This window comes from Pseudomonas sp. ICMP 3272 (assembly GCF_001466905.1).
Taxonomy (GTDB): domain Bacteria; phylum Pseudomonadota; class Gammaproteobacteria; order Pseudomonadales; family Pseudomonadaceae; genus Aquipseudomonas; species Aquipseudomonas amygdali.
In genome coordinates, this window is record NZ_LKEK01000068.1 from 1 (window position 1) to 52,553 (window position 52,553).

Sequence of the window (52,553 nt, forward strand, 5' to 3'; positions counted from 1 at the left end):
CGGGGCTTCACTACAACACGTTTCGGTATTACGATCCGGAGATTGGGCGGTTTATTACGCAGGATCCGATTGGGTTGAGTGGTGGGGATAATCTTTATCTGTATGCGCCTAATCCAACCGTTTGGGCAGACCCGCTTGGGCTCGCCGTTGACCCTATAGCCAAGCTGGAATCCAGGGGGTATTTCGGAGTACGAACTACAAGCGGAGGAGGACTAAACTACTCCGAAAGCAATGCTCTATACTCGAAGAAACCCAATATTAATCCAATTGTTGAAATTCAGTACACCGGGGATTACGATCTCGACTTTGAAACGGCTAATCGAGAGGCAGGTTTAAATCAAAAGAAAACGCCTAGTGGTCATGTGTGGCATCACCTGGATGATTACGACCCGAGGACTAACAGGGGAACCATGCAACTTGTTGAGCAAAATGCCCACCGTGGCATTTCTCACAAAGGTGGGGTAAACCAGTATAAAGTTGCTACTGGAAAACCCTATATTCATCCGGCAAGTAAAAGCATCGGAAAAACATCATGTTAATCCCATTGATAGACTCCGCACCACAAATATCAAACACGGACATTGAACATCTTGAGAAGGAGATTGGCGGAGAGCTTCCGTCTGAATTTAAAGATATTTACCTAAATACTAATGGCGGCAATATTGACGACAGCGAAGAAAGTAACTCATTACTGCTGTCCGGATTTGTGCCAATCAAATATGGACAGGTACCTATAGAGCAAGCTTATAAAGAGCTCGTGGAAGACTTCCCTGCTTTAAAAGGAAAAGTGCCCTTTGCTTTTGATGAAGGTGGCAACTATTTTCTTTTATCAACGTTCGGCCACGATCAAGGCGAAATTGGTTTATGGATTATGGATACAGAAGAGTACCACATAGTTTCAGATAGTTTCTCTGATTTTCTAGCCAGACTATCTACCTAAACCGTCAAATATGAGAAATACAAGCCTTAATATTACATATTAATAAAAGAAATTAAAGAACCGATCTTTAAAATATTATAGAGAAGCACAACACCTCTACACTCTATTGCGCGCATCTAAAAGCCTTGACAGCACAGCCAATTAAAAACCGACCTTACACTTTACAAGCTAACAACTGCGAAGCCTGTCGCTACGACGCCGCCGGCAACCGCCTGAACTTCAACACCAGCCGCTTCGACCGCGTCAAAGACAACCGCCTCAAACAATGGAGCAACCACGAATACAAATACGACGCGTGGGGCAATCTGGTCGAGAAAATCGTCGGCATCGTGCGCTGGCAAACCTTCACCTACGACAGCGAAAACCGCCTGGTCAAAACCGAGACCATGGCCAACAGCCAGGTGGAAAGCACCAGCAGCTACCAGTACGACAGCCTGGGCAGGCGCGTCGCTAAACAGTGGGAGATCAAGGGGCAGAGCGACGAGAAGCGCTTTCTTTGGCAGGGTCTGAGGATGCTGCGTGAAGAGGGTCCCGAGCACAGCAGCTTGTATCTCTATGAGCCTGGCAGCTATGCCCCGCTCGCCCGTGTTGATCAACGCGAGGGCGAAACCGGGAACAGGGTTTACTACTTCCACACCGACCAGATTGGTACACCGCTGGAGATGACCGACGCCGAAGGGCAGATCGTCTGGCAGGCGAAATACCGGCCGTGGGGAGCGATTGAAAAGCTGGTGGTGAACGAGGTCGAGCAGAACCTGAGGTTTCAGGGGCAGTATTTCGATGTGGAGACGGGGCTTCACTACAACACGTTTCGGTATTACGATCCGGAGATTGGGCGGTTTATTACGCAGGAGCCGATTGGGTTGAGTGGTGGGGATAATCTTTATTTGTATGCGCCTAATCCTAACGGATGGGTTGATCCAATCGGATGGATGCCCCTGTATAATCCAATATCTCGTGGTCACCATATGGTTCCACATACTGCTGCAACCAAACTTGGAATTGCTCCTTTCAACTCGATCAACAATGTGCCATCAATGTATTGGCTAGAACCTGGCCAGTGGAACGACCTCGAACACAGCTCCATGCATGGCTACAATAAAATCGGAGCCAATACTAGACCGCTACTAGATGCAGAAACCATCCGAAATAAAGGCTTATCTAATGATGACTGGCTTAAGTCTTTAGAAGCGCACTACAATAATCCGGAGCTCGCGAGCCAGCGAGGCGATTTAAGAATAGTCGAAGGTGGTAAACCTGGAAAAATTATTGCAAAAAACGTATCTCCAGCTCAAGCTTGGGAAGCAACAAAAAAATGGGCTCGTAGTAAAGGTTTCAGTATGGGAGGATGCAGCTAATGACAAACAAACACGTAAAATATATAACCCTGAATGATTCTAGAGTTATAGCGAGTGGCGAGCTCGATCTTGGAGGGAAGCGTATTAGACTATGTGAGTTCGATTTCTCAGAATTCTCAACAGTGCAACGCAAAGTAATTTTTGGTTGGGCTCGAGGTCGAGATAAAATTAAGTACGGCGAGACTTTTGAGTCAACACTACTTTCAAAGAAAAAAATCACCTTCACTGCAAGCACTGACTCTCTAGGCGCATCTATCGATTTGGATGGTAAGCGCATAACCCTAGATTTAGAAGCCATGCCGGCTGGAAACTACACCTTAGAGCTAACGATCTTTCTGGACAAACCTCTAAAGACACTCGGTGAAGTACCAGATCATATCAAACCGCTATTACAATACAGTCAGATATTAAATGTAATGGCAGTCATTGAAAAACAGCTTACCCCTAAGGCCTTACCTACACTTCATGCAGGACCAGTTTATGATGGCGCTGGTCGCTTGGGATTTTTCTTGGCCGACATAGACAAAATGGATGCAATCATAACAGAAGCGTCCAACACTGAGATTATTGACTTACAAAAAGAATTTTGCGAAACCGAAATTGCCAATGAATTATTCGAGGCAGGAGTTCTTATCTTAGTTTGGGGCATGACGCCTTGGCAGTACTATATATACGGCCTCTCCGAAAGTTCGGACGTGAATTTAATCCCAAGCGTTAAAAAACCTCAGTTTCGCGGGCAGTACAAAATCCACAATGACATTAAAAAACTAAGCGTTGTGCCGGGAGAGCAACTGCTAAACTGGCCATTATGCCGAGAGCAAAACTGGCCAAAAATAGACCTTTTGGGCGACGGCGAATCTGTTGAAGTAAATGTGCATCTCAGGGCATTTGATCCAATAGATGGTGAGTTCGGACCAGCGCTAGCGATAGTTACAGTCCACCGAGTCGATGAAGCACCATTGATTGAACCTCTGCTAGTTGTAGATATTGAAAGTGTAGATATCGATCCGGGATATTAAAAACCAGTTCTTTAAAAGCCAAAACTTACGGCAAGGACCAGCCCCCCATCTGGCAACCAACGCACGTGGTCTGCCGACCAGACGCCAGGACCCCAAGGGTTTTATCGTAGGCTACCAGTACGACAAGGCCCTGCGCCTTGCCGCGCTAATCAATGAAAACGACGCCACCTATACCTTCGCCTACGACGACTCCGACCGGCTGATCGAAGAAAAACGCATCGACCAGTTGACCCGCCGTTTCAGCTACAACCTTGGCGGGCATCTGACTCAGGTCGAAGAAACCGGCTACAGCGAAAAAGGCGAACGGCCGCAGCGCAGCACGTATTTCGAGCGCGACCCGATTGGGCGCCTGCTGGCCAGACTCAACGACGACGCCCGTCAGGATTTCACCTACGACGACAGCGATCGCCTGCTGTCCATTCAGCGCACACCCACCGACGGTGGCAGAAAACTCGGTGTCACGGCCGAAAAACTGGAATTCGCCTACGACATTCTGGGCCGCCTGACACAGGAATCGTCGCTCCAGGGCACGCTGGCCTACGACTACGATCCACTCAGCAACCTGACCACGCTGACCCTTCCTACCGGCCAGCACCTGAACCATCTGTATTACGGCAGCGGTCACCTGCATCAACTGAATCTCGATGGCCAACTGATCAGCGACATGGAGCGCGACGACCTGCACCGCGAGATCTACCGCACGCAGGGAAAACTCACCAGTTGCTTCGGCTACGACGCCCTTGGCCGCAAGACCTGGCAGTACGCAACCACACTGCTCGCAACCACACTGCCCGCTGAAAAACTCTCACAGATCCAGAACCCGCTCATAAAACCAGAGCGCTACGTCGAACACGCCTACAACCCGATCCACCGCCGCTACGAGTACGACCCGGCTGGCGAACTGAGCCGCACCCTCGACAAACTGCGCGGCGAGGTCACCTACGAATACGAAGCCAACGGCCGCCTGCTTGGACACAACCCCGAAAAACGCTTCGAAGGCGAAGAATTCCGCTACGACGCCGCTGGCAACCGCCTGAACTTCAACACCAACCGCTTCGACCGCGTCAAAGACAACCGCCTCAAACAATGGAGCAACCACGAATACAAGTACGACGCATGGGGCAACCTGGTCGAGAAAATCGTCGGCATCGTCCGCTGGCAAACCTTCACCTACGACAGCGAAAACCGCCTGGTCAAAACCGAGACCATGGCCAACAGTCAGGTGGAAAGCACCAGCAGCTATCAATACGACAGTCTGGGTAGGCGGGTCGCTAAACAGTCGGAGATCAAAGGCCAGAGCGACGAGAAGCGCTTTCTTTGGCAGGGTCTGAGGATGCTGCGTGAAGAGGGTCCCGAGCACAGCAGCTTGCATCTGTACGAGCCCGGCAGCTACGCGCCTTTGGCTCGTGTTGATGAGAAAAAGGGCGAGTTAGAGAACAAGGTTTACTACTTCCACACAGACCAGATTGGTACACCGCTGGAGATGACCGACGCCGAAGGGCAGATCGTCTGGCAGGCCAAATACCGGCCGTGGGGGGCGATTGAGAAGCTGGTGGTGAACGAGGTCGAGCAGAACCTCAGGTTTCAGGGTCAGTATTTCGATGTCGAGACGGGGCTTCACTACAACACGTTTCGGTATTACGATCCGGAGACTGGGCGGTTTATTACGCAGGATCCGATTGGGTTGAGTGGGGGTCTGAATCTTTATAGCTATGCCCCAAGCTCTACCAGCTGGGTCGATCCCTTTGGTTTGAGCTGTGAAAGTCTCAAAGGAAAATACTCTTCAGCCGAAAAGGCAAATTTGCCTAGCTGGGTTGCAGAATCGTTTACAAATGGTAAATATAAGACTGTAGTCACTACACAAGATATCTATGTGTACCGTGTATTTGGTGGAAATGCAAAAGCAAGCGGAGGCTTTGTTTCCACATCTCCGGCATCAAGCCGAATACAGGCAAAGCTGGACGCTGCGTTATTACCAGAATGGAAAAATACGCGACAGTTCGAGGCAAAAATACTGATACCTAAAGGCACAATTTTAAATATCGGCTCAGTAGCGCCCCAAGTAACTAAGTCAGGCACGATATTTAAAGGTGGGGCTGATCAAATTCTGATGCCACAAAACTGGCCAGAATCTTGGATCGTGGGTATTAAAACAATTAGAACTCCCTAGGAGGGAAGAAATGAGTAAGAACGAGCTAGAGCCATTAATAAAAAGCATATTGGTCGACTTGAGAAATGTCGAACTGATGCGCGGAGAATCTTACCTGCACGCAATAATAAGAAGCTATGAGAACACTCTAAGAGATCTATTAAAAGATTGCTTAACAGAGAACCTAATTAAAAGCTCACCAAGAGAATACCTAGAAATCTACAGCGATTATGAAAACCCTCTAGTTGAGCAAATGGACTTTGCTCAAAAACAACTACAAAAATATATCAACCATCACATTTAATTTTTCCAGCTTGAATAACTCTGTTACCTGTAATCACCTACAAGAGAAATGCTGACCACTAACTTATCAATGCGATACTGCCTGAGGCAGGTAAGGAAATATACTGGTGAACGAGGTCGAGCAGAACCTGAGTTTTCAGGGGCAGTATATGGAAATATTGGTTAGATAAGAGTAGCCCATTCGGTATGTTTTCTAACGCATGTAAATGTGCACCCAAGCTTTGAAAAAATTGGCCGCAGGAGCTTTTTGCGGCTAGGATTAGAGAGCAAGTAGATTACTACTTAGAGCAAATCAATCGTGAAATTAAGGCATTCAATCCAAATGAACGCTAAAGACATCATAGAAAAAGTCGACTTCAAATCGTACGTTTCTCCGAATCTATGCGATCCCATCACACGCGAATTAATCAGCAAATCAAAGATATCTGATATTTCCTTTCTGCTAGCTCCAGAAGTATCTGTCTATGATGATCAAAACAAAAACACGCTAAAATTAATTATAGAATTCAGAGCCAACAACCTGGCAGCCCAAGGGCGCCAGCTTAATGGCGCAGACCTATGTGCAGCATCGCTTGAAGGTTCAAAGGATGAGGCGTTGCGAAGCTGGGTCCCCTTGAAAGTAGAAAATCATCTCGTAATTTTTATAATAAACTCTGAAAGCTTTGAAATTGACGGCTGCATGTCATTAAGATAGACACCGGCCTCAACAACTAAAACTTATAACGAAACTTAAACATTAGGATACGCACAACAACCAAAACATCAAACTTTTCAAATGCGGGCTTCATCATTTGCAAAAACATTAGCCAAGGATGGGCGACATAATTCCGCAGCGCATGCCCTTCCTATATAGCGTATAAGATCGGGACTGTGAAAATATTCACGCCTCATCAAAAAAAGCGCCCCAAAGGACGCTTCACTCAATCATCCCCCTCAAAGCACACTCAACGGATACTCCACAATCACCCTCACCTCATCCAGATCCGATTCGAACGCCGTGGCACGAGTCGTTGCCTGGCGCACGCGCAGCGACAGGTCTTTCAGTGATCCGGTCTGCACAATGTATTTCGCTTCGATATCGCGCTCCCAGCGTTTCTGGTCGGTCAGCGGGTTGCCTTGTGCGTCGCGGCGCATGTAGGTGCTGTTGGCGTTGGAGTAGTCGGCGTCGGTGCCTTTGCCGTAGCGGGTCATGAATGACAGGCCGGGCACGCCGAAGGTGGACATGTCGAGGTTGTAGGTGACCATCCACGAGCGTTCTTTGGGTGAGTTGAAGTCGCTGTACTGGATGGAGTTGGCCAGGTAGATGGAGTCGGACTGCCGGAGGTAGTCGAAGTCATCATCGCCCTCGTTGCGCTGGTGCGAGAGCGACAGGGTGTGTGCTCTGTATTGCAGGGCGACTTTTGCACTCCAGATGTCGTTGTCGAATTCGCCGAGCAGTTTTTTGCCTTCGTCGGTGGCGTTGTAATAGTTCAGGCTGCTGGTCAGCGACAGGTCATCAGAGAGCGGCAGCACGTAGGACGCTGAAGCGTATTTCTGATCCCAGGCGTCTTTGAGTCGGCTGGTGTAGAGGCCAAGGCTCAGCCTGTCGGTGGCCTGATAGTCACCGCCGAAGTAGGCAACCCATGGAGAGTCCACGGCACCGCCGTAGAAGGTGACGAAACCGTCGCGCATGTTGCTGGAAACGGGCTGGCTCATGGCGTGCAGGCGACCGCCTTGCAGGGTCAGGCCGCTGATGCTGTTGTTGACGGCGGTAACGCCGCGAAAGCTTTCCGGCAGCAGACGGGAGTCGCCGAAGGCAACCACCGGGGTGGACGGAAACACATCGCCCACGTTGACGACGGTGTCGAAGGCTCTGGCCTTCAGCGAGCCCCCGACCTTGGTGTATTCGTCACGGGCGCGGCCTTCCCCATCGACCGGCAGCACGTCGAATGCGCTGCGGCCGCCGTTGCGGCCGTCACCGGTGTCGAGCTTGATGCCGATCACGGCAAATGCATCGACCCCGACGCCGAAGGTGCCTTGAGTAAAACCTGACTGGAATCGCCCGATGATGCCTTGCGCCCACGCTTCGGAGTAACCATTGCCGGTAGGGCTGGATTCGCCGTTGCGGTGGTCGCGGTTCATGTAGAAGTTGCGGTTGAGTATGGTCAGCGTGCTGCTTTCGATGAAGCCTTCTTTCTGCTCTTCAGCGAATACGGCAGCCGGTGCGACACCGGCGAGGGTCGAACACAGGGCCAGTGATAGAGTTTTAAGTTGAGTCATGTGCGCTCCGTCTAATCGGCAGATTGTTATAAACATGTCGATCTGGCTGTTTTTATTAACCCGAGCGCTGCCAGTGGGGCACAATCTTGAAGTGGCGAAGATAACGCCGAGGTGACGGGAAGATTACAAATATGAAAGGAAGTGCATTACAGCACGCCGTTGCTCAATAAAATAAAATACGCTTTGACCGGTGTAATCAGACATTCAAGATAGGACGAAGAGCGTCCAGAACGGCATTCCCTGGTTCAAGTGCACTCCTTCTGGCGGCTGTACCGGCCTTTTCGCGAGCAAGCTCGCTCCCACGGGCGCTGGAGCACGGGCGTGATAACGATTTGTGTAGATACGGGAATAAAAAAAGCGCCCCGAAGGACGCTTAAAGATTCGCCCCGACCAAAGGAGCAGGGAGCTACCAAGGGCGAATGGGGGTGCAGCGGGTCGGGCATCAAAGGCATCAGCCTTCGGACTTGGTCGACCGCTCGGCCTTGGCGTTGTCGTCTGTGTTGACGTAGCGCTCGGCTTTGTTGCTGCTGTTCTGTTCCTTGAAGCGCAGTTCCTGTGCAAGACGCATCTTGTCAGCCGCTGTGCTTGCGTACTCGTTGCCGTCGTCGGCGAAGGCTGCAGTGGCGGACAAGGCAGCTACGGCGAAAACCATCGACTTGATCAGTTTCATCATCATTACCTCTTTCGGTGTGTAAGGAGTTCCTTAAAAGCGCAGTGCTCGTCAGGGATGAAACAAGCTTACGTCCGGGTAGCTAACAGGAAGGTGAGCAGAGAATGACAATACTGTTAGAAAGCTGACATCTGCGAGATTACCGATTTGTAATGTTTCAGCCACTTTCCGGTTAGTGCGCACTTGGTAAGGTTGAACCACATTCAAACGGAGACAAAAGAAAATGCGCACCGCCAAATCGTTGTTACTTGCTCTGGTCATTCTTTCGCCACTGAGTGCTTACGCTTACACCACTGATGAAGTCAAAGCCACTACGGTGATCAAGGAACACCAGGCCAGCGTGCAGAAATACGCGGCTATCCATAACAAGCCGATGCCGGAGATCAAGGAGTACAAATACGGAATGAAGCTCGACGTTGCCAAGGTCATTCGCAAATCCCCGGATCTGCAAACCTGTAGCGTGATGCCGAAACTGATGACCTACGAGGACTCCAAAGGCAAGCTGAACACCGTGCAGTACCAGGTCCTGAGCGGGTGCAGAAACAGCCAGTGATTCTGAACCTGCCAGGGAGGCCACCCACCGTTACATCCCCCGTCAGCCCGGACCGTTATCCGGGCTGACTTTTTTGTGTCTGCAATGCCCCGCTTCTTGCGCTTTCAAGCGCTGCCTCATTCACTGATTCCTGCCTTTTTTGCAACATCACCGTATCTGCGTGGTCAACGCAAACCCCACTGTGTCGTGTCGCGATGTGTCTGGACATGGATCCGGTCCATCAAACACAGGCTCGGTTACGGTGATCGAGACACTGCACTTACGGATTCTGGAATGACGGATGCTTGAACTTGCTGCTGGTTTTATCTGCCTCACTGCGCTGCTGACCTATGTGAACTATCGCTTTATCGGTCTGCCGCCCACCATCGGTGTGATGGTCACCGCGCTGATGTTCTCTTTGCTGCTGCAAGGGCTGAGTTTTCTGGGCTATCCCGGTCTGGAAGATCGCGTCCAGCAGTTGATCGGTCAGATCGACTTCGGCGACCTGCTGATGAACTGGATGCTGTCCTTCCTGCTGTTCGCCGGCGCGCTGCACGTCAACCTTGCCGACCTGAGAAGCTATCGCTGGCCCATCGGCCTGCTGGCAACCTTCGGTGTACTGATTGCCACCACCGTGATCGGCGCGCTGGCCTACTGGATCTTTGCCCTGTTCGGCTGGCACGTCAGCCCGTTGTACTGCCTGCTGTTTGGTGCACTGATCTCGCCCACCGACCCGATTGCGGTACTCGGCGTGTTGCGTACCGCCAATGCCTCCAAACCGCTGAAAACCACCATCGTTGGTGAAAGCCTGTTCAACGATGGCACGGCGGTGGTGGTGTTCACCGTTCTGCTGGGTATCGCCCAGTTGGGCGAAACGCCGACGGTTGGCGAAACCGCCCTGCTGTTCGTCCACGAAGCAGTCGGCGGTGTGCTGTTCGGCGGCCTGATTGGCTATGCCGTGTACCTGATGATCAAAAGCATCGAGCAGTATCAGATCGAAGTCATGCTGACTCTCGCACTGGTGATCGGCGGCTCGGCAATGGCCTCCGAGCTGCATGTGTCAGGCCCTATCGCGATGGTCGTGGCCGGGCTGATCATCGGCAACCTGGGGCGTAATCTGGCGATGAACGACATGACCCGTCGTTACATGGACGGTTTCTGGGAATTGCTGGATGACATGCTCAACGCACTGCTGTTTGCGCTGATCGGCATGGAGCTGTTGCTACTGCCGTTCTCTTGGCAGCACCTGATTGCCGCCAGCCTGTTGGCCGCGGCAATTCTGCTGTCGCGCTTTGTCACCGTGGCCCCGGCTATTCTGCTGCTGCGTCGCTGGCGTAAGGTGCCGCACGGTACGATCCGCATCCTGACCTGGGGCGGCTTGCGCGGCGGTGTCTCGGTGGCACTGGCGCTGGCCTTGCCCACCGGGCCGGAGCGCGACCTGCTGCTGAGCATCACCTACATCGTGGTGTTGCTGTCGATCCTCTTGCAGGGCCTGACGATCGGCAAGCTGGTGCATGCCGTCACCCGCTCGCCGCAGGCGAAAGAGCCGGCAGAGCATTGATCAGCCGGATGCAGCGGCGCGCCGGTACTCACTGGGCGTCTGCTGCATCTCTACGCGGAAATGCCGGTTGAAGTTGGACAGGTTGGCGTAACCCACTTCAAAGCAGATGTCCGACACCGACATCTCGCTGTGCAGCAGCAACCGGCAAGCCCGCTGAACCCGCAGCTTGCGCATCAGATCAATAAAACAATGCCCGGTGGTGCGTTTGAAAAAGCGCGAAAAGCCCGGATCACTCATGTCCAGCCGTTGCGCGATGACTGACAGACGAATATCGCTGGTCAATTCAGTCAGCAGATAATCGAACGCCTTGTTGATCCGCTCGGAACTGCGCGCATCCAGGGTCGGGGCATACCAGGCGCTGGCCAGCAGACGAGCCTCCTGCGCAGGTGCCTTCATCAGTGTATTGACCAGTTGTAGAAACAGAATCAGCCGTTCCAGGCCTTGTGCCGGGCCGATCTGCTCCAGCAGTTGCGCAGCCTGCATGGCCGTTTCGCCGGTGAACTCCAACCCGCGACGTGCCTGTTCGAACAGACGCTGCAAATCGCCCAGTTCCGGCAGCGTGCCACGTAGCGCCAGCAACGCCGCGCCATCGAACTGCAACACCACGTCACGCCCGGCCAGGTGCTCGCCGGGGGCAAGATCGCCGATCCAGTCGTGGGGCAGATCGGGACCGATCAGGGCCACATGACCGGCACCGAACTCACCGATGTAATCACCGGCCACCAGCTTGCCACTGCCCTGGCGGATCAGGTGGATTTCAAATTCTGGATGGTGGTTCCAGCGGGCCAGCGAGTAGGGATAGTCGTGCTCGTACCAGCGAAAGCAGTGGTCTGGTTGCGGGAGAATAACCTCAAGCTCGGCGGGACGCTGCTCGAACAAGGCCGCTCGGCTATCAGGCACTGGATGCCCCTTTTATCGTTATAAATGCTCTATGGACACCTAAACATACGCCCTACGGCTCGGCCAGTGCTAGCTCACAATTAATCCGCCACCGGTACTTTTTTGCTTTCAGAGCGCCGCATGGCAAGCGGTTAAAAAAGTATCAGCCGATCGTTCGCCGTGCGTTTGTTCAGGCCGCAACAGGCTGCTGTAATCAAGCCGTCCACCATGGTGATTCAGCCGTGGCCAACAACAAAAACAATGACTCCCGCCAGCCAAGGCGCGGGATGGAGTGCCCTGAGATGAAGATCCGCAAAGCGCTTTTCCTGTCAGCGGGCGTGTCTGTCGCCCTCAGCAGCATGGCCGCGCAGGCCGCCGAGACCGTGACCATCGCCACCGTCAACAACGGCGACATGATCCGCATGCAGCGCCTGTCGAAAATCTTCGAACAGCAGCATCCTGATATCAAAATCAATTGGGTGGTGCTGGAAGAAAACGTCCTGCGCCAGCGCCTGACCACCGACATTGCCACCCAGGGCGGCCAGTTCGACGTGCTGACCATCGGCACCTACGAAACGCCACTGTGGGGCGCCAAGCAGTGGCTGGAGCCGATCACCGGCCTTGCGCCCGAGTATGAGCTGGAAGATATCTTCCCCTCGGTGCGGCAGGGTTTGTCGGTCAAGGACACGCTCTATGCCCTGCCCTTTTATGGCGAAAGCACGATCACCTATTACCGCACCGACCTGTTCAAGCAGGCAGGTCTGATCATGCCGCAGCAGCCAACCTGGACCCAACTGGGTGAGTTCGCGGCGAAGCTGCATCAGCCCGACAAAGGTATTTACGGCATGTGCCTGCGGGGCAAGGCCGGTTGGGGCGAGAACATCGCGCTGCTGAGCACCATGGCCAACGCGTTTGGCGCGCGCTGGTTCGATGAGCAATGGAAGCCCGAACTGAGCAGCCCGGAATGGAGCAAGGCTGCGAATTTCTACGTCGATACGCTGAAAAAGTATGGCCCGCCGGGCGTGTCGAGCAATGGTTTCAACGAAACCCTCGCGCTGTTCAACAGCGGCAAATGCGCCTTGTGGGTCGACGCCAGCGTGGCCGGCTCCTTCACGACGGACAAGGAACAGAGCAAGGTGGTCGACAGCGTCGGCTTTGCGCCTGCGCCGGTTGAAGTGACCGACAAGGGCTCTTCGTGGCTCTACGCCTGGTCGCTGGCGATACCGGCCACCTCAAAGCACAAGGACGCGGCCAAGACGTTCATCACCTGGGCGACGTCCAAAGCGTATATCCAGCTGGTCGCCGAGAAAGACGGCATCAGTAATGTACCGCCAGGCACTCGAACTTCTACCTACAGCGAGGCCTATCTCAAGGCTGCGCCGTTTGCCAGCGTCACGCTGCAGATGATGCAACACGCCGACCCCGCGCACCCCTCGGCCAAACCTGTGCCTTACGTCGGCATCCAGTACGTGACCATTCCCGAGTTCCAGGCCATCGGCACCTCGGTCGGCAAGCTGTTCTCCGCCGCCGTGACCGGCCAGACCACCACTGAACAGGCGCTCAGCGCTGCACAGGCCGTCACCGAACGCGAGATGAAACGCGCCGGTTATCCGAAGTAAAGCTGCGGCCCTCAACTGTATTGGACGGATGATGAACCCATGAAACGACTTGAAGGTAAAAGCGCGCTGATCACCGGATCGGCGCGGGGTATAGGACGGGCTTTTGCCCAGGCGTATATCCAGGAAGGTGCTCGCGTAGCCATTGCCGATATCAATCTGCAACGCGCACAAGCCACGGCGAACGAGCTGGGGCCCAACGCCTACGCGGTCAGCATGGACGTGACGGATCAGACGTCCATCGATCAGGCCATCGCCGCTGTGGTCACACAGACCGGCAAGCTGGATATCCTGATCAACAACGCCGCGCTGTTTGATCTGGCACCAATTGTCGATATCACCCGCGACAGTTACGAACGGCTGTTTTCGATCAACGTCGCGGGCACCCTGTTCACTTTGCAGGCTGCAGCCAGGCAAATGATTGCCCAGGGACACGGCGGCAAGATCATCAACATGGCCAGCCAGGCCGGACGGCGTGGCGAGGCGCTGGTGGCGGTGTACTGCGCGACCAAGGCCGCGGTGATCAGCCTGACCCAATCGGCCGGGCTGGACCTCATCAGGCATGGCATCAACGTCAACGCCATCGCACCGGGCGTGGTCGATGGCGAACACTGGGATGGCGTGGATGCGATGTTTGCCCGCTATGAAAACCGGCCGCTGGGCGAGAAGAAGAAGCTGGTCGGCGAGCAGGTGCCATACGGACGCATGGGCACGGCGGACGACCTGACCGGCATGGCGATTTTCCTTGCTTCGCCGGACAGTGAATACGTGGTCGCCCAGACCTATAACGTCGATGGTGGCAACTGGATGAGCTGAGGTGTGTCGGCTTCAAAGATGAGCAAGTCCGTGCAAAAAGGCCCGTCGCTGCTTCCATTGCCGGAGCGATTGGCTAAGATGCGCGGACCGCCTGTTGTCTTGGCGGCTCATCAAGGAGCACGAATGTCCACTGAAGAGGAGATCGCCATTTCCGGCGGTACACCTATGATCCCCGATCAGCGCCGGGAGCTGATGCTGCGTCAATTGCGCAAGCATCAGGTACTCAGCGTTCATCAGTTGATGGAGATGTTCGACTGCTCGCACATGACCATCCGCCGCGATATCGCCCAGCTGGAACAAGAAGGCCGGGCCTATTCAGTCACCGGTGGCGTGCGTATCGCCAGCCAGGTGCACAGCGAGCCCAGCCATCAGTCCAAGGCGGTTATAGAGCTGCCGCACAAACAGGGCATGGCGAGGCTCGCGGCGGGTTTGCTGCATCCGGACATGACGATCTATCTGGACGCAGGCACCAGCACACTCGAAATCGTCCCGCATATCATCGCGCTGTCAGGCATGACTGTGGTCACCAATGATTTCGGCGTAGTCAACGCGCTGGCCGATGCTGCGCATGTGGATGTGATTCACACCGGCGGGCTGCTCGATCACCCGAACCGCTCCAGCGTAGGCGGGCTGGCGGCAGCGACGTTGCGGCAACTTGCGACTGACGTGGCCTTCATGTCGACCAGCTCGTGGGACCTGCAACGTGGCACGACTACGCCGTCGGCGTTGAAAGTAGAGGTCAAGCAAGCTGCCATGCAGTCAGCCTCGCAAACCGTATTGGTCGCGACCAGCTCGAAATACGGCACCTTCGGCATGTACAAGGTGGCCGGGCTCGAGCAGTTCGACACCATCATCACCGATGCCGCGCTTGCTGAAGCCGCAGCGGATGGTATCCGTAAGCAGCGTATCGAATTGTTGCTGGCCCCGGTGGGTGGCAAGCGCTAAACACTTGATACCCGCCCTGAGCTTCGGCCGGTTGCGTGTCCCGATAATCCATCAGGCATAAAAAAACCCCGGTCTCTCGACCGGGGTTTTTTATTCAGCGCGGGCTAAGTATCAAGCCTTGGCTTTCTTGGCAGCGCGGGTACGCTCGCTTTCGTCCAGGATCTTCTTGCGAAGACGGATGGACTTCGGCGTTACTTCGCACAGCTCGTCGTCCTGGATGAATTCCAGAGCCTGTTCAAGGGTGAACTTGACAGGTGGAACCAGGGCGATGGTTTCGTCTTTGCCCGAAGCACGCATGTTGTCGAGCTTCTTGCCTTTGGTAGGGTTCACACCCAGGTCGTTGTCGCGGCTGTTCAGACCAACGATCTGACCACCGTAGATTTCCTGACCGTGCTCGACGAACAGCTTGCCGCGCGCTTGCAGGGTTTCCAGGGAGTAGGTCAGCGCCTTGCCGGTTTCAACCGAAACCAGAACGCCGTTCTGACGGCCGGACATGTCGCCGGACTTCATCACGTCGTAACGGTCGAAGATCGAGGTCAGGATGCCAGCACCGGAGGTGAGGGTCAGGAACTCGTTACGGAAACCGATCAGGCCACGGGCCGGGATGTTGTACTCAAGGCGAACACGGCCCTTGCCATCCGGAACCATGTTGGTCAGGTCGCCTTTACGCAGACCCATTTGCTCCATGATCGCGCCCTGGGATTCTTCCGGCAGGTCGATGGTCACGTTTTCGTACGGTTCGTGCTTCACGTCGCCTACGCGACGGATGATCACTTCCGGACGACCAACACCCATTTCGAAGCCTTCGCGACGCATGGTTTCGATCAGTACCGAGAGGTGCAGCTCACCACGGCCGGAGACTTTGAACTTGTCGGCGGTGTCGCCTTCTTCAACGCGCAGGGCAACGTTGTACAGCAGTTCCTTGTCCAGACGTTCCTTGATGTTACGGCTGGTGACGAACTTGCCTTCCTTGCCGCAGAACGGCGAATCGTTAACCTGGAAGGTCATCGAAACGGTTGGCTCGTCGACGGTCAGCGGCTTCATCGCTTCAACATTCAGCGGATCGCACAGGGTGTCGGAAATGAACAGCTGGTCGAAGCCGCTGATGCAGACGATGTCGCCAGCAGCTGCTTCTTCAACGTCCACACGGTGCAGACCGTGGTGACCCATCAGCTTCAGGATACGGCCGCTGCGCTTCTTGCCTTCGGCATCGATAGCAACAACCGGGGTGTTTGGCTTGACGCGACCGCGAGCGATACGGCCAACACCGATGACGCCCAGGAAGCTGTTGTAGTCCAGAGCCGAGATCTGCATCTGGAACGGGCCGTCACGGTCAACCTTTGGAGCAGGAACGTGGTCGACGATCGACTGGTACAGCGGAGTCATGTCTTCAGCCATGTCGGTGTGTTCCAGACCGGCAATACCGTTCAGGGCCGAGGCGTAGACGACTTTGAAGTCCAGCTGTTCTTCGGTAGCACCGAGGTTGTCGAACAGGTCGAAGATCTGGTCCAGAACCCAGTCCGGACGCGCGCCTGGACGGTCAACCTTGTTGATGACCACGATTGGACGCAGGCCGGCTTCGAAAGCCTTCTTGGTCACAAAACGGGTTTGCGGCATAGGGCCGTCCTGGGCATCAACCAGCAGCAGTACGGAGTCAACCATCGACATCACGCGCTCTACTTCACCACCGAAGTCGGCGTGGCCCGGGGTGTCCACGATGTTGATGTGGTAGCCATTCCAGTTGATCGCGGTGTTCTTCGCGAGAATGGTAATGCCGCGCTCTTTTTCCTGGTCGTTGGAGTCCATCACGCGCTCGTCGTTGAGCTCGTTGCGCTCAAGGGTGCCGGACTGGCGCAGGAGTTTGTCTACCAGGGTGGTCTTACCATGGTCAACGTGGGCAATGATGGCGATGTTGCGTAGATTTTCGATCACTTGTGTATCTCGATCAGAGGATTCGGTCTGCTGACTGTTTATAAGGCAGCGATTAACTATTTCGAGTCGGCAAAAGCCGTTACGGCATGACGACTGGTGTCGGGGGGCCGGTGACGCAAGCCACAGGCAAACAGCCCCGGGCACTTAGCTCGGTCGATAAACGCGCACATTGGCATGCCCCTCACTGAGCAAATGGTGAGCATGCAGGCGACTCATGACGCCTTTGTCGCAATACAAAAGGTACTGGCGCGTGTCATCCAGTGCCTTGAAACGGCTGTTCAATGCGTAGAACGGCAACGTCTGTATCTCCACGCCAGGCACTTGCAGCGGCTGGTCCTCTTGGGCATCCGGGTGACGGATGTCGATGATGACCTGACCGGCCAGCGCCTGGCTGACTTCTTCAATGTCGACATTGCGGCTCAGATCGTCGATAACCCGATCGATCGAAATCAGCTTCGCGCGTTCAAGCGCTTGCTCGAGAATCGCCATGTCGAACTGTTTTTCTTCGTACTCAACGCGATTTCGCTTGGCGTTGGTCTTCGGGTTGACCGAAATCACCCCGCAATACTCAGGCATGTGCCGGGCAAAATCGGCAGTGCCGATTTCAGTCGCCAGGTCCACGATGTCCTGCTTGTGGCTCGCAACCAGCGGTCGCAGGACCAGCTTGTCTGTAGCCGCGTCGATCAGCGACAGGTTTGGCAGCGTCTGGCTGGCAACCTGTGAAATCGCTTCGCCAGTTACCAGCACGTCGATTTCGAGACGATCAGCCACGGCGGATGCAGCGCGTAACATCATACGCTTCAAAACTACACCCATATGACTGTTATCGACTTTCTGCAGAATTTCTCCGAGAACTTCCTCGAATGGCACGCTGACAAACAGCACCCGCTGCGAACTGCCGTACTTCTTCCAGATGAAGTGAGCGACTTCCATCACGCCCAGTTCATGGGCACGTCCGCCCAGATTGAAGAAGCAGAAGTGCGCCATAAGGCCGCGGCGCATGATCTGGTAGGCCGCAACGGTCGAGTCGAACCCGCCGGACATCAATACCAGGGTCTGCTCCAGCGCACCCAGCGGGTAGCCGCCCATGCCCTGATGCTGGTCATGAACGACAAACAACCGTTGGTCGCGAATTTCCATCCGCACGACCAGATCGGGCTTTTTCAGCTCGATTCCGGCGGCGCCGCATTGCATGCGCAACTTGCTACCGACGTATTTCTCGACATCCATCGAGCTGAAATCGTGACGACCGGCGCGTTTGCAACGCACTGAAAACATCTTGCCGGGCAGCAGGTCGGCGTAGTGCAGTTTGCACTTGGCGACGATGTCATCCATGTCGCCCAACGGGTACTCGGCCACCTGCAGAAAGTTGGCAATGCCAGGCATGCAACTCAGCCGGTCCCTGATGCCCTGCAGCACTTTGGGGTCGGTCTTGCGGGTCTCCACCTCAAGGTTGTCCCATACGCCACCCACGACAATGTCCGCGTCCAGTTCACGGAGCACGGTACGAATGTTCTTGCCCAGTTGCCGGATGAATTTCTTGCGCACCGGCGGGCTTTTAATGGTGATTTCTGGAAAAACTTTAACGATTAGTTTCATGGAAACAGCGCGTGAGGTGCCGACTGAAAAAGGGGGGCGCGGATTATAGCGGAAATTGCTCAACGTTTAACCAGTTATCGTACACCCGACCATCAACGCACCAAAAAGAGTCGGCGCACCAAATTGCAGCGCCATAACGGTGCGTACTTTTCTCGGCAGACGCGTTTAAATCCCCTGAAAGCCAGCTTTTGAAGCAAAAAACCCAACACGGGGCACTGGCATGCAAATTGCTCCCTTGTGAGGCAGGTTGCCTTGGCAGAATATTCGCGCCGGCATCACCCAAATTCAAGGGACCCAGCCTATAGAAGGCGGTTCTTAGCCACCCGGAGGACACCATGTCGAAGTCGGTTCAACTCATCAAAGATCATGACGTTAAGTGGATTGATCTGCGCTTCACGGACACTAAAGGTACGCAGCACCACGTGACCATGCCAGCTCGCGATGCGCTGGAAGATGACTTCTTCGAAGTCGGCAAGATGTTCGACGGCTCCTCCATCTCTGGCTGGAAAGGCATCGAAGCTTCCGACATGATCCTGCTGCCGGACGACGAAACCGCTGTTCTGGACCCGTTCACCGAAGAACCGACCCTGATCCTGGTGTGCGACATCATCGAACCGTCGACCATGCAAGGTTACGATCGTGACCCACGCGCCATCGCTCGTCGCGCCGAGGAATACCTGAAGTCCACCGGTATCGGTGACACCGTATTCGCAGGCCCTGAGCCAGAATTCTTCATCTTCGACGAAGTGAAATTCAAGTCCGACATCTCGGGCTCCATGTTCAAGATCTTCTCTGAGCAAGGTTCGTGGATGTCCGACCAGGACGTGGAAGGCGGCAACAAAGGCCACCGCCCAGGCGTCAAAGGCGGTTATTTCCCGGTTCCGCCGTTCGACCATGACCACGAAATCCGTACCGCCATGTGCAACGCTCTGGAAGAAATGGGCCAGACCGTTGAAGTTCACCACCACGAAGTGGCGACCGCTGGCCAGAACGAAATCGGCGTGAAATTCAACACGCTGGTTAAAAAGGCTGACGAAGTTCAGACCCTGAAATACGTTGTTCACAACGTTGCTGACGCTTACGGCCGCACCGCGACCTTCATGCCAAAGCCTCTGTACGGTGATAACGGTTCAGGCATGCACGTGCACATGTCCATCGCCAAAGATGGCAAGAACACCTTCGCAGGTGAAGGCTATGCCGGTCTGTCCGACCTCGCTCTGTACTTCATCGGCGGCATCATCAAGCACGGCAAGGCGCTGAACGGCTTCACCAACCCGTCCACCAACTCGTACAAGCGTCTGGTTCCAGGCTTTGAAGCACCGGTCATGCTGGCCTACTCGGCGCGTAACCGTTCCGCTTCGATCCGTATTCCTTACGTCAACAGCCCACGCGGCCGTCGTATCGAAGCACGCTTCCCGGATCCTTCGGCCAACCCGTACCTGGCCTTCGCGGCTCTGTTGATGGCTGGCCTGGACGGCATCCAGAACAAGATCCACCCTGGCGACGCAGCTGACAAGAACCTGTATGACCTGCCGCCTGAAGAGGCCAAAGAGATCCCACAAGTTTGCGGCAGCCTGAAAGAAGCGCTGGAAGAACTGGACAAGGGCCGTGCGTTCCTGACCAAAGGCGGCGTGTTCAGCGACGACTTCATCGACGCTTACATCGCACTGAAAAGCGAAGAAGAAATCCGCGTTCGTACCTTCGTACACCCACTGGAATATGAGCTGTACTACAGCTGCTGATCCAGCCGCGCCAGCGTTGATGGCGTAACAAGAGACCTCCTTCGGGAGGTCTTTTTTTGCCTGTATTTTGTGGCGTGAAGTTTTATTCACCCCGCAAGGCTGGCCCTGACCAGGCACTTGGCGTTAAATCTGCGTCTCCTCAACAACCCGAGATGGACCGCCATGCGCCTGCTTCTGGCCACTTCCCTGCTGACCCTGACGTGCATGTCTTCCTGCTTCGCCTTCGCCGCCGAGCAGAAGCCCTCTGCTATCGAGCCGCTGTTGCAAGCCATCAGCGAGCGCCTGTCCATCGCCGATCAGGTTGCCCTGAGCAAATGGGACAGCGGCAAAGCCGTCGAGGACCCGCCGCGCGAGCTGCAAGTCATCAGCGCAGCGCAGGCCCGCGCTGCCGAGTTCAAGCTGAACCCTGACGACGTTCAACGCTTGTTCAAGGCGCAGATCGAAGCCAACAAGCAAATACAGAATGCACTGCTTGCCCAATGGCATGCAGCGGGCAAAGCCCCTGATACGACCAGGCTGAGCCTGGTGGACGATATCCGCCCGAAACTCGACCGGTTGCAAACCCAGCTGCTGCAGGCATACGCCGACTTCCAGCCACTGCGCAAGACCGAAGACTGCAGGATCAAGCTGGATATGGCGCTCAAGCGCTATCAGACCGACCCGATTCATGATCAGGCGCTGGTGCTGGCCACCGCCGATCTTTGCTCGGCAAACCTCTGACACATCAGGCGGATAGCGCAGCATAGGGCGATGTGTTCTATGCTGACGGCCAATTGTGCCATTGCTGTCGAGAGTCTCATGCGTCAAAGCCTGATTTGCCTGCTGCTGTTGATCAGCCTGCCTGCCTTGGCGCAGATCTATAAGTACACCGATGCGAACGGCAACACTGCGTTCAGCAATCAGCCACCCAACGGCACCAAAACCGAAGTGGTCGAGCTGCCGCCGCTCAACAGCATCGAAAAGCAGACACCCGCCAGGCCGGTGGTTAACAGCACGCCGCAACCGGCCCCTGCACAACCTCAGCCACAATCACAGCCACAGACGGCCTATGACGTGCTGGAACTGACGGACCTGCCCACCGACGAGGCGTTACGCGCCAACAACGGCACGTTCATCATCGGCGTGAAGATTCAGCCACGCCTGCAACAGAACCATCGCCTGCAATTGCTGCTGGACGGTAATCTGTATGGGCAGCCCTCCAACCTGCCGCGCTTTCAGGTGGTCAACATCGATCGTGGCGAGCACAGTTTCGCGGTAGTGGTGAAAGACGGCGAGCGGATTATTCAGCAGAGCGAGACCATTACGCTGACCATTCAGCGCGTGCACCTCGGTAAACCATGAACAGACACAGAATGCACAGCGCGCTGATCTGCCTGCTGCTGCTAATGGCGCTGCCAGCCGCTGCCGACGTCTATACCTACATCGACGCGCAAGGCAATCGGGTGTTTACCGACCAGCCGCGCAAGAACGCCAAGCGCGTCGATATTCCACCCAGCAACAACATGACCGGCACGCCGCCAACCCGAACCTTGAAAGCACACCCTGCCAAACCCGCCGTGCAGCCGATGTTTCATTATCAGCTGCTGAGAATTCTGGTGCCCGAGCCGGACGCCACACTGGTCAATCCCAGTGGTGATCTGATCGTTACCGTCACCAGCGAACCGGTGTTACAACCGGGGCACAGCTACCGGCTACTGCTGGATGGCGTTGCCGTCGGCGAGGCCGGCCGCAGCCCTGTCTTCCCGCTGAGCAATGTGGATCGCGGCACACACCAGTTGTCGGTAGAGATTTTCGACGAGCTTGGCCGTGTTCTGGAAAAAACGCCGAACCAGCCGTTTCATCTGCAGCGTATTTCCCTGGCGCAAAAACGCGCGACTCATCCCTGCAAGGAGGATGATTACGGCGTGCGTCCCGAGTGCCCACTCAAGGACAAGCCCGAGCCTAAAAGCAGCATCCTGCCTTTCTTGTGATCCTCGGCAAAGTCAAAGCACCTTTTTGGTGCTCCATCTGCGCACCTGCGCAACAATACAGTCCAATTTGGTTCAGGAACCCGGTGTAAGTAGCGCCGTATGCGGGCACTCGCTCGAAAAACGGCCCGACTTTGCAGATAAAGCGCTTCTTTTCGGAGCCTTGGTTTGGTTTTTGCAACTTCACTGAGACAGCACCGTATTGGTGGCCTTGCTCCTGCTGGCGCAGACCAACCAGCACCAGCATTGCGCAACTGCAATGTGCCAAAAGAGGTCAACACGATTCATGACTATCAGCGACGCGCTGCACAGACTGTTACTGGATAACCTGACCACTGCCACCATTCTGCTCAACGCCGACCTGCGACTTGAGTACATGAACCCGGCAGCGGAAATGCTGCTCGCCATCAGCGGGCAGCGCAGCCATGGGCAATTCATCAGCGAGCTGTTCACCGAGTCGGCTGAGGCACTGAGTTCGCTGCGTCAGGCAGTGGAACAGGCTCATCCTTTCACCAAGCGCGAAGCGATGCTCACCGCACTGACCGGTCAGACACTGACTGTCGACTATGCCGTGACGCCGATTCTCAGCAAGGGCGATACCCTGTTGCTGCTTGAAGTGCACCCACGAGATCGATTGCTGCGCATTACCAAGGAAGAGGCCCAGTTGTCCAAGCAGGAAACCACCAAGATGCTGGTGCGTGGCCTGGCTCACGAAATAAAGAATCCGCTGGGCGGCATTCGCGGCGCCGCACAGCTGCTGGCCCGCGAGCTGCCTGAAGAAAGCCTCAAGGATTACACCAACGTCATCATCGAAGAGGCCGACCGTCTGCGTAATCTGGTCGACCGCATGCTGGGCTCCAACAAGCTGCCGTCGCTGGCGATGACCAACGTGCACGAAGTGCTTGAACGAGTGTGCAGCCTGGTCGAGGCCGAAAGTCAGGGCTGCATCACGCTGGTGCGCGACTATGACCCAAGCATTCCCGACGTCTTGATCGACCGCGAGCAAATGATCCAGGCCGTGCTCAATATCGTGCGCAACGCCATGCAGGCCATCAGCGGTCAGAACGAATTGCGCCTGGGACGAATCACCCTGCGCACCCGCGCCATGCGCCAGTTCACTATCGGCCACGTTCGCCATCGGCTGGTCAGCAAGATCGAAATCATCGACAACGGCCCCGGTATTCCGGCCGAACTTCAGGAAACCATTTTTTACCCGATGGTCAGTGGCCGCCCGGATGGCACAGGGCTAGGTCTTGCCATTACCCAGAACATCATCAGCCAGCACCAGGGCCTGATCGAGTGTGACAGCCATCCCGGCCACACCACGTTCTCGATCTTCCTGCCGCTGGAACAAGGAGCAGCTTCGACATGAGCCGTAGTGAAACTGTCTGGATCGTAGACGACGATCGTTCTATCCGCTGGGTACTGGAAAAGGCCTTGCAACAGGAAGGCATGACCACACAAAGCTTCGACAGCGCCGACGGGGTGATGAGCCGTCTGGCCCGTCAGCAGCCGGACGTGATCATTTCCGACATCCGCATGCCCGGCGCCAGTGGCCTGGACCTGCTGGCGCGGATTCGCGAGCAGCATCCGCGTCTGCCGGTGATCATCATGACCGCCCATTCAGATCTGGACAGCGCCGTGGCGTCTTATCAGGGTGGCGCTTTCGAGTACCTGCCCAAGCCGTTCGACGTCGATGAAGCCGTCTCGCTGGTCAAACGCGCCAATCAGCACGCCCAGGAACAGCAAGGCCTGGACGTCGCACCGACGCTGACCCGCACCCCTGAAATCATTGGCGAAGCGCCAGCGATGCAGGAAGTGTTTCGCGCTATCGGGCGCCTGAGCCATTCCAACATCACCGTGTTGATCAATGGTGAGTCGGGTACCGGCAAGGAACTGGTCGCTCATGCACTGCACCGCCACAGCCCGCGCTCGGCGTCGCCGTTCATTGCGCTGAACATGGCTGCGATTCCCAAGGACCTGATGGAGTCGGAGCTGTTCGGCCACGAAAAAGGCGCATTCACCGGCGCGGCCAACCTGCGTCGCGGTCGTTTTGAACAGGCCGACGGCGGCACGCTGTTTCTCGATGAAATTGGCGATATGCCAGCCGACACCCAGACCCGTCTGCTGCGCGTGCTGGCCGATGGCGAGTTCTACCGGGTCGGCGGGCACACGCCGGTCAAGGTCGATGTGCGGATCATTGCCGCGACACACCAGAATCTGGAAACCCTGGTACAGGCCGGAAAATTCCGTGAAGACTTGTTTCACCGTCTGAACGTGATCCGTATTCACATTCCGCGCATGTCGGACCGCCGCGAGGACATCCCGACCCTGGCCAAGCACTTCCTCAGCCGCGCGGCACAGGAACTGGCAGTCGAACCCAAGCTGCTCAAGGCCGAGACCGAGGAATACCTCAAGCATCTGCCGTGGCCTGGCAACGTGCGTCAGCTGGAAAACACCTGCCGCTGGATCACGGTCATGGCCTCGGGTCGTGAAGTGCACATCAGCGACCTGCCACCGGAACTGCTGAGCCTGCCGCAGGACGCCGCCCCGGTCACCAACTGGGAACAGGCGTTGCGTCAGTGGGCCGACCAGGCCTTGTCTCGCGGTCAGTCCAGCCTGCTGGACAGCGCTGTGCCGACTTTCGAGCGGATCATGATCGAAACCGCCCTAAAACACACCGCAGGCCGCCGCCGCGACGCCGCCGTGCTGCTGGGCTGGGGCCGCAACACCTTGACCCGCAAGATCAAGGAACTGGGCATGAAGGTCGATGGCGGGGATGACGACGAGGCTGATGAGGGCTGAGTGATTATATGATGGTCATTGGTGCCAATGCTCCGCATTGGCATGCATTTCGAAACACTCTGCGCCGCGCCTACTATTCAAGGCAGGACGCAGAGCGTCCAGAACTGCATTCCCACGCGTGGGAACGATAGTCATCTCAGGAATTGCGTGTAACGCGCAACTCAGCACCGCATCACTCAGCCAGTGATGGTTTTTCCCACAGGTTGATTCCGCCTTCCACCGCAAAGCTGTCGATCTCGGCCAGTTCTTCCGGGCTGAACGCCAGGTTCTTCAGTGCGCCGACGTTTTCGATGATCTGCTCGGGACGGCTCGCACCAATCAGCGCTGACGTCACGCGCGGGTCACGCAGCGTCCAGGCCAGGGCCATTTGTGCCAGGCTCTGACCACGACGCTGGGCGATTTCGTTGAGCGCACGCACGTGGGCGATGTTCTGCTCGGACAGGTGCGAAGCCTGCAACGAGCCGCCGCCCGGACGATTGACCCGCGCATCCTTGGGCACGCCGTTCAGATACTTGTCCGATAGCAGCCCCTGGGCCAGCGCGGTAAATGCGATCACGCCAGCGCCCAGCTCTTCGGTAGCGTCGAGCAGGTCTTTCTCAACCCAACGGTTGAGCAGGTTGTAAGCTGGCTGGTGAATCAGCAACGGCACTTTCCACTCTTTGAGCAACGCCGCTATTTCGCGGGTCTTGGCCCCGGAATACGACGAGATGCCGATGTACAAAGCCTTGCCCTGCTGCACTGCCGTAGCCAGCGCGCTGGCGGTTTCTTCCAGCGGGGTGTCCGGGTCGAAGCGGTGCGAGTAGAAAATATCGACGTAATCCAGGCCCATGCGCTGCAGGCTCTGATCAAGGCTGGCGAGCACGTATTTGCGCGAACCACCGCCCTGCCCGTACGGCCCTGGCCACATGTCCCAGCCAGCCTTGCTGGAGATGATCAGTTCATCGCGGTAGTGCTTGAAGTCTTCGCGCAGCAGGCGACCGAAGTTGATCTCGGCGCTGCCGTAGGGCGGGCCATAGTTGTTGGCCAGGTCGAAATGGTTGATGCCCAGATCGAACGCCGTGCGCAACATGGCGCGCTGAGTGTCGATCGGCGTGCTGTCACCAAAGTTGTGCCACAAGCCCAAAGACAGTGCCGGAAGCACCAGCCCGCTGCGGCCGGTACGGCGATAAGGCATGTCGTTGTAACGATTTTCGGCAGCGATGTAAGTCATTGAATCCTCTCTTGTCTGGGGGATATTCGAGGCGTCTTGCGGTGCGTTGGCGAGCCAGAAGCGTCTGCTCGCCACGCGAGAATCATGGCTTTTGCCAGACCACCTGCTGGATATCGACCCGCTTGGGTATCAGGTGGTTGTCGTAAAACAGATCGGCGGTCGCCTGCTGCGCACGCACGATCTCGGCTGTGATCGGCAGGCTCGGTGATTCCGGTCGATGATCAAGATACTGAGTGATGACCGCTTCGGACAAGCCCATGCTGCGCGCCAGGATCTGAATGCTTTCGTTGCGTTGCGAGCGGGTCAGCCCATCGGCCACCGTCAGTTCGTCGAGAACCTGCTGCACAAACGCCGCATTTTTCTCGGCAAAAGCCCGGCGTGCGGTATAGAACGGCCCGGACAGTCCAAGCCCTTCGCCATTGGCCAGCAGGCGACTGTGGCCTTCGTTCAGGGCGATGGAATAGTAAGGGTCCCAGATTGCCCAGGCATCGACACTGCCGTTTTCAAAGGCGGCGCGGGCATCGGCGGGGGTCAGGTAAATCGGCTGAATATCCTTGAACGTCAACCCTGCCTTGTTCAACAAGCGCAACACCACGTTATGCGAGCTGGAGCCTTTCTGAAGCGCGACCTTGCGGCCTTTCAGCTCTGCCACGCTGTGCAGCGGGCTTTCGTTGCGCACCAGGATGGTTTCCACCTGTGGCTTGGCCGGTTCTGCGCCGATGTAGACCAGGTCTGCCCCGGCAACCTGAGCAAAGATCGGCGGAATGTCACCGGTAGAGGCAATGTCCAGGCTGCCGATATTCAGTGCTTCAAGCATCTGCGGCCCGGCCGGGAATTCGATCCATTTGATTTTTGTATCAGCAAAGCGCTTCTCCAGCAGGCCATGTTCCTTGGCCAGCACCAACGTGATCGAGCCCTTCTGATAGCCGATACGTAGCGTGTCAGGTTCGTCGGCAGAAGCTGTGTTGAGCAAGCCGCTGAACGCCAGAATGGCGGCGATGAAGGTGAATGGTTTCATGGGTAATCCTTTCTCGGTCGACTCTCGTGCCAATGCTCCGCGGTGGCATGCATCCTGTGACGCTGCGCGTCACCTCTCTGCAGCCAGGCTCGGTATCTGGTACGGGAATTATCAAAATCCATAAGCAGGCCGCTGCAGCCCCAGGTTTTCGCGCAACGTTGTGCCTTCATATTCAGTACGAAACAGCCCGCGCTGCTGCAGCTCCGGCACCAGCAACTGCGCGACGTCTTCCAGACCTCCCGGCAAATGCGGCACGAGCACGTTGAAGCCGTCTGCCGCCCCGTGTTCGAACCAGGTTTGCAGCTCATCAGCGATCTGCTCAGGCGTACCGATCAGGCTGTAATGCCCTCGCCCACCGGCAATCCGCCGTCCCAGTTGCGCCAGGGTCAGGTTTTCCTGATCGGCCAGTTCGGTGAGCAGTTTCTGCCGGCTGCGCTGGCCGCTGTCAGTTAGCGGCAGTTCTGGCAACGGGCCGTCCAGCGGGTAGCCCGACAGGTCGAAATTGCCCAGCATACGGCCTAGCAGGGCGACACCCACCTGAGGCTCGACCAACTCCTGAAACGACTCGAATTTCGCTTTCGCCAACGCCTCGGTTTCTGCCACTACGATGAACACGCCGGGCATGACTTTCAGCGAATCTGCGTCACGTCCGTAGGCGCCAAGGCGGCCCTTGATGTCCGCATAAAACGCTTGGGCACTGGCCAGCGAGGTCTGTGCGGTGAACACCACTTCCGCGGTCTGCGCCGCCAGATCGCGGCCGACTTCAGAGGAACCCGCCTGCACGACCACGGGCTGCCCTTGCGGCGAACGCGCCACGTTCAGCGGGCCTTTGACACTGAAGTGCTCACCGTGATGATTGAGCACATGTAATTTGGCCGGGTCGTAATATTCACCGCTGGTCTTGTCGCGGGTAAACGCGTCATCTGCCCAGCTGTCCCACAAACCGGTCACCACCTGATGAAACTCCCGTGCGCGGCTATAGCGCTCGGCATGCCCCACATGCTCAGCGCGCCCGAAGTTCTGCGCTTCGGCGGCGGCATCGGAGGTCACCAGATTCCAGCCCGCTCGCCCCCCGGACAAGTGATCCAGCGAGGCGAACTTGCGGGCCACGTGATACGGCTCGTTGTAGGTGGTAGTCGCCGTGGCGATCAGACCGATGTGATCGGTCACCGCGCTCAACGCCGAGAGCAGGATCAGCGGCTCGAAATGATCAGAACGGGCCATGCGGCTGGCGATATCGCCGGTGGCGGCAGCCACACTGTCGGCCACGAACAACGTATCGAATTTCGCCGCTTCCGCGACCTTGGCCACGTGCCGGTAGTGCTTGAAATCCAGCCCTGCATCGGCAGGCACATCCGGGTGACGCCAGGCCGCAACGTGGTGCCCGGTGGCCATCAGAAAAGCGCCGAGTTTCATCTGTCGAGCTGTCGTGCTCATTCTTCACTCCTTACTGTGTTACCGCGGGCCACGACTCAGAAATCCTTGCGTAGCTGTACGCCGAAATAACGCTCGTCATCACGCGGTACAGACCGGTAAACATAGCTGCCACCCGTGGCCAGCATCGGTGAATAGGACTTGTCTGCCAGGTTCTTGCCGAGCAGTGCCACGCGCCAGCCACTGTTGTAATCGGCCAGCGCAACGCTGGCGTTCCAGATGCCGTAAGCGCCCTGCTTGGTGTCCGGGTTCTGGCTGATGTCGTACTGCACTTCGCTCTGCCAGCTGTAATCGGTGCCCAGTTCGATATCCAGGCCGTTGTCCAGCGCAATGGTGTAGTCAGCGCGAACGTAGCTTTTCCAGTCCGGGCTGTACGGCAGGGTTTTGCCATCGACATTACATGACGCCGCCGCACCGGCCGGGCAGGCAAAGCTGTCGATGCGCGCCTTGGTGTAGGACAGCGCGCCGGAGAATTTCAGGTTACGGGTGGCCTGCAAGGCGTAATCCAGCTCGACGCCTTCAGTGCTGACACTGCCTGCGTTGATCAGGCGCGTGACGACCTGCCCGGCAACGCTGTCGAAAAAGTTCGCCTGATAGTTGTCGTAATCGCTGTGGAACACCGCCAGGTTGGTGGTCAGGCGATTGTTCCAGGTGGTGGCCTTGACGCCGACTTCCCAGGTGTTCGAGGTCTCCGGTTTCAAGGCCTCGGTGTCACGCGGCTGCATGTTGAAGAACACGTTGTAGGCCGGGCCTTTATAGCCGCGCGAGTAGGTGATGTAGGTCATCACACTGTCGCTCAGGTCATATTGCAGACCCAGCCGACCGGACTTGCCGTCCTCGTCCACCGAACCGGAACTGCTGGTCGCAGGCTGAATACCGCTGACGGTCGTAGCCGATGTCGATACGCGGCGATGATCGTATTCCAGATCGTCGTGGGTCCAGCGTGCCCCGGCAATCGCACGGAAGTCCGGGGTGAAGTTGAAGGTGGTTTCGCCGAATACCGAGTAGCTGTCAGTGGTAGTGCTGTAGTCGGCGATGCCGCGATCCTGAGTCGTCGGCGTTATCAGCGTGCGCTGATAGGTCTCGTCGCTCTTGCCGTGCATGTAAAACAGACCGCCCACGTATTCGAAAAACTGGCCTTTCGGCGACGCCAGACGCAGCTCCTGAGAGTACTGGTTGAACTCCAGATCGCCTTTGTCTTCGGTGCCGGGGAAGGCAGCGGTGACAGTGCCAAGACGGTCGCCATCCTGATACTGGGTGTTATCCCAGCCCCGCCAGGCGGTAATGGAAGTCAGGGTGTAATCGCCCAGTTGCCAGTCGAGCTGGCCGGACAGGCCCTTGTTGACGTCCTCGACATGGCTGCGGTAATCACTGAGCACGTTGCGGTTGTCACTGTCGGCGCGCACCGGTGACAGCGCACTGGCGAACGCCGGGGTCAGCGCCTTGCTCACTACGCCATTGGGCGCGTCGTCATGGGACTGCATGTAGTCCGCGGCAAGGGTGAAGGTGATGTCGTCGTTGGGTGTGAATTCCAGCTTGCCGCGTGCGCCCTTGCGGTTGTAACCGTTGACTTCCTGACCGTTGAGCTTGTTATCGACGTTGCCGTCATAGCTGCCGAACAGCGTGGTAATCGAGCCCTTGAGGGTTTGCGGAATCAGACTGCCGCCGATGCCGAAACGGGTGCGGCTTTCGTTGCCGCTGTAGTACGACTGATCGATGTAACCGTGGGTCTCTTCGGTCGGTGCCTTGGTGGTAACGTTCAGGACGCCAGCCGAGGCGTTCTTGCCGAACAACGTGCCCTGCGGGCCGCGCAGCACTTCGATGCGCTCAAGGTCGAGCAGGTCCAGCGTGGCCTGGCCCGGACGCGCGTACACCACGCCATCGATGACTGTCGCCACTGTAGGCTCGACACCCGGCGAGGTGGAAATGGTGCCGACACCGCGAATGAACAGCGAGGTGTCCTTGTTGGACGCACCGGTACGGAAATTCAGCGAAGGCACTTGCTGCACGATGCTGGCCACGCCGTTACGATTGTCCCGCTCCAGCTGTTCGCCCTGAATCACCGAAACTGCGACCGGTATTTTTTGCAGCGACTCTTCACGGCGCGTGGCCGTTACGGTGACGGACTCCAGCGCTACCGTTTCAGTGCTCTGCGTTGCTGCGTTATCTGCCATCGCCGGAACCCACGGCAACGCCGCAAGCCCCATCAACAGCCAGCCATAACGACGCCCCCGCGCCGCATGAGCCTGATCGATGGCTTGCGCCAGAATTGTGTGTTTGACGCCATCCCCATGTGTTGTGTGCATCTGCGTGCCTACCTGAAATATGCCCTGATCCGACAATGCGATACGCACTGGCGCCTGTTGATTGCTGGCTAAACCGGGGTCCGGGCATTCGCGGTGGCGAGTAGCAGACAAACCATCTTTGTTAGCGCTAACATCGCCAGTATCAGGAAACGGCGAATAGATCGTCCAATACTGAAAAATTAGTTTTATATTCTTTTTACTTTTATACGAAGTGATCGAGCATGGCCGACGAGAAACCTGCGACACGCAAACGCCGAGGCGCAGGCCGGGTGACGATCACGGTAGTGGCGCGTGAGGCCGGTGTCTCGGCCATTACCGTATCGCGCTATTTCAATCAGCCGGACCAAGTCTCGCCCGAACTGCGTGAGCGGATTGCAGCCGTGGTCAATGCGCTGGGCTATGTGCCCAATCTGGTGGCAGGCGGCCTGGCGTCGGCGCGCAGTCGGGTGGTAGCGATGGTGATTCCCAATATCTCCGGGCCGATCTTCGCCAACACCATTCAGGGCTTCAGTGACACGCTGAGCCAGCATGGTTTCCAGTTGCTGCTGGCCTCCAGCTACTTTTCCGCTGAACAGGAAGAAAGCGCAGTGCGGGCGTTTCTGGGCTGGTCACCGGCAGCACTGGTGCTGACCAGTCGTTTCCACAGCCCGGCTACCGAGAAAATGATCGAGCAGACCGATGTCCCGGTGATCGAAACCTGGGACCACCAGCCCGAACGCAGCCCGATCCAGATTGGCTTTTCTCATTATGAGGTCGGCGTCACGGCAGCCCGCTATTTGTACGACAAGGGCTACCGCCGCATAGCGTTCGTGCAGAACAGCATCGCAGGCGACTTCAGCGCACTGGAGCGGCGTGACGGCTACGCTGCGACTCTGGAAGGGCTCGGTATCACGCCGTGGGTCTTCGTCCCGGACGCGGACCGAGCGCCATTCGAGGCAGGCAAACAGGCGATGGACACCCTGATGAACCAAGAGCCCCGCCCTGACGCGATCTTCTTCGCCAACGACAACCTGGCAGCCGGCGCCCTGCTCGCCAGCCAGCGCGCAGGCCTGAGCATTCCACAGGATTGCGCCGTGATGGGTTTTGGCGACTACGCCTTCGCAGAAATGATGCTGCCCAGCCTGACCACCATCAAACCGCCCGCACTGCAGATCGGCGTAATGGCCGCCACGCGGGTGCTTGAAAGCCTCGGAGTGTTACCAGTAGAGGGAGAGATACAACGCATGAACCTGCTGGAATGCAGATTGGTAGAGCGAGAGAGTACGTGAGCCTGCCGCACTCTCGAGCCTAAGCGGGAGCGTGAGGAACGATGACCCTGTAACCATCGTGCGACGCTCCGCGTCGCATGCCGTTCTGGACGCTCCGCGTCCTCTCCTGAACATGAGGCGCGGCGCAGAGCGTGAGGGACGATAGCTGTAACCGCCCCCAACGCCCCTATCACCGCACCAGATGCAGAAACTGCATATGCCGCTCGTACTGGTCGAGCACGTCGTTGATGACCTGTTCCTTGGTGTAGCCCACCAGGTCGTAGTCCTGACTGCCTTCGCTCAAGTGAACCTCAGCACGGTAGTAGCGGCGGTTGTTCAATTGCTTGGAGCCCATGCCGCCACGGGCGAACGAAGGGGTGAAGAAGCCTTTCATCTGCACCTGATAGATGAACGGACGCTCTTCGCCGTGACCGATTTCCAGAGTCACCGAGTCGTTGGACGGGTCAGGTACGTTGACCACGCTCAAGCCCTTCTCGACAAACACCGCCGTCACTTCATCAATGGCCGGACGCACGGTTTGGTCAAGGAAGCGATACACCTCGTCTCGCGACGGGTAATGCACAGCCTGGCTCAGGCGCTGACGCCAGCCGCCACGTCGTGAACCGGACACTGGCGCCAACGAATACAGTTGCGCAATCTGGCGCTGGGATTCCATGACGAACGCTTTGTGCAGGCCCCACATCATCAGTAGCAGGATCAGCGAGAACGGCAGCGACGTCAGCACCACCGCCGATTTCAGCGCATCGATACTGCCCGAGAACAGCAGGCCGCTGGTGATCAGTGCAGTCGCCACACCCCAGAACACCCGCAGCCATTTCGGACCGTCTTCGTCAGGGTTGCCGCCTTTGGCGGAAAGCGTCGACAGCACCACCGTGCCCGAATCGGCCGACGTCACGAAGAACACAAAGCTGATGAACACCGTGACCGCAATGACCGTCTTGCTCCACGGATAGGTTTCCAGCAGCAGGTACAGGGTCATCGACGGATCATCGATGGCCGACTGGCCCAGCGCAGTCATGCCGTGGTTGAGCACCTGATCGATGGCGCTGTTGCCGAAGATCGACATCCAGGCCAGGGTAAAGCCCAGCGGAATCAACAGCACGCCGAAGACGAACTCGCGGATGGTCCGGCCACGGGAGATACGCGCAATGAACAGGCCCACGAATGGCGCCCAGGCAATCCACCAGGCCCAATAGAACACGGTCCAGCCGCCCAGCCAGTCACTCGGCTCGTTATAGGCGTAGACGTCGAAGCTCTTGCTCGGCAACGCACCCAGGTAGTCCCCGATGTTCTGCACCAGCGTGTTGAGCAAGTGCTGGGTCGGGCCGGCAAACAGCACGAACAGCAGCAGCGCACAGGCCAGCAGCATGTTGATGTCGGACATGACGCGCACGCCCTTGTCGACACCGGCTATCGCGACCAGAATCGCCGCGCCCATCATCAGGGTAATCAGACCGACCTGAATCCAGTGGGTATGCGCCACGCCAAACAGGTAATCCAGACCGGAATTGAGGTGCAGTACCCCGAAGCCCATGTCTGCGCCCAAGCCGAAGATGGTCGCAATGATGCCGAAGCCATCGACTGCATAGCCTATAGGGCCATTGATGCGCTTGCCGATCAGCGGGTACAGCGCCGAACGCAGGGCCAGCGGCAGGTTGTGGCGATAAGCGAAGTAGGCCAGCGCCATGCCGACAAAGGCGAACACGCCCCAGCCATGCAGGCCCCAGTGCAGAAACAGCAACTGCATGCCCTGACGCGCTGCCTCAGCCGTACCGCCTTCGCCCTGCGGCGGTTGCAGAAGGTGTGTCAGCGGTTCTGAAACGCAGAAGAAGAACAGCGTGATGCTGATCCCCGCGGCGAACAGCATGCCGGCCCATGACAGGTAACTGAACTCGGGTTCGTCGTGGTCGGCACCGAGCTTGATCTTGCCGAAGCCCGACAAGGCGGTGACCACCACGAAGACCAGATACAGGGTCATGACCATCATGTAGTACCAGCCGACCGTATTGGCCGCCCAGTTTTGCGCCGCCAGCAGCCATTCTCCGCTGGCTTGCGGGAAGGCAATGACAACGATGCCGAAAATCAGAATAAAGCTCGCAGCGAAGTAGAACACTGGAGCGTTCATGCGGACGTTGCCGCTTGAAGAAGTACTCGGAGAACTCATCGGCTGCGTGTCTCCGGACTGATAAAACCAACTGCAAAAAGCGGATACGGCAAGGGTAAGCCTCCTGTTGTGAGCGGGCAGCGAACCACCGGTTTAACTTGAACGAGCGTTCAATTTAAACATGAAAGTGCCCGTAAAGACTAATCGGGGGCCAGTGAATGCTCGCTCAGGCTTGGGTATGACGCATGCTTGAGTGGGATCGTTCCCATCCTCAGGCGACACAATTCAGGCCCTCCCGACAGGGACTTTGCAGGCATCGATAAATAACCGGTGTTGACCCGGCGACCCTGCGCATATTTCCCGCACCATTCTGTTACCTCCCGCCCCAAAAGCGCGCAAATCACGCTTCAGGTAACAGGCCTGACCTCGCCTCACACATTTGTTCGCCGGTTCGGAAAAGTCCGCTACCCCCTGAAAATACTGAGCCGCAGGGCCATCGAACGATCAATAAATAGCCGCCAAGTGAAGTTGGTCCTCTGATTGCATATGCTTGTATGTACAAGTAGAGACAGGCTAGACATTCTGTCTTTCTACCGGACTGAATCGGCCTGCTTCGCCAGGCACTGCTCGCCCTTCAACGGGCTGGTTCGAATTGATCGCCGAGGATTTTTTTGTGACCGAGAATAATCAAGACCTGAAGCAGGACTGGACCCGCCACCGCGAAGGCGTCGTACGGGCTGCACGCGGTACTCAACTGACCGCCAAGAGCTGGCTGACCGAAGCACCGCTGCGCATGTTGATGAACAACCTCGACCCGGAAGTCGCCGAAAACCCCAATGAACTGGTGGTTTACGGTGGCATCGGTCGTGCCGCTCGCAACTGGGAGTGCTACGACAAAATCGTCGAAAGCCTCACTCAGCTCAACGATGATGAGACCCTGCTGGTGCAGTCCGGCAAGCCGGTCGGCGTGTTCAAGACCCACAGCAACGCTCCGCGCGTGCTGATCGCCAACTCCAACCTGGTGCCGCACTGGGCCAGCTGGGAGCACTTCAACGAGCTGGATGCCAAGGGCCTGGCCATGTATGGCCAGATGACCGCCGGCAGCTGGATCTACATCGGCAGCCAGGGCATCGTGCAAGGCACTTACGAAACCTTCGTCGAAGCCGGTCGCCAGCACTATGACGGCAACCTCAAGGGCCGCTGGGTGTTGACCGCAGGTTTGGGCGGCATGGGTGGCGCGCAGCCGCTGGCCGCGACATTGGCCGGGGCCTGCTCGCTGAACATCGAATGCCAGCAGAGCCGCATCGATTTCCGCATCAAGACCCGCTACGTCGACGAACAGGCCGCTGATCTCGATGACGCACTGGCGCGTATCGCGAAATACACTGCCGAAGGCAAAGCCATCTCCATCGCCCTGTGTGGCAACGCGGCGGACATCCTGCCGGAAATGGTCCGTCGCGGTGTGCGCCCGGACATGGTCACCGACCAGACCAGCGCCCACGACCCGCTCAATGGCTACCTGCCCAAAGGCTGGACCTGGGACGAGTACCGCGTCCGCTCGGTCAGCGAGCCGGCCAGTGTGGTCAAGGCGGCCAAGCAATCGATGGCCGAACACGTCGAAGCCATGCTCGCCTTCCAGCAAGCCGGCATTCCGACCTTCGACTATGGCAACAACATTCGCCAGATGGCCAAGGAAGTCGGCGTCACCAATGCCTTCGATTTCCCGGGTTTCGTGCCCGCCTATATCCGTCCGCTGTTCTGCCGTGGCATCGGGCCGTTCCGCTGGGCCGCGCTGTCGGGCGATCCGCAGGACATCTACAAGACCGACGCCAAGGTCAAAGAGCTGATCCCGGATGACGAGCACCTGCACAACTGGCTGGACATGGCCCGCGAGCGCATCAGCTTTCAGGGTTTGCCAGCGCGTATCTGCTGGGTCGGTCTGGGCCAGCGCGCCAAGCTGGGCCTGGCCTTCAACGAAATGGTCCGCAGTGGCGAGTTGTCGGCACCGGTGGTAATCGGCCGCGACCACCTGGACTCCGGCTCGGTCGCCAGCCCCAACCGCGAGACCGAATCCATGCGCGATGGCTCCGATGCCGTCTCCGACTGGCCGCTGCTCAATGCCCTGCTCAATACCGCCAGCGGTGCGACCTGGGTCTCGCTGCACCACGGTGGCGGCGTCGGCATGGGCTTCTCGCAGCATTCCGGCATGGTGATCGTCTGCGACGGTACGGATGAAGCCGCCGAGCGTATCGCCCGCGTATTGCACAACGACCCGGCCACCGGGGTGATGCGTCATGCCGATGCCGGTTACGACATCGCTATCGATTGTGCCAAAGAGCAGGGCTTGAACCTGCCAATGATCGGACGTTGACAACGTTGCCGGCCATCAGGCCGGCACACGTCGGGGACGGGCATGAGCATGCCCACGGGCCGGATGCCTACTTGAAGCTGCCGTCATCCATTTCAGGCTTAGGAGCATCGACAATGAATATGAAAAAGGCCCTGCTGACCACCTTGGTATCCGCTGGCCTGCTCGCCAGCGCAGGCGCAAGTCAGGCTGCCGGCTGGTGCGAATCAGGCAAGCCGGTGAAATTCGCCGGTCTTAACTGGGAAAGCGCGATGCTGCTGACCGACATTCTGCAGGTCGTTCTGGACAAGGGTTACGGCTGCACGGTTGACGCCCTGCCCGGCAATTCCATCGCCATGGAAAACGCCCTGGGCACCAACGATATCCAGATCTTTGCCGAAGAATGGGTCGGTCGCAGCGAGGTCTGGAACAAGGCCGCCGCTGCCGGGAAAGTGGTTGGTGTCGGCGCGCCGATCGTCGGCGCAGTGGAAGGCTGGTACGTGCCGCGCTATGTGATCGAAGGCGATGCCAAACGCAAGCTGGAAGCCAAGGCACCCAACCTGAAATCCATCAGCGATCTGGCCCAGTATTCAGCCGTGTTCAAGGATCAGGAAGAGCCATCCAAAGGGCGTTTCTACAACTGCCCGGCTGGTTGGACCTGTGAATTGGAAAACAGCGAAATGCTCAAGAGCTACGGCCTGGAAAGCAAATACACCAACTTCCGCCCGGGCACCGGCCCGGCGCTGGATGCGGCGATTCTCTCCAGCTACAAACGTGGCGAACCGATCCTGGCCTACTATTGGTCACCCACGCCGCTCATGGGTCAGGTAGACCTGGTGCGTCTGGAAGAGAAAGCCGGGGTCAACAAGACCATCGATATCAAGGTCGGCGTGTCCAAAGTGTTCCACGATGAGGCCCCTGAACTGGTCGCCATCCTGGAAAAGGTCAACCTGCCTATCGACCTGCTCAACCAGAACCTGGGGCGCATGGCCAAGGAACGCATCGAATCGCCGAAGCTGGCGAAGATTTTCCTGAAAGAGCACCCCGAAGTCTGGCACAAATGGGTCAGCGAAGACGCCGCGAAAAAGGTGGACGCTTCGCTGTAAACGAAAGGGCAGTCGGACTGACAAGTCCGACTGCCCTGACGTTGACCCGACACACCTCATTTGAGAGCCGCTTATGTTTCCTGAAAGCTTCACTTTCTCGATCGCCAACTGGGTCAACGATGGCGTCGACTCACTGGTCACGCAGTACGGCGATGTGTTCCGGCACATCTCCGACACCCTGCTATGGGCCATCGTCAACCTCGAAAGCCTGCTGCGCATGGCTCCGTGGTGGCTGATGCTGATGATCGTCGGCGGTATCGCCTGGCACGCGACGCGCAAAATCGTCACCACGGTGGTGATCGTCGGCCTGCTGTTTCTGGTCGGCGCGGTCGGGTTGTGGGACAAGCTGATGCAGACATTGGCGCTGATGCTGGTCGCCACGATCATTGCGGTACTGATCGGCATTCCACTGGGCATTCTCTCCGCGCGCAGCAATCGCCTGCGCTCGGTGCTGATGCCGTTGCTGGACATCATGCAGACCATGCCCAGCTTCGTTTACCTGATTCCGGTGCTGATGCTGTTCGGCCTGGGCAAGGTCCCGGCCATCTTCGCCACGGTGATCTACGCCGCGCCGCCATTGATTCGTCTGACCGACCTGGGCATTCGTCAGGTTGACGGTGAAGTGATGGAAGCCATCAACGCCTTCGGTGCCAACCGCTGGCAGCAACTGTTTGGCGTGCAACTGCCGCTGGCCATGCCGAGCATCATGGCCGGGATCAACCAGACCACCATGATGGCGCTGTCGATGGTGGTCATCGCCTCGATGATCGGCGCACGCGGGCTGGGTGAAGACGTGCTGGTGGGCATTCAGACGCTCAACGTCGGGCGAGGTCTGGAAGCGGGTCTGGCCATTGTCATTCTGGCGGTCGTCATCGACCGTATCACGCAGGCCTATGGCCGCCCACGGCATGAGGCGCACAAATGAGCAGCGTGGAACCGAACAAGATCGTCGTTAAAAACGTATTCAAGATTTTTGGCAACCGCTCAAAGGAAGCACTGGCGCTGATCAAGCAGAACCAGAGCAAGGATCAGGTACTGGCGCAAACCGGTTGCGTGGTCGGGGTCAACGACCTGTCGCTGTCGATCGGCAGTGGCGAAATCTTCGTCATCATGGGCCTGTCCGGTTCCGGCAAATCGACGCTGGTACGCCACTTCAACCGCCTGATCGACCCTACAAGCGGCGAGATTCTGGTTGATGGTGAAGACATCCTGCGCTACGACATGGAGGCGCTGCGCCAATTCCGTCGGCACAAGATCAGCATGGTGTTCCAGAGCTTCGGCCTGCTGCCGCACAAGACCGTGCTGGCCAACGTCGCGTATGGCCTGAAAGTGCGCGGCGAGAGCAAGGCGCTGTGCCAGGAACGCGCGCAGCACTGGATAACGACCGTAGGCCTCAAGGGCTACGAAAACAAATACCCGCACCAGCTTTCCGGTGGCATGCGCCAGCGCGTCGGTCTGGCACGAGCACTGGCAGCCGACACCGACATCATTCTGATGGACGAAGCGTTCAGCGCCCTCGACCCGTTGATTCGCGCCGAGATGCAGGACCAGTTGCTGGAACTGCAAGCCAGCCTGCACAAGACCATCGTGTTCATTACCCACGACCTGGACGAAGCGGTACGCATCGGCAATCGCATCGCGATCCTCAAGGACGGGCGCTTGATTCAGGTCGGTACACCGAAAGAAATCCTTCACTCGCCCGCCGACGATTACGTGGACCGTTTCGTTCAGCGCCGCGTGGCCACCCTTTAAGGACCGTTGCAGATGTCGCGAGCAGAACAGATCGTCATCGGTGAGGCCCCGCTGGGCTGGCAGGACGTAGTCGCCGTGGCCCGCCATGAGGCGCAACTGGTGTTGTCGGATGCCGCCTGGGCGCGGATCGATAACGCGCAGGCCATCGTGCAGCAGATTGTCGTCAGCAGCGAACGCGCCTATGGCGTGAACACCGGGCTTGGCGCGCTGTGCAACGTATCGCTGCAAGGCGAACAGCTCAGTCGCCTGTCGCGCAATACCCTGCTCAGCCATGCCTGCGGCGTGGGTGCGCCGCTGGCCGACGAGCAGACTCGCGCAATCATCTGCGCCGCAATCCTCAATTACAGCCAGGGTAAATCCGGCATTCACCGGCAAGTGGTCGAAGCGCTGCTGGCCTTGCTCAATCGGGGCATTACGCCACACGTACCATCGCAGGGCTCGGTGGGTTATCTGACCCACATGGCGCACGTCGGCATCGCCTTGCTGGGCGTCGGTCAGGTCAGTTATCGCGGGCAAATCGTCGCGGCGCAGCAAGCGCTGGACGAGGAAGGTCTGCGCCCGGTGCGGCTCGGTGCCAAAGACGGCTTGTGTCTGGTCAATGGCACGCCGTGCATGACCGGCCTGAGCTGCCTGGCCATCGCCGATGCCGAGCGCCTGAGCCAATGGGCCGACGTGATCGGTGCGATGACCTTCGAAGCCCTGGGCGGTCAGCTGGATGCATTCGATGAAAGCATTCTTGCCCTCAAGCCGCATCCCGGTATGCAGCAGGTGGGCAAGAACCTGCGCAGTGTGTTGGCGGGCAGCGAAGTGCTTGCCAGCAGCCAGGGCATTCGTACTCAGGACGCGCTGAGCATCCGCTCGATTCCCCAAGTGCATGGCGCAACCCGTGACCAACTGGCTCATGCCATCCGCCAGATCGAGACCGAACTGAACTCGGTCACCGACAACCCCATGCTTCTCGGCACGCCCGATGACTGGCGCGTGGTGTCCCAGGCCAACCCGCATGGCCAGTCGGTGGCGATGGCGGCAGACTTGCTGTGCATGGCGCTGGCAGAACTGGGCTCCATCGCCGAGCGACGCCTCGACCGCCTGATCAACCCGATGGTCAGCGGCCTGCCGGCGTTTCTGGTCAGTCAGCCGGGGGTCAATTCGGGGATGATGATCGTTCAGTACGTCGCCGCCTCGCTGTGCGCGGAAAATCGCCAGATGGCGCAACCGGCGGTGGTCGACAACTACGTCACCTCCGGCCTGCAGGAAGACCATCTGAGCCTGGGCACCAGTGCCGCACTGAAGCTGCACAAGGTGCTGGGTAACGTCACACAGATTCTCGCCATCGAGTATTTGCTGGCGGCCCAGGCATTCGAATTCCTCAAGGCGCAAGGGTTTGGCGTGGGTACGGCGGCTGCGTGGCGACTGCTGCGCGAACGGGTTCCGGCCTACGATGAAGACCGCTGGCTGGCCCCTGATATCGCCAGCAGCGCGGCCCTGCTCAAAGACGCAACATCGCTGGAAAGGGTTTTCCAGCACTGCCGCGATCATGCGGCAACCCTATAAAAAGCGGCTGACGGCCACACGCCGTTGCTGACATCAATCAAGGAGTAGCTGCATCGTGACCACCTTATCTGCCAAGACGCTGAACCTGATCCCCGGCCAACTGACCCTGGCGCAATTGCGCGCCATTCATCAGCAGCCGGTCAGCCTGACGCTGGACAGCAGCGCAGACCAGCAGATCGACGACAGCGTCGCCTGTGTCGAACGCATTCTGGCCGAGAACCGCACCGCCTACGGCATCAACACCGGTTTCGGCTTGCTGGCATCGACGCGAATCGCCAGCGAGGACCTGGAAAACCTGCAGCGTTCGCTGGTGCTGTCGCATGCAGCCGGTGTCGGTCAGCCGATCAGCGATGATCTGGTGCGCTTGATCATGGTGCTCAAGGTCAACAGCCTGAGCCGTGGCTTCTCGGGTATTCGTCGGGTGGTGATCGATGCGTTGATCGCGCTGATCAATGCCGAGGTCTATCCGCATATTCCGCTCAAGGGTTCGGTTGGCGCTTCGGGTGACTTGGCTCCGCTGGCGCACATGTCGCTGGTGCTGTTGGGCGAAGGCAAGGCGCGTTACAAGGGCGAATGGCTGAATGCCGTCGATGCGCTGGCTGTCGCGGGACTGCAACCGCTCACCCTCGCCGCCAAGGAAGGACTGGCGCTGCTCAACGGTACGCAAGTGTCCACCGCCTACGCGCTGCGCGGTCTGTTCGAGGGCGAGGACCTGTTCGCCGCCGCGCTTACCTGTGGCTCGCTGACCGTCGAAGCCGTGCTTGGCTCACGCTCGCCGTTCGACGCACGCATTCACGCCGCACGCGGCCAGCGCGGGCAGATCGATGTCGCTGCCTGCTACCGCGATTTGCTCGGCGAAAGCAGTGGCGTGTCCGAATCGCACCGCAACTGCGACAAGGTTCAGGACCCCTACTCGCTGCGCTGCCAGCCGCAGGTCATGGGCGCGTGTCTGACCCAGTTGAGGCAGGCTGCCGAAGTGCTGGAAATCGAAGCCAATGCGGTGTCCGACAACCCGCTGGTGTTCGCCGCCGAGAACGACGTCATATCCGGTGGCAATTTTCACGCCGAGCCGGTCGCCATGGCCGCAGACAATCTGGCACTGGCCATTGCCGAGATCGGCTCGCTCAGCGAACGGCGTATTTCGCTGATGATGGACAAGCACATGTCGCAACTGCCGCCCTTCCTGGTCGCCAACGGCGGGGTCAATTCCGGCTTCATGATCGCGCAGGTGACAGCCGCCGCGCTGGCCAGTGAAAACAAGGCGCTGGCTCATCCGCACAGCGTCGACAGCCTGCCGACATCAGCCAATCAGGAAGACCATGTGTCGATGGCCCCGGCCGCTGGCAAGCGGTTATGGGAAATGGCAGAAAACGTTCGTGGGATTCTTGCCGTAGAATGGTTGGCTGCCTGCCAGGGTCTGGACTTGCGTGAGGGTCTGAAAACCTCTCCGAAGCTGGAGCAAGCCCGCAGCCTGTTGCGCAGCAAGGTCCCGTTCTATGAAAAGGACCGTTTTTTTGCACCGGACATCGAAGCTGCCAGTCAGCTGTTGTCCTCCACTTGCCTGAACCCGCTGGTTCCTGCACGTCTGCTACCGCGTTTGTGATGTACCGCGAGCCTGGCAGGGCTCGCTTTGGTCATTGCTGCGGGAAGCCGGTTGCAGGCGTTTTCGCGGCTTTTGCCATACCTGTATGTAATGAAATGGACCTGAAATGACGTCACAAGATGGTTTGAAACGCGGGTTATCCGCCCGCCACATACGCTTCATGGCCCTGGGCTCTGCCATCGGCACAGGGTTGTTCTACGGCTCGGCCTCGGCGATTCAACAGGCCGGGCCTGCCGTACTGCTGGCGTACCTGATCGGCGGCGCGGCGGTGTACATGGTGATGCGCGCGCTCGGCGAAATGGCGGTCCACGACCCGGTGTCCGGTTCGTTCAGCCATTACGCCACGCGCTACATGGGCCCGCTGGCCGGCTTCGTGCTCGGCTGGACCTACGCGTTCGAAATGATCATCGTCTGCCTCGCCGACGTGACCGCATTCGGCATCTACATGGGCTTCTGGTTTCCGGAGGTGCCGCGCTGGATCTGGGTGCTGGGCATCGTCTTTCTCATCGGCGCGCTCAACCTGTGTAATGTGAAAGTCTTCGGCGAAACCGAATTCTGGCTGTCGATCCTCAAGGTCAGCGCCATCGTGGCCATGATCGTCGCCGGCTTCGGCATCATGATCTTCGGCATCGGCAGCTCGACCAGCGGCACCGAAATCGGCATCAGCAACCTGTGGGCGCACGGCGGCTTCATGCCCAACGGCGTCACTGGCCTGATCGCCTCGTTTGCGGTGGTGATGTTTGCCTTCGGCGGCATCGAAATCATCGGCATCACTGCAGGCGAAGCCAAAGACCCGCAACGCAGCCTGCCACAGGCGATCAACGCCGTACCGCTGCGCATTCTGCTGTTCTATGTGCTGACACTGTTTGTGCTGATGTGCATTTACCCGTGGCCGCAGATCGGCACCCAAGGCAGCCCGTTCGTGCAGATTTTCGACAATCTGGGCATTGCGTCGGCGGCGACTATCCTCAATATCGTGGTCATCTCTGCTGCGGTGTCGGCCATCAACAGCGACATCTTCGGCGCCGGGCGCATGATGTATGGCCTGGCCCGTGACGGTCAGGCACCCGCGAGCTTTGCCCGCGTGTCGCGGCATGGCGTGCCGTGGATGACCGTGCTGGTCATGGGCATCGCGTTGCTGGGCGGCGTGCTGCTCAACTACCTGATTCCCAAAGACGTGTTCCTGCTGATCGCTTCGCTGGCAACATTTGCCACGGTCTGGGTCTGGCTGATGATTCTGCTGACGCAGGTTGCCATGCGCCGTTCGATGAGCCGCGAAGAGGCCGCACAACTGAAATTCGCGGTGCCGTTCTGGCCTTACGGGCCGGCCGCCGCCATCGTCTTCATGCTGTTCATCTTCGGCGTGCTGGGTTATTTCCCGGACAACCGTGCAGCCTTGATCGTCGGCGCAATCTGGATTGTGCTGCTGCTCATCGCCTACGGGGTGTGGGTCAAGCCAAAGGCGCTCAACAAACCCCACTGACCAAAGAGGCCCGGAATGAAAACGCTCTGGAAACACTGTCACATCGCAAGCATGGCGCACGGCAAATACTCGATCATCGAGGATGCCGCCATCGTGACCTCCGGAGCGCTCATCGAGTGGATCGGGCCTGAAACCGAGCTGGCCGAGCAGGAGCATGACAACTGCATCGATCTGGGCGGCGCATGGGTGACGCCCGGCCTGATCGACTGCCACACGCACACCGTGTTTGGCGGCAACCGCAGCGGTGAGTTCGAACAGCGTCTGCAGGGTGTGAGCTACGCCGAGATCGCCGCAGCAGGCGGCGGTATTGCAAGCACGGTGCGCGCTACTCGTGCGGCCAGTGAAGACGAGCTGTACGCCAGTGCCGAGCGGCGCTTGCGGCACTTACTCAAGGACGGCGTGACTACCGTCGAGATGAAGTCAGGTTATGGGCTGGACCTGGAAAACGAGCGCAAGATCCTGCGGGTGATCCGCCGCCTGGGCAATACCCAACCGGTCACTGTACGCGCCACCTGTCTGGCCGCCCACGCCCTGCCACCGGAATACGCGGATCGCGCCGCCGACTACATCAACCACATCTGCAACGACATGCTGCCGGCACTGGCTGCTGAAGGGCTGGTGGATGCCGTGGATGCTTTCTGTGAATACCTGGCGTTTTCGCCTGCGCAGGTCGAGCAGGTATTCATCAGCGCAGGGCAACTGGCACTGCCGGTCAAACTGCATGCCGAGCAGTTGTCCTCATTGGGTGGCTCTAGCCTCGCGGCACGTTACAAGGCTCTGTCGGCGGATCATCTGGAGTTCATGACCGAGGACGACGCCATCGCCATGGGCGCTGCCGGGACCGTCGCGGTGCTACTGCCGGGGGCGTTTTACTTCCTCCGTGAAACACAGCTGCCGCCGATGGAGGCGCTGCGCAAGCACGGCGTGCCGATTGCGATTGCCACCGACCTCAACCCTGGCACCTCGCCGGGCCTGTCATTGCGCCTGATGCTGAACATGGCCTGCACGCTGTTTCGCATGACGCCCGAAGAAGCACTGGCGGGGGTGACGTTCAATGCCGCCAGGGCGTTGGGCATGAGCGCGACCCACGGCTCGCTGGAGGTCGGCAAGGTGGCGGATTTCGTCGCCTGGAACATCGAGCGACCAGCTGATCTGGCGTACTGGCTGGGCGGCGATCTGGACAAACGCATCGTACGCCACGGCGTCGAATCATCGATCTGAAGGAGAGCCCTGTGGATAACGTTCTGACATTCAAACGTGGCCGCGTTCCGCTGCTGATCAGCATGCCGCATGCCGGTGTGAAACTGACCCCGCTGGTCGAAGCCGCGCTGGTGGACGACGCCCTGAGCCTGCCGGACACCGACTGGCATATCCCGCGCCTGTATGACTTTGCTACTGAATTGGGTGCCAGCACCTTGGCCGCCGAATACTCGCGTTTTGTCATCGACCTTAATCGGCCCTCCGACGACAAACCGATGTACGCTGGCGCGACTACTGGCCTGTTCCCGTCGATTCTGTTCGATGGCGTGCCGCTGTTCAAAGATGGTCAGACGCCGAGTGCCGAAGAGCGGGCGCTGTATCTGCAGCAGATCTGGACGCCCTATCACCAGACGCTGGAACAGGAGCTGCAGCGCATGCGTGACGAGTTCGGCTATGCGCTGCTGTTCGACGCCCACTCGATTCGCGGGCACATTCCGCATTTGTTCGACGGTCGCCTGCCGGACTTCAACCTCGGCACCTTCAATGGTGCAAGCTGCGACCCGCAGCTGGCCAGCCGAATGGAGCAGGTCTGCGCTGCGGCCAAGGACTACAGCCATGTGTTGAACGGGCGCTTTAAAGGCGGCCACATCACCCGCCACTATGGCGACCCGGCCAACAACATCCATGCGGTGCAACTGGAACTGGCGCAAAGCACCTACATGGAGGAGTTCGTGCCCTTCCAATACCGCCCGGACCTGGCCGAACCGACCCGCGCGGTGCTGAAACCGTTGCTGGAAACCTTCATTGCCTGGGGACAGGAGCGGTTCGGCTGACAACGTCGGACGCAGAGCGTCCAGAAAAGCGCTACCACGCGGAGCGTGGGAGCGATAGCCAGTGGTCGGAACCGGTGGCCACGATTATCTTTCCCATGCTCCGCGTGGGAATGCCGTTCTGGACGCTCCGCGTCCGCCCTTCAACGCCCTCGACTGTTCACTTTTTGAGCAACCGCAGCCCGTTGAACACCACCAGCAAACTCACGCCCATGTCGGCAAACACAGCCATCCACATGGTCGCCATGCCCGCAAACGTGATGCCGATAAACAACACCTTGGTCGCGATTGCCAGAACAATGTTCTGCTTGAGCACTGCCGAGGTCCGACGGGACAAGCGAATGAACGTCGGTATCTTGCGCAGATCATCGTCCATCAGGGCGACATCTGCCGTCTCGATAGCAGTATCAGTACCCGCTGCCGCCATCGCAAAACCAATCTCGGCCCGAGCCAGTGCGGGTGCATCATTGATGCCGTCACCCACCATGCCCACACGATGGTTGCGAGCATAAAGGGCCTCGATGGCACTCAGCTTGTCGGCAGGCAGCAAGTTGCCTTGCGCTTCGTCGATACCGACCTGATCGGCAATCGCCTTGGCGGTGTGCGGATTGTCGCCAGTCAGCATGACCGTTTTGATGCCCAGTTCATGCAACTGAGCGATGGCCTCACGGCTGGTTTCCTTGACAGTGTCAGCCACCGCAAACAGCGCGATCGGACCGGAGGTGTCCAGCAACAGCACCACGGTCTTGCCCTGCATTTCCAGAACATCGAGCTTCGCCTCCAGCTCCGGCGAACACAGACCCAGCTCTTCAACCAGCCGATGGTTGCCCAGGTGGTACATCTGGCCGTTGATTGCGCCCTTCACACCGCGTCCACCCAAGGCTTCAAACGCCGTGACCTCATGCAGCTTCAGGCTGCCGTCGGCCGCCTTGGCAATCGCCTGGGAAACCGGGTGATCGGAGCGACCCGCAAGACTCGCAGCAATAGCCGGCGCACTGTCGGCGACCGTCGGGTCCAGCGGTACGTAGTCGGTCTGCACCGGCTTGCCGTGGGTCAGCGTGCCGGTCTTGTCGAGGGCCAGGTAATCAAGCTTCTCGCCCATTTCCAGATAAACGCCGCCCTTGATCAGGATGCCTTTGCGCGCCGCTGCCGCCAGACCACTGACGATGGTCACCGGCGTAGAAATCACCAGCGCACAGGGGCAAGCGACGACCAACAACACCAACGCGCGGTAGACCCAGTCAAACCATTCGCCACCAAAAAACAGCGGTGCAATCAGCGCCACGCCCAAGGCGACAACGAACACCACCGGCGTATAGATGCGCGAGAAGCTGTCGACAAAACGCTGGGTCGGCGCGCGTGAACCCTGGGCCGCCTCAACCGCATGGATGATGCGCGCCAACGTCGAATTGTTCGCCGCAGCGGTTACACGGTATTCCAGCGATCCCGCCTGATTGATAGTGCCCGCGAAGACCTTGTCGCCGACAGTCTTCTCGACGGGCAGGCTTTCACCTGTGATCGATGCTTGATCGATGGTCGAGTTACCGGACACCACCTCACCGTCGAGCCCGACGCGCTCACCTGGCTTTATCCGAACAATAGCGCCAATTTCGACGTTTTTGGCTTCAATTTCCTGCCAACTGCCGTCCGCCTGTTTAACGGTGGCCAGTTCCGGCGTTAACTGCATCAGCCCGCTGATTGCGTTGCGCGCACGGTCGAGGGACTTGGCTTCGATCAACTCGGCCACGGTGAACAGAAACATCACCATTGCCGCTTCAGGCCACTGCCCGATCAGAATTGCACCGGTCACCGCAATGCTCATCAGCGCATTGATATTCAGGTTGAAGTTCTTGAGCGCGATCCAGCCCTTCTTGTAGGTCGTCAGCCCACAACTGAAGATCGACACCAGTGCCAGCAGCGCAACGACCCAGGTAGGGCCGAGTGACGCCAGATGGACCACTTCAGCACCCAGCGCAGTAACGCCGGACAATGCCAGCGGCCACCAGTGTTTCTTCACGACCGGAGCCGGCTGGTCAGACGCTGCGCCCTCCTCGACCGGCTCGGCCTGCATGCCCAGCGAACTAATGGCGTCACGAATCGGGTCGGTGGACGGCAGATCGTGCCAGACGCCCAGCAGGCGATTGATCAGGTTGAATTCCAGCTTCTGCACACCGGCCAGCTTGCCCAGTTTGTTCTGGATCAGCGTTTGCTCGGTGGGGCAATCCATCGCCTCGATACGGAAGCTGCTAAGACGACCACCCGCTGCAGGCGCTTCGCCAAAAGTCACTACAGCAGGTTGTGCATCGCTGGAGCAGCATGAATGCGCATGCTCCACGGGCTTCTGCTCGTGCGCGTGCTCGCCGTGATCATGGTCGTGATCATGGTCGTGATCGTGGTCATGTGCGGGGGAAGTCTTGATCGTCGTACCCATTCTTTGCGCTCCAGAATTCTGCTTGTTGCCAAGTGAACACCCTGTAGCCACTATAGGGTCAAGCACTCAAACGAGATGAGTCCAAATGAAAATCGGCGAACTGGCAAAACTGACTGACACACAGGTCGAAACCATCCGCTATTACGAGCGCGAAGGCCTGCTGCCCGCCCCTGCTCGCAGCGATGGCAACTACCGGCTGTACACTCAGGCACACATGGAGCGCCTGTCGTTTATCCGCAACTGCCGCAGCCTGGACATGACCCTGGAGGAAATCCGCAACCTGCTCAGCCTGCGCGACAGCCCGCAGGACCAGTGCGAAAGCGTCAATGCGCTGATCGACGAACACATCGAACACGTCAACGCCCGGGTCGCGAGCCTGCAAGCGCTTCAGGAACAACTACTCGACCTGCGCCGCCGCTGCAGCGATGGCGCAGCAGAGCATTGCGCGATACTGGAGAGGCTGGAAGTGACGGGCGCGGTTGCAGCGCCAGAGGGCGAGGCTTCACATGTGGGGAGGAGTCATGGGCATTGAGACAGGTTTGAAATCTCTGGTTCAGCGCTGCGCAGCTTGCACCACCGCCACAAGCTCAGTGATCGCCTTTACGAGCTGATCCTTGGCAGCTTTCTCTTTCGCTGCCTCTTCACCCGCCCGCCCAGAATCAGCGCGCTTGAACGCTTCGCGTACTTCCTCGCTGAAGACGCTGATCGAGACGATATTTTCCTGCCGAAAACCAATAGGTCTGAGCGGTGTGTCGCTTGGATAATCGGTGGTGTACACCACTCTGAGGGTGTCTTTATCCCGATAACCGCTGACGGTGGGGATGAGCAGAATCTCCTGATTCACACCCGTCACTTCGGTAGGGGCTCCGACATCCATGATGTAGCCGACGTAGACCTTTCGATCTGCCATCGTGATCATCACTTCGTCCTTTTCGACAAATGCATCGAAAAGAGTCGAGCAGATAGGGCTGTGATCTACAGACTCGCCCAGCAGATAGGCCGCAATTTCTTCTTTTTTACTGGCACCCAGTTGCCACTTGAGAATCCTGACAGTAATAAAGGCCCCCAGACCTGGCATCGCCAAGGTCAGTAAACCTGAGAGGGCAAGGAACACACCCACTTGGCTAAAATTCCTGCCCGTTATATCGAAGTCCTGTCCCAATTGACCTAAGGCATCCATGAAGTCGGTGTTCACGGCAAAACAGACTGGCGAGGCTGCGTTTGCCGTTTGCAGCCATTTGGGGCACAGCACACCCCAGTCATGCGAGAACAGTCCTGCAAGGACTGCGGTGACAGACATGGCCGCTACAAAGCAGTAAATACCGTATCGCCCCACCTGCAAGTAAAGCATCTGGCCTTCATAGCGATGCAGCCTGCAGTAAACGGTGGGATCCTTCAGGCACACCAAAAAGCCGCTGACGAGTAGTGGCAGCAGAAGTAAAAAAGCCATTTATCAGGATTCGGCTTGCGGTGTGACCAGTTTTTTAGCCTTGTCGCGAGAGGAGCGAACCAAGGCTTCGATTTCTTTGGCGTCCATGGACATGCGGCCACCCCTTACCACCAGAGAGTCGATGCTCTTGATTGCCTGCATGAAGGCCTCGTCTTCAGCCTTCTTCGTATCGCTACGATGTCCAATCCGATTGAAAAACATAGTCGATTCCATTGAACAGGGTCAGGGGATTTACGCCAAAACTATAGCACAACGCTCAATTCGCTCTCTTACGGGCTCAAACCGCCATCGGCGCCGTCATTGCCGGGTGATGCTGATAGCCTTCCAGTGAAAAGTCCGAAGGCTCGATCAGTTCCAGCCATTCAGGCTGATAAACGCCGGTCTTGGCAAACTCGGGCACGCGCTCGGAGATCACCAGTTTTGGCATCGGGTACGGCTCGCGGGTCATTTGCTCGTTGAGCATGTCCAGGTGGTTCTCGTACACATGGGCATCGCCGATGAAGTAGGTGAACCAGCGCGGCGTGTAGCCGGTCAGGCGGCCGATGAGGCTGAGCAGCGCGGCGCCTTCGGTCAGGTTGAACGGCGTGCCGAGACCGAGGTCGTTGGAGCGGATGTACAGCGTCAGCGAGATTTCGCGGGTCTGCGGGTTCGGGTGCAGTTGGTACAGCAGGTGGCACGGCGGCAGGGCCATTTCATCGAGCTGTGCGCAGTTCCAGCCGTGGAACAGGATCCGGCGGCTGCCTGGGTCATTGATGATGGTGTCGACGCATTGGCGAATCTGGTCGATGGCCTTGTACAGCACTACGAACGACTGACCGTCTTCTTCCGATTCGGCAATCTGGCGATAACCCTGACCAAGCGCCAGTTCGATGGCTGCGACATTGCCGGCATCGATACGCTTGTAGGCAGGCCACTTGCGCCACTGCACGCCATAGATTTCGCCAAGGTCATCCTCGCCCTTGCGGAACGGGTTGTTCAGCCACTGGGCGTTTTCGTTGGCGTTCTGGTCCCAGACCTTGCAACCCAATTCGCGGAATTCGGCAGCATTGTTCACGCCACGCAGAAAGCCGACCATTTCGCCGATGGCGGATTTGAATGCCATGCGCCGGGTGGTGATGGCCGGAAAACCTTCCTGCAAGTCATAACGCAGCATCGCACCCGGAAAGCTGATGGTGTTCACGCCGGTACGGTTGGCTTGCAAGGTGCCGTGCTTGATCACATGCGCGACCAGTTCCAGATATTGCTTCATAAATCACCTGCCTTGTTGAACGCGCCGGGTGCTGACACCCGGCGTTTCGGTATTAAGCCGCTGCCTTGCTGGCAGACGGTTCGCGCTTGTAGGCCAGCCAGATCAGGAACAGACCGGCAATGATCATCGGCAGACTGAGGATCTGGCCCATGGTCACCCAGCCCCACGCCAGGTAGCCCAACTGGGCGTCAGGGACGCGGACGAACTCGACCACAAAGCGGAAGATGCCGTAGAACAGCGCGAACATGCCGGAAACGGCCATGGTCGGGCGCGGCTTGCGGGCGTACAGATTGAGGATGATGAACAGTGCCACGCCTTCCAGTGCGAACTGATACAGCTGCGAAGGATGACGCGCCAGTTGCGCAGGGTCGCTGAACGGCGGGAAAACCATGGCCCACGGCACGTCGGTCGGCTTGCCCCACAGCTCAGCATTGATGAAGTTGCCGATACGCCCGGCACCCAGGCCGATAGGCACCAGCGGGGCGACGAAGTCCATCAGCTGGAAGAAGCTCTTGCCGTTGCGTTTGCCAAACCACCAGGCCGCAATCATCACACCGACAAAGCCGCCATGGAACGCCATGCCGCCCTTCCAGACCTCGAATATCAATAGAGGATTGGCGATGTAGGCCGACAGGTCGTAGAACAGCACATAGCCCAGCCGCCCGCCGACGATCACGCCCATAGCCAGCCAGAAAATCAGGTCGGAGAGTTTTTCCTTGGTCCAGGTCGGGTCGAATTTGTTGAGACGACGCGACGCGAGCAGCCAGGCGCCACCGATGCCGACCAGGTACATCAACCCGTACCAGTGAATTTGCAGCGGGCCGATAGCGACGGCTACCGGGTCAATCTGCGGGTAAGGCAGCATTGCGACTCCTCAATTGGAACGCCCTTGCGAGCGACTGAATCAGGCGCGCATGTTACCGGAGCCCGGCAGGATGCTCTAGCGGCTACCGATGGAAGCCAGCTGAACGAAGTGAAAAAAGGTGCACCTGATGTGTCTGGCGGTGACGAAGCGGGGTTATCGCTCCCAAGCTCCGCGTGGTAGCGCCTTTCTGGACGCTCTGCGTCCTATCCTGAACAGGCGGCGCGGCGCAGATTTGTGACGCGGAGCGTCAC

General features: G+C 58.0%; 43 protein-coding genes and 1 pseudogene. 29 read left to right on the forward strand and 15 right to left on the reverse strand.

The window, feature by feature from the left end; translation table 11 throughout:
* From AO068_RS19385 to AO068_RS19415, 7 genes and pseudogenes are all read left to right on the forward strand, one after another.
* Nucleotides 1-539: RHS repeat-associated core domain-containing protein (locus tag AO068_RS19385; RefSeq protein WP_177342387.1), on the forward strand; the 539-nt coding region annotated here is incomplete at its 5' end.
* Nucleotides 533-940, forward strand: coding sequence for an SMI1/KNR4 family protein (locus tag AO068_RS19390; protein WP_063611885.1), 408 nt, complete (start codon nucleotides 533-535; stop codon nucleotides 938-940). The genes AO068_RS19385 and AO068_RS19390, both read left to right, overlap by 7 nt.
* A 179-nt stretch (nucleotides 941-1,119) precedes the next feature.
* Nucleotides 1,120-2,298: pseudogene (locus tag AO068_RS29780) on the forward strand (RHS repeat domain-containing protein); the annotation flags it as partial.
* Nucleotides 2,298-3,317 (forward strand): hypothetical protein, encoded by a 1,020-nt coding sequence (locus AO068_RS19400; RefSeq protein ID WP_235592568.1) that lies wholly within the window; start codon nucleotides 2,298-2,300, stop codon nucleotides 3,315-3,317. The pseudogene AO068_RS29780 and the gene AO068_RS19400, both read left to right, overlap by 1 nt.
* Before the next feature lie 226 nt (nucleotides 3,318-3,543).
* Nucleotides 3,544-5,487 (forward strand): RHS repeat-associated core domain-containing protein, encoded by a 1,944-nt coding sequence (locus AO068_RS19405; protein WP_442963733.1) that lies wholly within the window; start codon nucleotides 3,544-3,546, stop codon nucleotides 5,485-5,487.
* Nucleotides 5,488-5,497: 10 nt separating this feature from the next.
* On the forward strand, nucleotides 5,498-5,770 hold the full coding sequence (locus AO068_RS19410) for a hypothetical protein (protein ID WP_058409197.1): 273 nt from the start codon (nucleotides 5,498-5,500) through the stop codon (nucleotides 5,768-5,770).
* Nucleotides 5,771-6,091: 321 nt separating this feature from the next.
* Complete coding sequence (locus AO068_RS19415; RefSeq protein ID WP_058409198.1) at nucleotides 6,092-6,463, forward strand: hypothetical protein; 372 nt, start codon at nucleotides 6,092-6,094, stop codon at nucleotides 6,461-6,463.
* Nucleotides 6,464-6,702: 239 nt separating this feature from the next.
* Here AO068_RS19415 and AO068_RS19420 read toward each other — a convergent pair whose 3' ends face one another.
* Together AO068_RS19420 and AO068_RS28830 are read right to left on the reverse strand one after the other, a co-directional pair.
* Complete coding sequence (locus AO068_RS19420) at nucleotides 6,703-8,028, reverse strand: OprD family porin (RefSeq protein WP_058409199.1); 1,326 nt, start codon at nucleotides 8,026-8,028, stop codon at nucleotides 6,703-6,705.
* A 451-nt stretch (nucleotides 8,029-8,479) separates the two neighbouring features.
* Nucleotides 8,480-8,704 carry a hypothetical protein gene (locus tag AO068_RS28830; protein ID WP_004663296.1) on the reverse strand — a complete coding sequence of 75 codons (225 nt, stop codon included), beginning with the start codon at nucleotides 8,702-8,704 and terminating at the stop codon, nucleotides 8,480-8,482.
* Between the two features lie 217 nt (nucleotides 8,705-8,921).
* On the opposite strand from AO068_RS28830, the gene AO068_RS19430 reads away from it, so the two are divergent.
* Together AO068_RS19430 and AO068_RS19435 are read left to right on the forward strand one after the other, a co-directional pair.
* Nucleotides 8,922-9,251: a DUF2790 domain-containing protein gene (locus AO068_RS19430; RefSeq protein ID WP_004663292.1), complete on the forward strand. Its 330-nt coding sequence runs from the start codon at nucleotides 8,922-8,924 to the stop codon at nucleotides 9,249-9,251.
* A 280-nt stretch (nucleotides 9,252-9,531) separates the two neighbouring features.
* Nucleotides 9,532-10,791 (forward strand): cation:proton antiporter, encoded by a 1,260-nt coding sequence (locus AO068_RS19435; protein ID WP_004654928.1) that lies wholly within the window; start codon nucleotides 9,532-9,534, stop codon nucleotides 10,789-10,791.
* Here AO068_RS19435 and AO068_RS19440 read toward each other — a convergent pair whose 3' ends face one another.
* Complete coding sequence (locus AO068_RS19440) at nucleotides 10,792-11,691, reverse strand: AraC family transcriptional regulator (protein ID WP_058409200.1); 900 nt, start codon at nucleotides 11,689-11,691, stop codon at nucleotides 10,792-10,794.
* 281 nt (nucleotides 11,692-11,972) lie between these two features.
* On the opposite strand from AO068_RS19440, the gene AO068_RS19445 reads away from it, so the two are divergent.
* From AO068_RS19445 to AO068_RS19455, 3 genes are all read left to right on the forward strand, one after another.
* Nucleotides 11,973-13,289 carry an ABC transporter substrate-binding protein gene (locus tag AO068_RS19445; protein WP_058409201.1) on the forward strand — a complete coding sequence of 439 codons (1,317 nt, stop codon included), beginning with the start codon at nucleotides 11,973-11,975 and terminating at the stop codon, nucleotides 13,287-13,289.
* A 39-nt stretch (nucleotides 13,290-13,328) separates the two neighbouring features.
* Complete coding sequence (locus AO068_RS19450) at nucleotides 13,329-14,102, forward strand: L-iditol 2-dehydrogenase (protein ID WP_058409202.1); 774 nt, start codon at nucleotides 13,329-13,331, stop codon at nucleotides 14,100-14,102.
* Nucleotides 14,103-14,225: 123 nt separating this feature from the next.
* Nucleotides 14,226-15,047 (forward strand): DeoR/GlpR family DNA-binding transcription regulator, encoded by an 822-nt coding sequence (locus tag AO068_RS19455; RefSeq protein WP_002555713.1) that lies wholly within the window; start codon nucleotides 14,226-14,228, stop codon nucleotides 15,045-15,047.
* 111 nt (nucleotides 15,048-15,158) lie between these two features.
* On the opposite strand, the gene typA is transcribed toward AO068_RS19455, so the two are convergent.
* Complete coding sequence (typA, locus tag AO068_RS19460; RefSeq protein ID WP_058409203.1) at nucleotides 15,159-16,979, reverse strand: translational GTPase TypA; 1,821 nt, start codon at nucleotides 16,977-16,979, stop codon at nucleotides 15,159-15,161.
* Between the two features lie 144 nt (nucleotides 16,980-17,123).
* Entirely contained in the window at nucleotides 17,124-18,578 is a 1,455-nt protein-coding gene (gene thiI / locus AO068_RS19465; protein WP_058409204.1) for a tRNA uracil 4-sulfurtransferase ThiI, read from the reverse strand.
* Between the two features lie 335 nt (nucleotides 18,579-18,913).
* On the opposite strand from thiI, the gene glnA reads away from it, so the two are divergent.
* From glnA to ntrC, 6 genes are all read left to right on the forward strand, one after another.
* Complete coding sequence (gene glnA, locus AO068_RS19470) at nucleotides 18,914-20,320, forward strand: glutamate--ammonia ligase (protein ID WP_002555716.1); 1,407 nt, start codon at nucleotides 18,914-18,916, stop codon at nucleotides 20,318-20,320.
* Nucleotides 20,321-20,482: 162 nt separating this feature from the next.
* On the forward strand, nucleotides 20,483-21,040 hold the full coding sequence (locus AO068_RS19475; RefSeq protein WP_058409205.1) for a chorismate mutase: 558 nt from the start codon (nucleotides 20,483-20,485) through the stop codon (nucleotides 21,038-21,040).
* 78 nt (nucleotides 21,041-21,118) lie between these two features.
* The gene (locus AO068_RS19480) at nucleotides 21,119-21,661 is read left to right on the forward strand and encodes a DUF4124 domain-containing protein (RefSeq protein WP_080394988.1); all 543 of its coding nucleotides are present in this window, start codon (nucleotides 21,119-21,121) and stop codon (nucleotides 21,659-21,661) included.
* Nucleotides 21,662-21,672: 11 nt separating this feature from the next.
* Complete coding sequence (locus AO068_RS19485) at nucleotides 21,673-22,290, forward strand: DUF4124 domain-containing protein (protein WP_058401836.1); 618 nt, start codon at nucleotides 21,673-21,675, stop codon at nucleotides 22,288-22,290.
* 283 nt (nucleotides 22,291-22,573) lie between these two features.
* Complete coding sequence (glnL, locus tag AO068_RS19490) at nucleotides 22,574-23,659, forward strand: nitrogen regulation protein NR(II) (RefSeq protein WP_002555720.1); 1,086 nt, start codon at nucleotides 22,574-22,576, stop codon at nucleotides 23,657-23,659.
* A complete protein-coding gene (gene ntrC, locus AO068_RS19495; protein ID WP_002555721.1) occupies nucleotides 23,656-25,092 on the forward strand; it encodes a nitrogen regulation protein NR(I) in 1,437 nt (478 codons plus the stop codon). The genes glnL and ntrC overlap by 4 nt, the downstream gene beginning before the upstream one ends.
* Before the next feature lie 172 nt (nucleotides 25,093-25,264).
* Here ntrC and mgrA read toward each other — a convergent pair whose 3' ends face one another.
* The 4 genes from mgrA to AO068_RS19515 form a co-directional block, all read right to left on the reverse strand.
* Nucleotides 25,265-26,302 (reverse strand): L-glyceraldehyde 3-phosphate reductase, encoded by a 1,038-nt coding sequence (gene mgrA / locus AO068_RS19500; RefSeq protein ID WP_005733878.1) that lies wholly within the window; start codon nucleotides 26,300-26,302, stop codon nucleotides 25,265-25,267.
* Between the two features lie 82 nt (nucleotides 26,303-26,384).
* Nucleotides 26,385-27,320: a sulfonate ABC transporter substrate-binding protein gene (locus AO068_RS19505; protein WP_058409206.1), complete on the reverse strand. Its 936-nt coding sequence runs from the start codon at nucleotides 27,318-27,320 to the stop codon at nucleotides 26,385-26,387.
* A 111-nt stretch (nucleotides 27,321-27,431) separates the two neighbouring features.
* Nucleotides 27,432-28,757 (reverse strand): LLM class flavin-dependent oxidoreductase, encoded by a 1,326-nt coding sequence (locus AO068_RS19510; RefSeq protein ID WP_058409207.1) that lies wholly within the window; start codon nucleotides 28,755-28,757, stop codon nucleotides 27,432-27,434.
* 35 nt (nucleotides 28,758-28,792) lie between these two features.
* Nucleotides 28,793-31,108 (reverse strand): TonB-dependent receptor, encoded by a 2,316-nt coding sequence (locus AO068_RS19515; RefSeq protein ID WP_177342389.1) that lies wholly within the window; start codon nucleotides 31,106-31,108, stop codon nucleotides 28,793-28,795.
* 173 nt (nucleotides 31,109-31,281) lie between these two features.
* Here AO068_RS19515 and AO068_RS19520 point away from each other — a divergent pair, with 173 nt between their 5' ends.
* Complete coding sequence (locus AO068_RS19520) at nucleotides 31,282-32,328, forward strand: LacI family DNA-binding transcriptional regulator (protein WP_058409208.1); 1,047 nt, start codon at nucleotides 31,282-31,284, stop codon at nucleotides 32,326-32,328.
* A 169-nt stretch (nucleotides 32,329-32,497) separates the two neighbouring features.
* Here AO068_RS19520 and betT read toward each other — a convergent pair whose 3' ends face one another.
* Complete coding sequence (betT, locus tag AO068_RS19525) at nucleotides 32,498-34,453, reverse strand: choline BCCT transporter BetT (protein ID WP_206743391.1); 1,956 nt, start codon at nucleotides 34,451-34,453, stop codon at nucleotides 32,498-32,500.
* A gap of 652 nt (nucleotides 34,454-35,105) precedes the next feature.
* Between betT and hutU the strand changes: the two genes are divergently transcribed.
* The 9 genes from hutU (at nucleotide 35,106) to hutG (ending at nucleotide 46,310) form a co-directional block, all read left to right on the forward strand.
* Nucleotides 35,106-36,803, forward strand: a complete 1,698-nt coding sequence (gene hutU / locus AO068_RS19530) for a urocanate hydratase (protein WP_058409217.1) — start codon at nucleotides 35,106-35,108, stop codon at nucleotides 36,801-36,803.
* A 113-nt stretch (nucleotides 36,804-36,916) separates the two neighbouring features.
* Entirely contained in the window at nucleotides 36,917-37,885 is a 969-nt protein-coding gene (locus AO068_RS19535; RefSeq protein ID WP_003432399.1) for an ABC transporter substrate-binding protein, read from the forward strand.
* Nucleotides 37,886-37,958: 73 nt separating this feature from the next.
* Entirely contained in the window at nucleotides 37,959-38,810 is an 852-nt protein-coding gene (locus AO068_RS19540) for an ABC transporter permease (protein ID WP_058401829.1), read from the forward strand.
* Nucleotides 38,807-39,637, forward strand: a complete 831-nt coding sequence (locus AO068_RS19545) for a quaternary amine ABC transporter ATP-binding protein (RefSeq protein ID WP_005781542.1) — start codon at nucleotides 38,807-38,809, stop codon at nucleotides 39,635-39,637. The genes AO068_RS19540 and AO068_RS19545 overlap by 4 nt, the downstream gene beginning before the upstream one ends.
* A 12-nt stretch (nucleotides 39,638-39,649) precedes the next feature.
* A complete protein-coding gene (locus tag AO068_RS19550) occupies nucleotides 39,650-41,191 on the forward strand; it encodes an HAL/PAL/TAL family ammonia-lyase (RefSeq protein WP_058409209.1) in 1,542 nt (513 codons plus the stop codon).
* 55 nt (nucleotides 41,192-41,246) lie between these two features.
* Nucleotides 41,247-42,794: a histidine ammonia-lyase gene (gene hutH / locus AO068_RS19555; protein WP_058409210.1), complete on the forward strand. Its 1,548-nt coding sequence runs from the start codon at nucleotides 41,247-41,249 to the stop codon at nucleotides 42,792-42,794.
* A 106-nt stretch (nucleotides 42,795-42,900) separates the two neighbouring features.
* Nucleotides 42,901-44,277, forward strand: a complete 1,377-nt coding sequence (locus tag AO068_RS19560; RefSeq protein WP_058401826.1) for an amino acid permease — start codon at nucleotides 42,901-42,903, stop codon at nucleotides 44,275-44,277.
* A gap of 15 nt (nucleotides 44,278-44,292) precedes the next feature.
* On the forward strand, nucleotides 44,293-45,498 hold the full coding sequence (gene hutI / locus AO068_RS19565; RefSeq protein ID WP_058409211.1) for an imidazolonepropionase: 1,206 nt from the start codon (nucleotides 44,293-44,295) through the stop codon (nucleotides 45,496-45,498).
* A gap of 11 nt (nucleotides 45,499-45,509) precedes the next feature.
* Entirely contained in the window at nucleotides 45,510-46,310 is an 801-nt protein-coding gene (hutG, locus tag AO068_RS19570) for an N-formylglutamate deformylase (RefSeq protein ID WP_058409212.1), read from the forward strand.
* Between the two features lie 157 nt (nucleotides 46,311-46,467).
* Here hutG and AO068_RS19575 read toward each other — a convergent pair whose 3' ends face one another.
* Nucleotides 46,468-48,738 carry a heavy metal translocating P-type ATPase gene (locus tag AO068_RS19575; RefSeq protein ID WP_058409213.1) on the reverse strand — a complete coding sequence of 757 codons (2,271 nt, stop codon included), beginning with the start codon at nucleotides 48,736-48,738 and terminating at the stop codon, nucleotides 46,468-46,470.
* A gap of 85 nt (nucleotides 48,739-48,823) precedes the next feature.
* Between AO068_RS19575 and cadR the strand changes: the two genes are divergently transcribed.
* Nucleotides 48,824-49,270, forward strand: coding sequence for a Cd(II)/Pb(II)-responsive transcriptional regulator (gene cadR, locus AO068_RS19580; protein WP_004654994.1), 447 nt, complete (start codon nucleotides 48,824-48,826; stop codon nucleotides 49,268-49,270).
* A gap of 21 nt (nucleotides 49,271-49,291) precedes the next feature.
* Here cadR and AO068_RS28835 read toward each other — a convergent pair whose 3' ends face one another.
* The 4 genes from AO068_RS28835 to lgt form a co-directional block, all read right to left on the reverse strand.
* Nucleotides 49,292-50,188: a hypothetical protein gene (locus AO068_RS28835; RefSeq protein ID WP_058409214.1), complete on the reverse strand. Its 897-nt coding sequence runs from the start codon at nucleotides 50,186-50,188 to the stop codon at nucleotides 49,292-49,294.
* Between the two features lie 3 nt (nucleotides 50,189-50,191).
* Nucleotides 50,192-50,389 carry a hypothetical protein gene (locus tag AO068_RS19590; RefSeq protein ID WP_004654998.1) on the reverse strand — a complete coding sequence of 66 codons (198 nt, stop codon included), beginning with the start codon at nucleotides 50,387-50,389 and terminating at the stop codon, nucleotides 50,192-50,194.
* A 76-nt stretch (nucleotides 50,390-50,465) separates the two neighbouring features.
* On the reverse strand, nucleotides 50,466-51,437 hold the full coding sequence (locus AO068_RS19595) for a thymidylate synthase (RefSeq protein WP_010434504.1): 972 nt from the start codon (nucleotides 51,435-51,437) through the stop codon (nucleotides 50,466-50,468).
* A gap of 52 nt (nucleotides 51,438-51,489) precedes the next feature.
* Complete coding sequence (gene lgt, locus AO068_RS19600; RefSeq protein WP_003432384.1) at nucleotides 51,490-52,302, reverse strand: prolipoprotein diacylglyceryl transferase; 813 nt, start codon at nucleotides 52,300-52,302, stop codon at nucleotides 51,490-51,492.
* Between the last annotated feature and the right edge of the window lie 251 nt (nucleotides 52,303-52,553).

Excerpts from the sequence above, each read along its gene's own strand:
- AO068_RS19400 (WP_235592568.1), top strand. The coding sequence starts at position 2,298 with ATGACAAACAAACACGTAAAATATATAACCCTGAATGATTCTAGAGTT.
- hutI (WP_058409211.1), top strand. The coding sequence starts at position 44,293 with ATGAAAACGCTCTGGAAACACTGTCACATCGCAAGCATGGCGCACGGC.
- AO068_RS19485 (WP_058401836.1), top strand. The coding sequence starts at position 21,673 with ATGCACAGCGCGCTGATCTGCCTGCTGCTGCTAATGGCGCTGCCAGCC.
- AO068_RS19520 (WP_058409208.1), top strand. The coding sequence starts at position 31,282 with ATGGCCGACGAGAAACCTGCGACACGCAAACGCCGAGGCGCAGGCCGG.
- cadR (WP_004654994.1), top strand. The coding sequence starts at position 48,824 with ATGAAAATCGGCGAACTGGCAAAACTGACTGACACACAGGTCGAAACC.
- betT (WP_206743391.1), bottom strand. The coding sequence starts at position 34,453 with ATGAACGCTCCAGTGTTCTACTTCGCTGCGAGCTTTATTCTGATTTTC.
- glnA (WP_002555716.1), top strand. The coding sequence starts at position 18,914 with ATGTCGAAGTCGGTTCAACTCATCAAAGATCATGACGTTAAGTGGATT.
- AO068_RS19540 (WP_058401829.1), top strand. The coding sequence starts at position 37,959 with ATGTTTCCTGAAAGCTTCACTTTCTCGATCGCCAACTGGGTCAACGAT.
- AO068_RS19475 (WP_058409205.1), top strand. The coding sequence starts at position 20,483 with ATGCGCCTGCTTCTGGCCACTTCCCTGCTGACCCTGACGTGCATGTCT.
- ntrC (WP_002555721.1), top strand. The coding sequence starts at position 23,656 with ATGAGCCGTAGTGAAACTGTCTGGATCGTAGACGACGATCGTTCTATC.
- AO068_RS19505 (WP_058409206.1), bottom strand. The coding sequence starts at position 27,320 with ATGAAACCATTCACCTTCATCGCCGCCATTCTGGCGTTCAGCGGCTTG.
- AO068_RS19595 (WP_010434504.1), bottom strand. The coding sequence starts at position 51,437 with ATGAAGCAATATCTGGAACTGGTCGCGCATGTGATCAAGCACGGCACC.
- mgrA (WP_005733878.1), bottom strand. The coding sequence starts at position 26,302 with ATGACTTACATCGCTGCCGAAAATCGTTACAACGACATGCCTTATCGC.
- AO068_RS19420 (WP_058409199.1), bottom strand. The coding sequence starts at position 8,028 with ATGACTCAACTTAAAACTCTATCACTGGCCCTGTGTTCGACCCTCGCC.
- AO068_RS19550 (WP_058409209.1), top strand. The coding sequence starts at position 39,650 with ATGTCGCGAGCAGAACAGATCGTCATCGGTGAGGCCCCGCTGGGCTGG.
- AO068_RS19535 (WP_003432399.1), top strand. The coding sequence starts at position 36,917 with ATGAATATGAAAAAGGCCCTGCTGACCACCTTGGTATCCGCTGGCCTG.
- AO068_RS19445 (WP_058409201.1), top strand. The coding sequence starts at position 11,973 with ATGAAGATCCGCAAAGCGCTTTTCCTGTCAGCGGGCGTGTCTGTCGCC.
- AO068_RS19545 (WP_005781542.1), top strand. The coding sequence starts at position 38,807 with ATGAGCAGCGTGGAACCGAACAAGATCGTCGTTAAAAACGTATTCAAG.
- AO068_RS19560 (WP_058401826.1), top strand. The coding sequence starts at position 42,901 with ATGACGTCACAAGATGGTTTGAAACGCGGGTTATCCGCCCGCCACATA.
- AO068_RS19435 (WP_004654928.1), top strand. The coding sequence starts at position 9,532 with ATGCTTGAACTTGCTGCTGGTTTTATCTGCCTCACTGCGCTGCTGACC.
- AO068_RS19590 (WP_004654998.1), bottom strand. The coding sequence starts at position 50,389 with ATGTTTTTCAATCGGATTGGACATCGTAGCGATACGAAGAAGGCTGAA.
- lgt (WP_003432384.1), bottom strand. The coding sequence starts at position 52,302 with ATGCTGCCTTACCCGCAGATTGACCCGGTAGCCGTCGCTATCGGCCCG.
- AO068_RS28830 (WP_004663296.1), bottom strand. The coding sequence starts at position 8,704 with ATGATGATGAAACTGATCAAGTCGATGGTTTTCGCCGTAGCTGCCTTG.
- thiI (WP_058409204.1), bottom strand. The coding sequence starts at position 18,578 with ATGAAACTAATCGTTAAAGTTTTTCCAGAAATCACCATTAAAAGCCCG.
- AO068_RS19510 (WP_058409207.1), bottom strand. The coding sequence starts at position 28,757 with ATGAGCACGACAGCTCGACAGATGAAACTCGGCGCTTTTCTGATGGCC.
- AO068_RS19455 (WP_002555713.1), top strand. The coding sequence starts at position 14,226 with ATGTCCACTGAAGAGGAGATCGCCATTTCCGGCGGTACACCTATGATC.
- AO068_RS19410 (WP_058409197.1), top strand. The coding sequence starts at position 5,498 with ATGAGTAAGAACGAGCTAGAGCCATTAATAAAAAGCATATTGGTCGAC.
- AO068_RS19480 (WP_080394988.1), top strand. The coding sequence starts at position 21,119 with ATGCGTCAAAGCCTGATTTGCCTGCTGCTGTTGATCAGCCTGCCTGCC.
- AO068_RS19415 (WP_058409198.1), top strand. The coding sequence starts at position 6,092 with ATGAACGCTAAAGACATCATAGAAAAAGTCGACTTCAAATCGTACGTT.
- AO068_RS19430 (WP_004663292.1), top strand. The coding sequence starts at position 8,922 with ATGCGCACCGCCAAATCGTTGTTACTTGCTCTGGTCATTCTTTCGCCA.
- AO068_RS19450 (WP_058409202.1), top strand. The coding sequence starts at position 13,329 with ATGAAACGACTTGAAGGTAAAAGCGCGCTGATCACCGGATCGGCGCGG.
- AO068_RS28835 (WP_058409214.1), bottom strand. The coding sequence starts at position 50,188 with ATGGCTTTTTTACTTCTGCTGCCACTACTCGTCAGCGGCTTTTTGGTG.
- AO068_RS19575 (WP_058409213.1), bottom strand. The coding sequence starts at position 48,738 with ATGGGTACGACGATCAAGACTTCCCCCGCACATGACCACGATCACGAC.
- AO068_RS19390 (WP_063611885.1), top strand. The coding sequence starts at position 533 with ATGTTAATCCCATTGATAGACTCCGCACCACAAATATCAAACACGGAC.
- glnL (WP_002555720.1), top strand. The coding sequence starts at position 22,574 with ATGACTATCAGCGACGCGCTGCACAGACTGTTACTGGATAACCTGACC.